51 protein-coding genes and 1 pseudogene (2 of these 52 cut by a window edge) are annotated in these 57671 nt (G+C 49.3%); 24 read left to right on the plus strand and 28 right to left on the minus strand.

Going from position 1 to position 57671, the window contains the following annotated elements; genetic code table 11:
- Nucleotides 1–3322: the 3' portion of an urea carboxylase gene (gene uca, locus IT527_RS08875; protein WP_292968177.1), read on the plus strand. It extends 314 nt beyond the left edge of the window; only the last 3322 of its 3636 coding nucleotides appear in the window; its start codon lies beyond the left edge, outside the window; it ends in the stop codon at nucleotides 3320–3322.
- On the opposite strand, the gene IT527_RS08880 is transcribed toward uca, so the two are convergent.
- From IT527_RS08880 to IT527_RS08890, 3 genes are all read right to left on the minus strand, one after another.
- Nucleotides 3310–4686 carry a transglycosylase SLT domain-containing protein gene (locus IT527_RS08880; RefSeq protein WP_292968178.1) on the minus strand — a complete coding sequence of 459 codons (1377 nt, stop codon included), beginning with the start codon at nucleotides 4684–4686 and terminating at the stop codon, nucleotides 3310–3312. The genes uca and IT527_RS08880 overlap by 13 nt on opposite strands.
- Before the next feature lie 148 nt (nucleotides 4687–4834).
- The gene (locus IT527_RS08885; RefSeq protein WP_292968179.1) at nucleotides 4835–5974 is read right to left on the minus strand and encodes a ribonucleotide-diphosphate reductase subunit beta; all 1140 of its coding nucleotides are present in this window, start codon (nucleotides 5972–5974) and stop codon (nucleotides 4835–4837) included.
- Nucleotides 5975–6014: 40 nt separating this feature from the next.
- Nucleotides 6015–8882: a ribonucleoside-diphosphate reductase subunit alpha gene (locus IT527_RS08890; protein ID WP_292968180.1), complete on the minus strand. Its 2868-nt coding sequence runs from the start codon at nucleotides 8880–8882 to the stop codon at nucleotides 6015–6017.
- Nucleotides 8883–9130: 248 nt separating this feature from the next.
- Between IT527_RS08890 and IT527_RS08895 the strand changes: the two genes are divergently transcribed.
- Nucleotides 9131–12565, plus strand: coding sequence for an acyl-[ACP]--phospholipid O-acyltransferase (locus IT527_RS08895; protein ID WP_292968181.1), 3435 nt, complete (start codon nucleotides 9131–9133; stop codon nucleotides 12563–12565).
- A 100-nt stretch (nucleotides 12566–12665) separates the two neighbouring features.
- On the opposite strand, the gene IT527_RS08900 is transcribed toward IT527_RS08895, so the two are convergent.
- From IT527_RS08900 to IT527_RS08920, 5 genes are all read right to left on the minus strand, one after another.
- Nucleotides 12666–13055 (minus strand): lysozyme inhibitor LprI family protein, encoded by a 390-nt coding sequence (locus IT527_RS08900; protein ID WP_292968182.1) that lies wholly within the window; start codon nucleotides 13053–13055, stop codon nucleotides 12666–12668.
- Between the two features lie 100 nt (nucleotides 13056–13155).
- Entirely contained in the window at nucleotides 13156–13434 is a 279-nt protein-coding gene (locus IT527_RS08905; protein WP_292968183.1) for a type II toxin-antitoxin system RelE/ParE family toxin, read from the minus strand.
- The gene (locus tag IT527_RS08910; RefSeq protein ID WP_292968184.1) at nucleotides 13434–13643 is read right to left on the minus strand and encodes a hypothetical protein; all 210 of its coding nucleotides are present in this window, start codon (nucleotides 13641–13643) and stop codon (nucleotides 13434–13436) included. The genes IT527_RS08905 and IT527_RS08910 overlap by 1 nt, the downstream gene beginning before the upstream one ends.
- Nucleotides 13644–13702: 59 nt before the next feature.
- Nucleotides 13703–14173, minus strand: coding sequence for a lysozyme inhibitor LprI family protein (locus IT527_RS08915; protein WP_292968185.1), 471 nt, complete (start codon nucleotides 14171–14173; stop codon nucleotides 13703–13705).
- Between the two features lie 45 nt (nucleotides 14174–14218).
- Nucleotides 14219–14632, minus strand: coding sequence for a hypothetical protein (locus IT527_RS08920; protein WP_292968186.1), 414 nt, complete (start codon nucleotides 14630–14632; stop codon nucleotides 14219–14221).
- A gap of 49 nt (nucleotides 14633–14681) precedes the next feature.
- Between IT527_RS08920 and IT527_RS08925 the strand changes: the two are divergent.
- Nucleotides 14682–14891 (plus strand): annotated as a pseudogene (locus IT527_RS08925) (IS3 family transposase); the annotation flags it as partial.
- Nucleotides 14892–14937: 46 nt separating this feature from the next.
- On the opposite strand, the gene IT527_RS08930 reads toward IT527_RS08925, so the two are convergent.
- The 3 genes from IT527_RS08930 to IT527_RS08940 all read right to left on the minus strand — a co-directional run bounded on the left by IT527_RS08930 (nucleotide 14938) and on the right by IT527_RS08940 (nucleotide 18734).
- Nucleotides 14938–16746: an ABC transporter ATP-binding protein gene (locus tag IT527_RS08930; protein WP_292968187.1), complete on the minus strand. Its 1809-nt coding sequence runs from the start codon at nucleotides 16744–16746 to the stop codon at nucleotides 14938–14940.
- Between the two features lie 176 nt (nucleotides 16747–16922).
- Nucleotides 16923–17375 (minus strand): single-stranded DNA-binding protein, encoded by a 453-nt coding sequence (locus IT527_RS08935; RefSeq protein WP_292968188.1) that lies wholly within the window; start codon nucleotides 17373–17375, stop codon nucleotides 16923–16925.
- The gene (locus tag IT527_RS08940; RefSeq protein WP_292968189.1) at nucleotides 17376–18734 is read right to left on the minus strand and encodes an MFS transporter; all 1359 of its coding nucleotides are present in this window, start codon (nucleotides 18732–18734) and stop codon (nucleotides 17376–17378) included.
- Nucleotides 18735–18849: 115 nt separating this feature from the next.
- On the opposite strand from IT527_RS08940, the gene uvrA reads away from it, so the two are divergent.
- Both uvrA and IT527_RS08950 read left to right on the plus strand, forming a co-directional pair.
- Nucleotides 18850–21687, plus strand: coding sequence for an excinuclease ABC subunit UvrA (uvrA, locus tag IT527_RS08945; protein ID WP_292968190.1), 2838 nt, complete (start codon nucleotides 18850–18852; stop codon nucleotides 21685–21687).
- Entirely contained in the window at nucleotides 21684–22955 is a 1272-nt protein-coding gene (locus IT527_RS08950) for a glycerate kinase (protein ID WP_292968191.1), read from the plus strand. The genes uvrA and IT527_RS08950 overlap by 4 nt, the downstream gene beginning before the upstream one ends.
- A gap of 43 nt (nucleotides 22956–22998) precedes the next feature.
- On the opposite strand, the gene hemB is transcribed toward IT527_RS08950, so the two are convergent.
- The 9 genes from hemB to IT527_RS08995 all read right to left on the minus strand — a co-directional run bounded on the left by hemB (nucleotide 22999) and on the right by IT527_RS08995 (nucleotide 32027).
- Nucleotides 22999–24006, minus strand: a complete 1008-nt coding sequence (gene hemB, locus IT527_RS08955; RefSeq protein ID WP_292968192.1) for a porphobilinogen synthase — start codon at nucleotides 24004–24006, stop codon at nucleotides 22999–23001.
- Nucleotides 24007–24150: 144 nt separating this feature from the next.
- Nucleotides 24151–24822 (minus strand): ribosome biogenesis GTP-binding protein YihA/YsxC, encoded by a 672-nt coding sequence (yihA, locus tag IT527_RS08960; protein WP_292968193.1) that lies wholly within the window; start codon nucleotides 24820–24822, stop codon nucleotides 24151–24153.
- 31 nt (nucleotides 24823–24853) lie between these two features.
- Nucleotides 24854–25603: a type III pantothenate kinase gene (locus IT527_RS08965; RefSeq protein WP_292968194.1), complete on the minus strand. Its 750-nt coding sequence runs from the start codon at nucleotides 25601–25603 to the stop codon at nucleotides 24854–24856.
- Nucleotide 25604: 1 nt separating this feature from the next.
- Nucleotides 25605–26594: a biotin--[acetyl-CoA-carboxylase] ligase gene (locus IT527_RS08970; RefSeq protein ID WP_292968195.1), complete on the minus strand. Its 990-nt coding sequence runs from the start codon at nucleotides 26592–26594 to the stop codon at nucleotides 25605–25607.
- Between the two features lie 178 nt (nucleotides 26595–26772).
- On the minus strand, nucleotides 26773–27123 hold the full coding sequence (smbP, locus tag IT527_RS08975) for a small metal-binding protein SmbP (RefSeq protein WP_292968196.1): 351 nt from the start codon (nucleotides 27121–27123) through the stop codon (nucleotides 26773–26775).
- A 193-nt stretch (nucleotides 27124–27316) separates the two neighbouring features.
- Complete coding sequence (gene dapD, locus IT527_RS08980; RefSeq protein ID WP_292968197.1) at nucleotides 27317–28138, minus strand: 2,3,4,5-tetrahydropyridine-2,6-dicarboxylate N-succinyltransferase; 822 nt, start codon at nucleotides 28136–28138, stop codon at nucleotides 27317–27319.
- Between the two features lie 26 nt (nucleotides 28139–28164).
- The gene (gene dapC, locus IT527_RS08985; RefSeq protein WP_292968198.1) at nucleotides 28165–29364 is read right to left on the minus strand and encodes a succinyldiaminopimelate transaminase; all 1200 of its coding nucleotides are present in this window, start codon (nucleotides 29362–29364) and stop codon (nucleotides 28165–28167) included.
- 196 nt (nucleotides 29365–29560) lie between these two features.
- Nucleotides 29561–30652, minus strand: coding sequence for a phospholipase D-like domain-containing protein (locus IT527_RS08990; protein WP_292968199.1), 1092 nt, complete (start codon nucleotides 30650–30652; stop codon nucleotides 29561–29563).
- A gap of 49 nt (nucleotides 30653–30701) precedes the next feature.
- Nucleotides 30702–32027 (minus strand): hypothetical protein, encoded by a 1326-nt coding sequence (locus tag IT527_RS08995; RefSeq protein ID WP_292968200.1) that lies wholly within the window; start codon nucleotides 32025–32027, stop codon nucleotides 30702–30704.
- A 183-nt stretch (nucleotides 32028–32210) separates the two neighbouring features.
- Between IT527_RS08995 and IT527_RS09000 the strand changes: the two genes are divergently transcribed.
- Nucleotides 32211–32735 carry a CreA family protein gene (locus IT527_RS09000; RefSeq protein WP_363278171.1) on the plus strand — a complete coding sequence of 175 codons (525 nt, stop codon included), beginning with the start codon at nucleotides 32211–32213 and terminating at the stop codon, nucleotides 32733–32735.
- Between the two features lie 376 nt (nucleotides 32736–33111).
- Here IT527_RS09000 and ahpC read toward each other — a convergent pair whose 3' ends face one another.
- Nucleotides 33112–33675: an alkyl hydroperoxide reductase subunit C gene (ahpC, locus tag IT527_RS09005; RefSeq protein WP_292968202.1), complete on the minus strand. Its 564-nt coding sequence runs from the start codon at nucleotides 33673–33675 to the stop codon at nucleotides 33112–33114.
- A 229-nt stretch (nucleotides 33676–33904) separates the two neighbouring features.
- On the opposite strand from ahpC, the gene sdhC reads away from it, so the two are divergent.
- From sdhC to IT527_RS09040, 7 genes are all read left to right on the plus strand, one after another.
- Nucleotides 33905–34297, plus strand: coding sequence for a succinate dehydrogenase, cytochrome b556 subunit (sdhC, locus tag IT527_RS09010; protein WP_292968203.1), 393 nt, complete (start codon nucleotides 33905–33907; stop codon nucleotides 34295–34297).
- Complete coding sequence (gene sdhD, locus IT527_RS09015) at nucleotides 34291–34644, plus strand: succinate dehydrogenase, hydrophobic membrane anchor protein (protein ID WP_292968204.1); 354 nt, start codon at nucleotides 34291–34293, stop codon at nucleotides 34642–34644. Before sdhC ends, sdhD begins: the two co-directional genes overlap by 7 nt.
- Nucleotide 34645: 1 nt before the next feature.
- On the plus strand, nucleotides 34646–36409 hold the full coding sequence (gene sdhA / locus IT527_RS09020; protein ID WP_292968205.1) for a succinate dehydrogenase flavoprotein subunit: 1764 nt from the start codon (nucleotides 34646–34648) through the stop codon (nucleotides 36407–36409).
- A gap of 77 nt (nucleotides 36410–36486) precedes the next feature.
- On the plus strand, nucleotides 36487–37461 hold the full coding sequence (locus tag IT527_RS09025) for an ankyrin repeat domain-containing protein (protein WP_292968206.1): 975 nt from the start codon (nucleotides 36487–36489) through the stop codon (nucleotides 37459–37461).
- Nucleotides 37462–37688: 227 nt separating this feature from the next.
- On the plus strand, nucleotides 37689–39977 hold the full coding sequence (locus tag IT527_RS09030) for a DNA translocase FtsK (RefSeq protein WP_292968207.1): 2289 nt from the start codon (nucleotides 37689–37691) through the stop codon (nucleotides 39975–39977).
- A 60-nt stretch (nucleotides 39978–40037) separates the two neighbouring features.
- Nucleotides 40038–40658: an outer membrane lipoprotein chaperone LolA gene (gene lolA / locus IT527_RS09035; protein ID WP_292968208.1), complete on the plus strand. Its 621-nt coding sequence runs from the start codon at nucleotides 40038–40040 to the stop codon at nucleotides 40656–40658.
- Between the two features lie 7 nt (nucleotides 40659–40665).
- A complete protein-coding gene (locus tag IT527_RS09040) occupies nucleotides 40666–41973 on the plus strand; it encodes a replication-associated recombination protein A (RefSeq protein ID WP_292968209.1) in 1308 nt (435 codons plus the stop codon).
- 25 nt (nucleotides 41974–41998) lie between these two features.
- Here the strand turns inward: IT527_RS09040 and lolD are convergent, their stop codons facing one another.
- The 3 genes from lolD to IT527_RS09055 all read right to left on the minus strand — a co-directional run bounded on the left by lolD (nucleotide 41999) and on the right by IT527_RS09055 (nucleotide 44988).
- Entirely contained in the window at nucleotides 41999–42673 is a 675-nt protein-coding gene (gene lolD / locus IT527_RS09045) for a lipoprotein-releasing ABC transporter ATP-binding protein LolD (protein ID WP_292968210.1), read from the minus strand.
- Nucleotides 42666–43913, minus strand: coding sequence for a lipoprotein-releasing ABC transporter permease subunit (locus IT527_RS09050; protein ID WP_292968211.1), 1248 nt, complete (start codon nucleotides 43911–43913; stop codon nucleotides 42666–42668). Before IT527_RS09050 ends, lolD begins: the two co-directional genes overlap by 8 nt.
- 130 nt (nucleotides 43914–44043) lie before the next feature.
- Nucleotides 44044–44988, minus strand: a complete 945-nt coding sequence (locus IT527_RS09055) for a hypothetical protein (RefSeq protein WP_292968212.1) — start codon at nucleotides 44986–44988, stop codon at nucleotides 44044–44046.
- Between the two features lie 808 nt (nucleotides 44989–45796).
- On the opposite strand from IT527_RS09055, the gene coxB reads away from it, so the two are divergent.
- The 8 genes from coxB to cyoE all read left to right on the plus strand — a co-directional run bounded on the left by coxB (nucleotide 45797) and on the right by cyoE (nucleotide 52419).
- Nucleotides 45797–46639: a cytochrome c oxidase subunit II gene (gene coxB / locus IT527_RS09060; protein ID WP_292968213.1), complete on the plus strand. Its 843-nt coding sequence runs from the start codon at nucleotides 45797–45799 to the stop codon at nucleotides 46637–46639.
- Nucleotides 46640–46692: 53 nt separating this feature from the next.
- The gene (gene ctaD, locus IT527_RS09065; protein ID WP_292968214.1) at nucleotides 46693–48276 is read left to right on the plus strand and encodes a cytochrome c oxidase subunit I; all 1584 of its coding nucleotides are present in this window, start codon (nucleotides 46693–46695) and stop codon (nucleotides 48274–48276) included.
- A 124-nt stretch (nucleotides 48277–48400) separates the two neighbouring features.
- Nucleotides 48401–48928 carry a cytochrome c oxidase assembly protein gene (locus IT527_RS09070; protein WP_292968215.1) on the plus strand — a complete coding sequence of 176 codons (528 nt, stop codon included), beginning with the start codon at nucleotides 48401–48403 and terminating at the stop codon, nucleotides 48926–48928.
- A gap of 7 nt (nucleotides 48929–48935) precedes the next feature.
- Nucleotides 48936–49157, plus strand: a complete 222-nt coding sequence (locus IT527_RS09075) for a DUF2970 domain-containing protein (RefSeq protein ID WP_292968216.1) — start codon at nucleotides 48936–48938, stop codon at nucleotides 49155–49157.
- A 24-nt stretch (nucleotides 49158–49181) separates the two neighbouring features.
- On the plus strand, nucleotides 49182–50027 hold the full coding sequence (locus IT527_RS09080) for a cytochrome c oxidase subunit 3 (RefSeq protein ID WP_292968217.1): 846 nt from the start codon (nucleotides 49182–49184) through the stop codon (nucleotides 50025–50027).
- Between the two features lie 125 nt (nucleotides 50028–50152).
- Complete coding sequence (locus IT527_RS09085; RefSeq protein ID WP_292968218.1) at nucleotides 50153–50866, plus strand: SURF1 family protein; 714 nt, start codon at nucleotides 50153–50155, stop codon at nucleotides 50864–50866.
- Nucleotides 50867–51071: 205 nt separating this feature from the next.
- Nucleotides 51072–51422, plus strand: a complete 351-nt coding sequence (locus IT527_RS09090) for a hypothetical protein (protein WP_292968219.1) — start codon at nucleotides 51072–51074, stop codon at nucleotides 51420–51422.
- A gap of 100 nt (nucleotides 51423–51522) precedes the next feature.
- Nucleotides 51523–52419, plus strand: a complete 897-nt coding sequence (gene cyoE, locus IT527_RS09095; protein ID WP_292968220.1) for a heme o synthase — start codon at nucleotides 51523–51525, stop codon at nucleotides 52417–52419.
- Between the two features lie 74 nt (nucleotides 52420–52493).
- On the opposite strand, the gene IT527_RS09100 is transcribed toward cyoE, so the two are convergent.
- Together IT527_RS09100 and IT527_RS09105 are read right to left on the minus strand one after the other, a co-directional pair.
- A complete protein-coding gene (locus IT527_RS09100; protein WP_292968221.1) occupies nucleotides 52494–53861 on the minus strand; it encodes an FAD-linked oxidase C-terminal domain-containing protein in 1368 nt (455 codons plus the stop codon).
- Between the two features lie 48 nt (nucleotides 53862–53909).
- Entirely contained in the window at nucleotides 53910–54494 is a 585-nt protein-coding gene (locus tag IT527_RS09105; protein ID WP_292968222.1) for a BON domain-containing protein, read from the minus strand.
- Nucleotides 54495–54784: 290 nt separating this feature from the next.
- Between IT527_RS09105 and IT527_RS09110 the strand changes: the two genes are divergently transcribed.
- From IT527_RS09110 to argB, 3 genes are all read left to right on the plus strand, one after another.
- Entirely contained in the window at nucleotides 54785–55150 is a 366-nt protein-coding gene (locus IT527_RS09110) for a response regulator (RefSeq protein ID WP_292968254.1), read from the plus strand.
- A 27-nt stretch (nucleotides 55151–55177) separates the two neighbouring features.
- Nucleotides 55178–55684, plus strand: coding sequence for a chemotaxis protein CheW (locus IT527_RS09115; RefSeq protein WP_292968223.1), 507 nt, complete (start codon nucleotides 55178–55180; stop codon nucleotides 55682–55684).
- A 78-nt stretch (nucleotides 55685–55762) separates the two neighbouring features.
- Nucleotides 55763–56650, plus strand: a complete 888-nt coding sequence (argB, locus tag IT527_RS09120; protein ID WP_292968224.1) for an acetylglutamate kinase — start codon at nucleotides 55763–55765, stop codon at nucleotides 56648–56650.
- Nucleotides 56651–56835: 185 nt separating this feature from the next.
- Here argB and IT527_RS09125 read toward each other — a convergent pair whose 3' ends face one another.
- Nucleotides 56836–57396, minus strand: coding sequence for an NAD(P)H-dependent oxidoreductase (locus IT527_RS09125; protein ID WP_292968225.1), 561 nt, complete (start codon nucleotides 57394–57396; stop codon nucleotides 56836–56838).
- A gap of 35 nt (nucleotides 57397–57431) precedes the next feature.
- On the minus strand, nucleotides 57432–57671 hold the 3' portion of the coding sequence (locus tag IT527_RS09130; RefSeq protein WP_292968226.1) for a D-hexose-6-phosphate mutarotase. 666 nt of this gene lie beyond the right edge of the window; 240 of the gene's 906 nt are visible here — the last part of the coding sequence; the start codon falls outside the window, past its right edge; its stop codon occupies nucleotides 57432–57434.

A 57671-nucleotide genomic window follows, 5' to 3' on the forward strand; every position in this document is an offset into this window, starting at 1 on the left:
CGCACCTGAGCAGATGCGTACTTTTGGCCTGAAACATACTGCCAGAGCACTCGCGCAGCAATTCAACGTGCCCCTGTTGCCCGGTACCGGCTTGCTGGAGAACGCGGATACAGCCTGTGAGGAAGCCGATCAGATCGGTTACCCGGTTATGCTGAAAAGTACAGCAGGAGGAGGGGGGATTGGCATGCGGCTGTGCCGTAACCGGCAGGAATTAATAGATGCATACGAATCGGTCAAAAATCTGGCACAAAGCAATTTCAGTGATGCCGGCCTGTTCCTGGAAAAATATATCGACCAGGCTCGCCATATTGAAGTGCAGATTTTTGGTGATGGCCGTGGAAAAGTTATCGCATTGGGGGAACGGGATTGTTCCATGCAGCGGCGCAACCAAAAGGTGATTGAAGAAACACCTGCACCGGGCCTGTCGCCTGCAACCCGGAAAGCATTGCTGGATACGGCTGTGTGCCTGGGGGAATCAATCCGGTACCAGTCTGCCGGTACGGTGGAATATGTTTATGATGCCCTGGCTGACCGGTTTTATTTTCTGGAAGTTAATACTCGTCTGCAGGTGGAGCATGGTGTTACCGAGATGGTGACTGGTATTGATCTGGTTGAATGGATGGTCCGGCTGGGTGCAGGTGAATTAGCTCCTCTGGAATCATTCACTATCCGGCCGCAGGGCGCTTCCATACAAGCGCGTGTTTATGCGGAAAATCCGGCAAAGAATTTTCAGCCTGCCAGCGGTTTGCTGAGTGCTGTCAAATTCCCGGAGACGGCACGGGTCGAAACCTGGGTGGATGCCGGTTGTGATGTTTCAGCTTTCTATGACCCGATGCTGGCCAAAATTATTGTGCATGCCGATGATCGCGATCAGGCGATTGATCGTCTGATGGCCGCATTGAATGAAACCACGCTCTATGGGATTGAAACCAATCTGGATTACCTCAGGCAGGTGTTATCCGGAACAGTATTTCGCAGCGGCCGGGTCAGTACGCAATTCCTCGCCGGATTTCACTATCAGCCCCATACCCTGGATGTGTTGAATGCCGGTGTACAGACGACGGTGCAGGATTTTCCGGGCAGGATGGGTTGCTGGAGTGTAGGCGTACCGCCATCCGGCCCGATGGATAATCTGGCTTTTCGCCTGGCCAATTATCTGGTGGATAACCCGGAAGGTGCAGCCGGACTGGAAATTACCCTATCCGGGCCCACGCTGAAATTTAACTGCAACAGTCGGATTGCAGTCTGTGGAGCACCCATTGATGTCTGGCTGGATGGCAAGCCGCTGGAACAGTGGCAATCGCACTTTATCAGGGCGGGTTCGCAGCTGCGTTTCGGCAAAATCGGGCAATCGGGCAGTCGATCCTATCTGGTTTTCCATGGCGGAATCCAGGTGCCGGAGTATCTGGGCAGCCGTTCCACTTTTACGCTGGGGCAGTTTGGCGGACATGCCGGGCGAGCCTTGAGTGCCGGGGATGTATTGCATATCCTGCCCGCAACAGATGTTAAATCAAAGATATTGCCTGTTGAGAATATCCCGCGTTATACCAATCGGTGGGAGATTGGGGTGTTGTATGGGCCGCATGGTGCGCCAGATTTTTTTACCGAAGCCGATATTGATGAATTTTTCGCCACCGACTGGAAGGTACACCACAATTCCAGCCGTACCGGTATACGGCTGATCGGTCCTAAACCGCAATGGGCACGCAAGGATGGGGGGGAGGCCGGTCTGCACCCGTCCAACATCCATGACAATCCCTATGCGGTCGGTGCGATCGATTTTACCGGTGATATGCCTATCATCCTCGGCCCGGATGGCCCCAGCCTGGGTGGATTTGTCTGTCCTGCCGTAATTGTGCAGGCGGAGTTGTGGAAAACCGGCCAGCTCAAGCCGGGTGATAGTGTGCGCTTTTATCCGCTGACACAGGAACAGGCGCTGTTGCTGGAGAAACAGCAGGACCAGATGATTCAGGCTGCAGATTCCTCCATTCATGCAGCACCTGATCTGTCTGCGCTTTCAGCAAAACCGGACACACCGGTATTACACCGGATAGCGGCCAGCAACGGACAGATGCAGGTCATTTACCGGCAATCCGGCGATAAGTACCTGCTGATTGAATATGGTGAACCGGTACTCGATATCGCACTGCACCTTCGTGTGCATACCCTGATGGCCTGGTTGCAGCAGGTTGTTGAAACGGAGGCTTTACCCGGAATTCTTGATATGACACCGGGTATTCGTTCCCTGCAGATACATTTTGATTCCCGGCTTTTGGCGCGCGAGCATCTCCTGAAAAAACTCATTGCGGCCGAGAAAGACCTGCCGGCGAGCGACGCAATGGAAATTCCCTCGCGTATCGTGCATTTGCCACTTTCCTGGGATGATGCTGCTACCAGGCTTGCCATTGAAAAGTACACACAATCGGTTCGGCCGGATGCGCCCTGGTGTCCGAGCAATATTGAATTTATCCGCCGTATCAATGGGCTGGAGAGTATCGAAGAAGTCAGGCGCATTGTTTTCGATGCCAGCTATCTGGTCATGGGCTTGGGGGATGTCTATCTCGGTGCTCCGGTTGCGACCCCGCTTGATCCCCGCCATCGGCTGGTTACAACCAAATACAACCCGGCGCGTACCTGGACGCCGGAAAATGCGGTGGGAATTGGTGGTGCTTATCTCTGTATTTATGGCATGGAAGGCCCGGGCGGATACCAGTTTGTCGGGAGAACCATCCAGATGTGGAACCGCTACCGTCAGACCAGAGATTTTATTGCAGGCAAGCCATGGCTGTTGCGCTTCTTTGACCAGATCAGGTTTTATCCGGTTTCAGAACAGGAGCTGCTTGAACTGCGTCAGGATTTTATTACCGGACGTTTTTCACTGCGTACTGAAGATACTGTTTTCAGTCTGCGATCCTACGAAGCATTTTTGCACCGGCACACGGATAGCATTCAGGCATTCAAGGCCCGTCAGCAGCAGGCTTTTGAAGCCGAGCGCGAACGCTGGAAGCTTGGCAATCTACAGGAAGAAACGGATGACAGCAGTGAAGTTGAGACGACACCGGATTCATCCGGTGTTCAGCATATGCTGGATTTACCCGCCGGGGCATATCCTGTCAGCTCTGACGTAACCGGTACAATATGGAAGCTGTTAATTGAAACCAGACAAACAGTCAGTGCCGGGGATCCGGTTATCATTATCGAATCCATGAAAATGGAAATCACCCTGAGTGCGCCAGTTAGTGGAACCGTACAGCAGATCGGCTGTAAACAGGGTGATTATGTATTTTCCGGGCAGATGCTGCTGATCGTTCAGGAAGAATGAGCGTTGTTGTTAAAGGGTAGAGGGGCCAGCTTGAGCGTAAGCTTCTGCCCGATGGAGAGCTGATTGCTTCCCTTATTCCATAAACGGATTGTTTTGACATCAATTCCGTAGCGTTTGGCGATATCGTGGAGCGTATCTCCCTTTTTGACGGTATAGATCACATGCCCTGCTGCCGATGAGGAACGTTTCGTTACGGGCCTGGGCTGATGCAGTGCAAGGTACGTAACCTCTCTTGCACTGCTGCCGTCACGTGGTACCAGCAGCTTTTGGCCTTTTTTCAGTGCTGCACGTTCAGCAATCCCGTTGATTGCAGCCAGTTTGCCGGCCGGGATACGATACCGGATGGATAAATCCTGCAATGTTTCCGTTTTTTCAACCTGGTAAATGCGCCACGATACCAGTGATTTATCATAATTTTCCAGATTATCGACAAAGGTTTTGATGCTGGTAACGGGTAACAGCAGGGTGCGCGGAGAATCTTCCGCTTTGATGACAGGTCTGTGGTAGGCCGGGTTCAATGCATTGAATTCATTTTCTGAAATTCCGGCAAGCCTGGCCGCCAGCTGCACATCGATTTGCTGGGTAATTGTAATCTGCTCAAAATAGGGCCGGTTTGAAATCGGCTTCAGCTTGATGCCATAGCGGCGGGGATTGGCAATGATATTTCTGATGGCAATCAGTTTGGAAATATAGTTTCTGGTTTCAGCTGGCAGGCCAATTTCCTGGTAGTGGACTGATTTATTACCGCCGTGATCTTCATCAATTACCTTCTTCAGTGACCCCTGTCCCCAGTTGTAAGCAGCCAGTGCCAGCTTCCAGTTGCCAAACATTTTGTGGAGCATCTGCAGATAGTCCAGCGCCGCCTGAGTGGCGGCAATAATGTCGCGCCGTTCGTCATGCCACCAGTTTTGCTCCAATCCGAAGGCTTTTCCTGTTGAAGGGACGAACTGCCATAATCCTGCAGCATGCTTATGGGAATAGGCGTCCGGATCAAACTCGCTTTCAATGATAGGCAGCAGTGCAATTTCAGCCGGCATGCGGCGGCGCTCTACTTCCTCAAGGATATAAAACAGATAACGCTGACTGCGTTCAACAATATGATCTATGAATTGCTGATTTTTACAGAAATTGCTTTCATGCTGCCTGATTTCCTGGCTTTGTGTGCCAGTCAGGGAAAATCCGGCCCGTACGCGCATCCATAGATCATCTTGCTGCTTGTGTAACTGCACCTGGTACTGTCTGGTATCCAGGGCGGTGATACTTACATTTTTTTCTAAAGCTCTGCCGGCATTCGCCGTAACAGGGAGGGAAGTTAATATTGCTGCAGCAATCAATGCCAGTGAGGTATTCGATTTTGTCTTCATCCTGAATAAAATGAACGATTCGCTCGCATAATTGGTTTCTGAAAAGAAAAAAGGCTGGTCACCTGTATTTTTTAATTTTAAAGTGAACCAGCCGGCCCGTCGCGTATTCTACATCATTTTTCAGATTGGCAATCGACAGATCAGCATCTCAATCCCAGCTTAATACGCCCCCTGTCTGATATTCAATTACACGCGTTTCAAAAAAGTTTTTTTCCTTTTTTAAATCAATCATTTCCGACATCCATGGAAAAGGGTTGTTTGCTTCCGGAAATAACGGATCAAGACCAATCTGGTGGCAGCGGCGATTGATAATGAAACGCAGATATTCCTTGAACATCGGCGCATTCAGTCCCAGAACACCACGCGGCATGGTGTCTTCAGCGTAGCGATATTCCAGTTCCACTGCCTTGCGCATCAATGTGCTGATTTCTTCACGGAATTCGCGTGTCCACAAATGCGGATTTTCGAGTTTTATCTGGTTGATGACATCGATACCAAAATTACAGTGCATGGATTCATCTCGCAGGATGTACTGATACTGTTCGGCCGCTCCTGTCATCTTGTTTTGCCGGCCAAGGGCCAGAATCTGTACAAAACCGACATAGAAAAACAGCCCTTCCATGATGCAGGCAAATACGATCAGGCTTTTTAGCAGTTGCTGGTCAGTTTCCAGTGTGCCTGTCCGGAATGAAGGGTCCGTGAGCGTGTCGATAAAGGGGATCAGGAATTCATCCTTGTCACGAATCGATCCAACTTCATGATAGGCATTAAAAATTTCACCCTCATCCAGGCCGATTGATTCGACGATGTACTGATAGGCATGTGTATGGATGGCTTCCTCGAATGCCTGACGCAACAGGTATTGGCGGCATTCGGGGTTGGTGATATGCCGATAGGTCCCCAGCACGATATTGTTGGCTGCCAGTGAATCGGCCGTAACAAAGAAACCCAGATTACGTTTGACAATACGGCGCTCATCCTCGGTCAATCCGTTGGGATCTTTCCAGAGAGCGATATCCCGGTTCATGTTGATTTCCTGCGGCATCCAGTGATTGGCACAGGCTGCCAGATATTTTTCCCACGCCCACTTGTATTTGAATGGCACGAGCTGATTGACATCCGTCTTGCAGTTGATGATACGTTTATCTTCGACAGACACACGGCGATGATTTTCTGTCGGTATTTCATTATCCGGAAATTCCGGTTTTGCCATTTTTTCAAATGAGGGTGGAACAGTGCCGGTAAGGTTATTTTTTGACAGGCGTATTTCATCTTCAAAAGTCAGCATGGTTTAGCTCCTTGGATGTTCAGTGGATTCTGATGTGTAATTACTGGCAGGCTTCACATTCGGGGTCGTCGATCGCACATTGCTTGGGTGCTGTATGGGTTGAACCGGCTGCGTACGGTTCATGTTGTGCAGGGACCGCATTCAGTGTGCTGGTATGCACTGTTGATTTTTCCGCGGTGGTTGCTCCCAGCGCACGCAAGTAATAAGTTGTCTTGAGTCCGCGCAACCAGGCAAGCCGATACAGCTCATCCATTTTTTTACCGGAGGCGCCTGCCATATAAAGATTGAGGGATTGCGCCTGATCAATCCATTTTTGTCTTCTGGCTGCCGCTTCAACCAGCCATTGGGGGTTGATTTCGAACGCAGTCGCGTAGAGATGGCGCAAATGCTCCGGCACCCGGTCAATTTTGCTGACTGCACCATCATAATGCTTGAGGTCAGCGATCATGACTTCATCCCATAAATCCTGTTTTTTCAGATCATTTACCAGCCACTGGTTGACGATCGTAAATTCACCGGAGAGATTGGATTTGACATACAGATTCTGATAGGTAGGTTCAATACTGGCGGAAACGCCGATGATGTTGGAAATGGTTGCAGTCGGCGCAATCGCCAGACAGTTGGAATTACGCATGCCGTGCTGCCTGATCCGCTCACGTAAAGGTGCCCAGTCCAGTGCAGAAGACGTATCAACCTCCACATGGCCCCCCCGTTCTCCGTACAGCAATGCCAGCGTGTCCTGCGGCAGGATACCGCGATCCCACAGACTGCCCCGGTAGGTCGCGTAAGTGCCGCGCTCTTCTGCCAGCTCAGTCGATGCCCAGTAAGTGTAATACGCAACGGCTTCCATTGATCTGTCTGCAAATTCGATCGCTTCCGGAGAAGCATAGGAAATGCCCAGTTTATGCAGACAATCCTGAAAGCCCATAATCCCCAGCCCCACCGGGCGATGCCGGAAATTGGCGTTACGCGCTTTTGCCACGGCATAAAAGTTGATGTCGATCACATTGTCCAGCATGCGCATGGCAGTTGTAACCGTCTGCTTGAGCTTGACCTGATCCAGCTTGCCATCGACGATATGGGCCAGCAGATTGACGGACCCCAGATTACATACAGCGATTTCCTTTTCGCTGGTATTCAGCGTGATCTCGGTACACAGGTTGGAACTGTGCACAACGCCGACGTGATTTTGTGGCGAACGGATATTGCACGGATCTTTGAAGGTAATCCACGGATGGCCGGTTTCAAACAGCATGGTCAGCATTTTGCGCCACAGCTGCTGTGCCGGGATACGCTTGTGTAACACCAGTTTGCCTTGTGCCGCCTGCGCTTCATAAGCGATATAGGCTTCTTCAAACGCTTTACCGAATTTTTCATGCAGATCCGGCACGTCGGATGGTGAAAACAGCGTCCATTCCTGGTCATCCTGCATGCGTTTCATGAACAGATCCGGTACCCAGACAGCGGTATTCATGTCATGTGTTCGCCGGCGGTCATCGCCGGTATTTTTGCGTAATTCCAGAAATTCCTCGATATCAAGATGCCAGGTTTCCAGGTAGGCACACACTGCCCCCTTGCGCTTGCCACCCTGATTGACCGCCACCGCTGTGTCCGATACCACCTTGAGAAAAGGTACCACCCCTTGTGATTTACCATTGGTGCCCTTGATACGCGCACCCATTGCTCTGACCGGTGTCCAGTCATTGCCCAGCCCGCCCGCAAATTTGGACAGCAGCGCGTTTTCCTTGATGGCTTCATAGATGCCATCGAGACTGTCCGGTACGGTGCTGAGATAACACGAGGATAATTGCGAGCGCCGTGTGCCGGAATTGAACAGGGTCGGTGTTGAGCTCATGAAATCAAATCTGGACAACAGGTGATAGAACTCGACAGCACGTGCCTCACGATCGATTTCATTTAACGCCAATCCCATGGCGACACGCATAAAGAACGCCTGTGGCAGCTCGATACGCCGCTCGGAAACGTGCAGAAAATAGCGATCGTACAAAGTCTGCAGGCCAAGATAGCCAAACTGCAGATCACGATCCGCCACCAGCGCTTCCGACAACTGTGAAAGATCAAACTGGCTCAAACGCTCGTCCAGTAATCCGGCTTCAATCCCTTTGCGGATAAATTCAGGAAAATACTCGGCATAACGTGACTGCATGGCTTCATGCGCCACTTCTTCTCCCAGAACCTCGTGACGGATATTGTCGAGCAAAAGCCTGGCCGTCACAAAACTGTAGGCAGGCTCTTTCTCGATCAGTGCGCGCGCAGACAGGATGGCTGATTTTCTGACTTCCCCTGCAGGTACGCCATCATATAAATCCTTAAGCATCGCCTTGACGATCAGCCCGGCATCAGCCACATTGCCCAGATTCTGGCAGGCCGATTCGATGCGTGCCTTCAACCGGGCGGAATCAAGCGGAATCCTTTGTCCATTTTCCACAACATGCAACACGGCTATCTGTGCTGAAGCAGGTTGCTCCTTCTGCTGTCTGGCCCGTTCACGCGTCCGCTCTTCCCGGTACAGCACATACGCGCGCGCAATATCATGATCGCCTGAGCGCATCAGCGCCAATTCGACCTGATCCTGAATATCCTCGATGTGAAACGTACCCCCCTCCGGCTGCCGGCGGGTCAGGGCATGTACGACTTCTCCGGTCAGTTGCGCCACGATCTCACGCACACTGGAAGAAGCCGCACTTTGCCCGCCCCGTACAGCAATGAACGCTTTGGTCAGCGCGATGGAAATCTTGCCCGGCTCAAATGCCACCACGGCACCATTGCGACGGATAACTTTATATTGTGAGTAATTCTGCCGGACTGCCGGCAAATCAGTCATCTCTTCCATAAAATTTTTCTGGTGAGTGGCGTGGGAAGAAAGCGTCTCTGTGGCGAGTTGCATGGTCAAATTCTCCTGTGCGATCCGATGGTGCTGCTGATCGAAAAATGGTCGAAAATCAAGTGGCTGGAAAGGAAATGGCTGAACACTGCTGAACACCCGATAACACAACATATTGTGTCTGACAGAACGAAACAATGGTACCTGTTGTGAAATGCTATTGTCAACAGCAGACAGAGTTTTGTCATGATGCTAGGGTTTCCGGGGGGAGTTCCCTATAATCAGGAAATCACTATCCGGGAGGGTTCGTTATGCACTCAAGTCAGTGGAAGCTGCTTTCGAGCAGGCGTTTTCTGCCCCTCTTTTTTACCCAGTTTCTGGATGCGTTCAACGATAACGTTTTCAAGAATGCGCTGGTTATTCTGATCACTTATACCACCGCAGAAAATGCGGGGCTGAGTCCGCAGATCACAGTGACACTGGCAGCCGGTATTTACATTCTGCCGTTTTTTCTGTTTTCTGCGACTGCGGGCCAGCTGGCGGATAAATGGGACAAGGCGCAACTGATTCGCTATGTCAAATTTGCCGAGCTGGTGTTACTGGGGGGGGCTGCTGTCGGTTTTTATCTGAACAGCATGCCGCTGTTAATGGTTTTGCTGTTTCTGATGGGAATACAGTCTACTTTTTTTGGCCCGCTCAAGTACAGCATTCTCCCGGATCAGTTGCACCAGGATGAACTGATCAGCGGTAACGCACTGATTGGCGCCGGTACATTCGTTGCTATTCTGATTGGCACGATTACGGGTGGTCTGTTCATCCTGGCGGAAAATGGTGGAATGATCGTATCCGGCCTGACGATCGGGGCTGCTTTTGCCGGCTGGCTGTTCAGCCTGTTCATTCCTCCGGTCCGCCCGGCAGCAGCGGATACGATTGTGAACTGGCATATCCTGGAAGAAACGCGTGTCATTATTCATCAGGCGCGCAAAAATACCATCGTGTTTCATGCCATTCTCGGCGTGTCGTGGTTCTGGCTGTTTGGTGCAACGTTTCTGTCGCAATTTCCAACATTTGCCAAGGACATTGTTGGCGGGAATGAGCAGGTTGTCACGCTGTTTCTGACACTGTTTTCGGTAGGCATCGGCATCGGTGCGCTGCTGTGTGACAAGCTGCTCAAGGGTGAGGTTGCTGCAACCTATGTGCCTCTGGGCATTCTGGGAATGGCTGTTTTCACTATCGACCTGTATTTCGCCAGTACATCACTTGTACCCGCAGCCGGCGGGGAGCTCATTGGCGTGTCGGGCTTTGTGGAATCGTTTGCTCACTGGCGCATCATGTTTGATCTGTTGATCATCTCAATCAGTGGTGGTCTTTATATCGTACCGCTGAATGCCCTGATCCAAAGTTGTGCCGAACCTTCTCACCGTTCACGCGATATTGCTGCCAACAACATCATGAATGCCCTGTTCATGGTGGTTTCTTCGATAGGTATCAGCATCATGCTGGCGCTGGATTTTACCGTGCCGGAGGTTTTTCTTACCATTGCACTGTTAAATGGTGTGGTTACAGTTTATGTTGTACAGCTGCTGCCGTATGAGCTGACCCGATCCCTGCTGCAATGGGGGTTTCATACGTTCTATCACCTGAAAATCAATGGACTGGAACATTACCGGCAGGCAGGAGAGCGGGTGCTGATCGTGGCCAATCACCTGTCCTTTCTGGATGCGGCGTTGCTGAGTGTCTGCTTCCCCGAGCGCCTGTGCTTTGCCATCCATTCCGGCATTGCGCGTAAATGGTGGGTCAGACCGTTTCTGTTTCTGGCAGATACGGTCGCGCTGGATCCGACTAATCCCCTTTCCACACGTCAACTGATCGAGCGGGTCAGAAAGGGGGACAGGGTGGTAATTTTTCCGGAAGGCCGACTGACCATGACCGGGGCGCTGATGAAAATCTATGAAGGTCCGGCCATGATTGCAGATAAAGCCGGTGCAAAATTACTCCCGGTCAGTCTTTCCGGTGCCCAATACACCCCTTTTTCCCGCCTGAAAGGGAAAGTGAGGATACGCTGGTTCCCGGAAATCACGGTAACCGTTATGCCGCCGGAAAGCTTTGATCTGCCGGAGCCGGTGCGTGGCAAACGCCGTCGCCGTGCAGCCGGGCTAAAGCTGTATGACATCATGACCACGGCAACTTTCCAGAGCAATACCATCCGGCAAACTCTGTTTCAATCCCTGCTTGATGCAGCGGCTACGCATGGCGGAAAGCACGTTATCGCGGAAGATATGGAACGTCGCCCGCTGAATTACCGGCAACTGATCACGCGCAGCTTCGTTCTGGGCACCGTTCTGCGCTGCCATACCCACACGCAGGAAAACGTGGGAATCATGCTGCCCAACATGGTAAGTAACCTGATCTGTTTTTTCGCGCTGCATGCGTTTGGGCGCGTGCCAGCCATGCTGAATTTTTCTGCCAGCTCAAAAAATCTGGTAACCGCCTGCCAGGTGGCACAAATCCGAACAATCATCACCGCACGCCGGTTTATTGGTGCCGCAAAATTGCAGGGGGTGGTAGACAGCTTGAGAGTGCAGCAAATCACGCTGATTTATCTGGAAGATCTGGCACAGCATATGCATTGGTGGCATAAGCTTGCAGGAGGAGTGGCCGGGCTGCTGCCCGGATTGTGTTATCGCTGCACCGCTGCCCGGCGTGACCCGGATGCACCGGCAGTCGTTCTGTTCACCTCCGGCTCGGAAGATGTGCCTAAAGGCGTGGTACTCAGCCATACCAATCTGCAGGCCAATCGCTTCCAGGCATCTGCCCGGATTGATTTTGGTCCATCTGATCTGGTATTCAATGCCCTGCCGATTTTCCATTCGTTTGGTCTGACAGGCGGCACGCTGCTGCCGGTGCTGTCCGGTATCCGGATCTTTTTGTATCCATCACCCCTGCATTACCGGGTTATCCCCGAGCTGGTCTACGATACCAATGCAACTTTACTGTTTGGTACGGATACCTTCCTTGCCGGTTATGCGCGCTATGCCAATGCCTACGATTTTTACAGCATTCGCTATGTATTTGCCGGCGCTGAAAAGCTGCGTGACAGCACACGCAGGCTGTGGTCGGAAAATTTTGGTGTGCGTATTTTTGAAGGCTATGGCACGACGGAAACCGCACCCATCCTCAGTTTGAACACGCCCATGCACAACCGTCCCGGATCGGTCGGCCGCCTGTTACCCGGTATTTCCAGCAAACTGGAACCTGTCCCGGGAATTATGCAAGGGGGCAAGCTGCTGGTATCCGGACCGAATATCATGCTGGGCTATTACCTGGCCGCCAATCCCGGGGTAATCATCCCGCCGGTGGGGGGCTGGCATGATACTGGTGATATTGTTGAAATCAACGATGAAGGCTATGTTTTCATCAAAGGGCGTGCCAAGCGGTTTGCCAAAATCGGTGGAGAGATGGTTTCACTGACGGCGGTGGAAGAAGCGATTAACCGGTTATGGCCGGGTTATGGCCATGCCGTCATCCAGGTTCCTGATACGAAAAAAGGTGAGCAGGTTATTCTGGTGACGACTCACCAGCAAGCGGATCGCAGTGAAATCATCACCTATTTCAATCAGAATGGCCTGGGAGAACTGGGGATACCGAAAAATATTCTGTATATAGACAAACTGCCGCTGCTCGCCACCGGCAAAACCGACTACGTGGCACTGTACGAACAGGTGCTGCAACAGGGCGATCTGTGATTGCATTTAAGCAGCAATGCAGGTGCGCTGTCTGCTTTGTCGCCCCCCGGATAAATTGAGAGCCTCGGTCTTTTTTGTCAAACCAGCTTGCTGGATCTATTTACCGGCTGCCCCGGCACACATCACCTTCTTTCGCAGTGAGCCAACCCGAAAGCTGCTCAATACGGTGGTTAACCAATGCGGCTTGCTCCAAACAACTGCACATTGGGTAGATCGAACCGTATTCCTCACGCTTGTTATCAGCGGGGTAAATCGCCTCCAGCTCGGCATCCCGAAACGCCAGCCAGGCACGCTGCGCCTTGCGTAACTTAGCTGTGAAATTGGCATCATCTTTATGCTGTTTCAACACTTGCTGGTAAACAGCGTTGAGTTTTTTATCTGCCGCCTGATATGTTGCACACGCATCATCATTGAGATCAGCTTGTGTTTGCGCATTCGCAGTTACGCATAAAAGCGCACCGACAAAAAAGACGATAAATCGAATATTCATTTTATTAAGATCCAGTAATCAAGTTTAAAGGCGCAGTTCGACAGCAATGTATTTTCTGGAATTTTTTCGCAGTTATTTGATCTTGGAATAGCTTAAGAAATTATTTGTCTTGGCGTTTGAGATCGCGATAAAAATTTTCGTGTTGGCCAAAGGCCAGCAGTTTCAGACTGCTCTCGTCAAGAACGCGATAAGCCAGCATACACAACTGATTCGACAAGCGAAATTTGTAGACTCGGATGTCCTGCAGATCTCCCACTTTCGCTTCACCGCTCTCGGGGTGGTCAGCGATGGTGCGCACGGCTTCATCCAGTTCGGATTTTTGACGGGGACGCAGCTTTTTGATAGCACGCTCGAATACAGGGGTAACAAGCAGCTGCATCAGCCGAATTTATATTCGCCGACAGGCTCCTCTTGATCAGCATGCAGAATGTCGTGAATCATGCTGAACGGCAAATCGGGATTTTCCTCGGCAATTTTACCGATCCGCGACCAGTATTCGATTTGCTTGGGTACCGAGCGATGCTGGATCTGCGCATGATGTCTGGCTTGAGCAACCAGATCCTCTGATAACTTTACATTTATAGACATACCACCTCCTGATAAGGGCCCATTATAGTTCTGCTGGTTCCATAAAATAACCTCGATGATTAGCGATTGTTGGTGGTACGTTTAATGTTTGAACTGAGTTTCGTCGTAAAGTGAAGGCGGATAGGCCAACCGAGTGCCTGGCTACCGGATGTTCGGTACGCATTCTCTCCTTCCGCAGTGAGCCAACCCGAAAGCTGCTCAATATGGTGGTTAACCAATGCGGCTTGCTCCAAACAACTGCACATTGGGTAGATCGAACCATATTCCTCACGCTTGTTATCAGCGGGGTAAATCGCCTCCAGCTCGGCATCCCGAAACGCCAGCCAGGCACGCTGCGCCTTGCGTAGCCTGGTCGTGAAGTCGGCATCGTCTTTATGCTGCTCCAAAAGTTGCTGATAGATGGCATCGAGCTTTTTGTCCGCTTCTCGATACGCCCCACACGCATCATCATTGAGATCAGCTTGAGTCTGTGCGTTCGCGACCGCATATAAAAGCGCACAAGCAAAAAAGGTTCCACTGCGGACTCGCACGGTGGGTGGTGTGAAGCGGGGGGTTAAAAGTTCTCGGCTACCCGATTATGTGTTTTCATCAGATTCGGCAGCGGATATCTGAACATACAAGACTGAAATCCCTCCATCATCGTCCCCAGGTGGCTGATCCAGCACATCATCCCGACCTTGGCCCCCATTACCAATACTCCTCAGATAATCAGGAGGGTTTTCTCCAGCTATGAAAAAGCACGCATCCAATGTTTTTGTATTTTGACGAGAGAATCCCTTTCCCAAACCAGAATGACCACGCTTGGCACATTTCTCTTTCGTTATTTCCAGAAGATCCCAAATCATTTTTGACCAATCTTCAGTTAACAAATTCTTATCACTTATTACCTTGCCTGCATCAAAGATCAGGAAATCAATAAATTCCTCCGAAAAATTCTTTGTGAGAACTATTGATTGATTCGCAACTGCACACCCAAAGGGAAAATGCATAGGATATCCTCTCTTAACTGGGCTGTCCGGTTTCATTAAACCACGTCATTGGGATAATTCAGTAGCCGAGAGCTTTTTCGGTAGCCTTAAACGGGAGCAAATCCATTGGCAATGCTACCTGACCTGCTATGCAGCACAGCAAGATGTGCTGCAGTATATTTCCATGTTTTATAACAGCCAGCGACTGCATTCATACCTGGGCTACAAAAGTCCAAACCAATATGAGGCTGAAAGGGAAATGTTGAAATATGTTGCTTAACTGGAGTGTCCGGTTTTACTTGACCAGGTCATTGTAATCATTTTCGTCAACTATCCTGTTCCGTTTCTTCGACCAGAAATCCATCTGCCTGCCGGCTCCAGAGTTGGGTATAGGCACCGTTGACAGCCAGCAGTTGAGCGTGACTGCCATCCTCGATGATGCGCCCGCGGTTGAATACCAGGATGCGATCCAGGTGTGCGATGGTGGAAAGTCGATGAGCAACAACAATCACGGTTTTGTTTTGCATGAGTGTATCCAGACTGTTCTGGATGGCCTGTTCGGTAATCGAATCCAGACTGGAAGTGGCCTCATCCATGATCAGGATGGGTGCATTTTTTACAATGACACGGGCAATGGAGATACGCTGCCGCTGGCCGCCAGAGAGTTTCACGCCACGTTCACCCACCAGTGATTCGTACTGATTGGGCATACGTTCGATGAATTCGTGTGCATCGGCACCGCGTGCGGCCAGTTCAATCTCCTCTCGTGTGGCATCGGGACGGCCATAGCGGATATTTTCCAGCAGCGTGCGATGAAACAGGCCGGGATCCTGCGGAATCAGGCTGATTTGTTCATGCAGGGATTGCTGGGTAACATCCCGGATATCCTGACCATCGATCAGGATACTGCCCTGCTGAGGGTCGTACAGCCGCAGGATCAGGTTGAGCAATGTCGATTTGCCTGAGCCGGAGTAACCCACCAGCCCTACACGCTGTCCGCCCTCGATACGCAAATCGAGGTTCTCAAATACCGGATTGTCGGGAGAATAGCCGAAGGTGATGCCGCGCAGCTCGATGCAGCCGCGGGTAATGTGCAACGGCTGCGCGCCGGGGCGATCGACGATTTCATGTTCACGCACGATGATGCCCACCCCGTTGGCAATATTGCCGATGTATTCGAACAGATCGATGAAACGGCGGCTGATATTGCGCACTTCCCCGATGATCAGCAGCGAGAGGCTGACGCTCATCACAAAATCGGCCACGGAGATCTGGTTCTGCTGCCACAACCACAAGGCAAACAGCAGTGTACCCACCTTGAGTGTCAGCGCCAGCAGGAACTGGAACCAGAGTATTTTCTCATTCGACCAGAGCCAGCGCCGTGAAGCGGCAATTTCATTGTTCAGGAAACTTTCCAGGTAACCGCGTTCGAAACCGAGCATGGCGAACAGCCGTACGCTGGCGAGGTTGGTAACGGCATCCACCACTTTGCCGACGGTAATGCTGCGTGCCTCAGCCGATTTATGCGCCAGCGGCCGGCAGCGCCGTGCCAGCCAGTAGGAAATACTCAGATAGAGCAATGCCCATGTCAGCGTAAATAGCGAGAGGGGGATACTGGCGAACCACAATAGTGCGATTGAGACGGCCAGCGTGACGACAATCGGTAAAAAATCAAATACCAGCGTCCATAATGTCATATTGACGCTGGTCGAGGTTTCCGAGATGCGGCTAGCCAGCGCACCGGCGAAGTTGTTACTGAGGAAACGATGCGAATGGTGCTGCAGATAGGCATACAGCTCGTTTGTCACCTGTGCCCGCAAGCGGGGTGCAACGACAATGCGGCAGGAGGCACCGGCGCGGCTGAATATCACTTCACCGAGGTTGAGCAGCAGATAAAGCCCGAGCGGAAAAGCGACTGCCGAAAAAATCTGTTCCCGTGCTGTCAGGGTATCGGTCACACCACCGACAATCTGGCCGATGGCATACGGTGTCAGAATACTGCTGGCAGATGAACCGATTTCCAGCACCACGACCAGCACACACCAGCCGTAATAATGCCGGAAGAAATGCAGCAGAAAGGCAAAAGGCTCGCTCGGCAATGCCGGCGCATGTACGGGATGATGAGATTCGTCCATCAGAGACGACGGGAAAAGAATATTGGTGGTGCCGAAAGTTGTATCTTGCGGTACCGGCTTTACAGACGGATAAATCCGATACCGGCCGCGATTATCGGGCCGGATCAGTTATTACAAGTTTTGCTCAGAACAGTGGAATATCCGGGCGGCTGGCGATCCTGCAAACCCCGTTAATTTCAGAACGGAATATCATCTTCCATATCATCAAAACCCGTACCTGCCCTGGCGGGAGGAGTATTCGTGTATTCCTGATCTCCACCGGCCGGGGGTTCATAGTTACCGCTGCTGCCGCCGCCGGAGCGGCCTCCCAGCATCTGCATGCGGTCGGCAACGATTTCAGTGGTATAGCGTTCCACGTTGGATTTGTCGGTCCATTTACGGGTTTGCAGGCGGCCTTCGATATAAATTTGCGAGCCTTTTTTCAGGTATTCACCGGCGATCTCGGCCTGTTTACCAAACATGACTACCCGATGCCACTCCGTGCGCTCCTGTTTTTCGCCACCTTTGTCTTTCCAGGTGTCGGTGGTGGCGATATTCAGGTTTGCCATGGCATCGCCACTGGGCATATAACGAATTTCCGGGTCACGGCCAAGATTGCCAATCAACATAACTTTGTTCAGTGATGCCATCTATTTGTTTCCTTCCAGTAACTGAGTCACTTTTTCTTCATCAAATCCCTTGAGATCAACTTTCAGGTAAGCCACCTGTTCACTGGCCAGTACAAGGGCTTCATAAACACCGGGTAACGCTGTCAGTTCACGTGACAGAGTACTGGCTTCATCCGTATCCATTTTTCTGACCTGATACATTTTGGAACGGACAGCAGCCGGTGCCTGCATGGTAACAGCCAGAATCAGCCACAAAATCAGTAATATACTGCACATGGCTGCCAGAGCGTAAAAACCGAAATGCTGAAACAGGTATCCACCTAAACCGGAGCCGACAAACGCTCCCAGAAACTGTGTGCTGCTGTAGATACCGATTGCTGTTCCCTTGGCGCCAACCGGTGCGATTTTTGAGATCAGGGAAGGCAGGGTGGCTTCCAGCAGATTGAAGGCAGCGAAAAACAGCAGCAGCGCAAAAACCAGTCCCCAGAACCAGGTATTAAAGACGGCCAGTAAAATTTGTGCCAGCAGCAGCAGCGCAATGGCAACAATAAAAACCTGTTTCAGCCGGGATTTTTTTTCTGCATAAATAATGGCAGGTACGATCAGCAGTATGGAACCCACCATGACCGGAAAATAGACCTTCCAGTGGTCAGCCGCAGCCAGGCCAGTTTCCTTCAGGGATAGTGGAATACTCAGCCAGAGCGCCATCAGTACTGCGTGCAGGGCAAAAATACCATAGTTCAGCCGCAGCAGCTGCACATTGCGAATGACGCTGCCAAAGCGGTTGGCGGTTACTTCAGTATCCGAGTGAAACCGGCTGATGACCGGATCGGGCACTATTTTGTACACCACCCCTATTGCGAGTATGGCGAGACATCCGGTAATCACAAAGATACCAGGCACACCGACCCACTGATCCAGCAGGGGAGCGATCACCAGTGACAGCGCAAAAACCACGCCGATGCTCATGCCGATCATCGCCATCGCTTTGGTACGATGTTCTTCACGTGTCAGATCGGCGGCCAGTGCCATCACTGCAGCTGAAATGGCACCGGCTCCCTGAATGATTCGTCCGAAAATCACGCCGTAAATGTCAACTGCCGTGGCGGCAACAAAACTTCCCAGCGCAAACAGCACTAATCCGAGATAAATGACCGGTTTGCGGCCGAGGCGATCGGACAGCCAGCCGAACGGGATTTGCAGGATCGCCTGCGTCAGCCCGTAAGCACCCAGTGCGATGCCGATCAGTGTGAAATTATCGCCACCCGGCAGCCCTTTTGCGAAAAAGGTAAAAACCGGCAGAATAATGAACAGGCCGAACATGCGAAGTGCATAAACGCCCGCCAGACTGGCGGAAGCCCGCATTTCCACGCGGGACATTTTTTCAGGGAGTTTGGTTGCTGTGCTGGGTGTGGGTGAGGCAGACATGAAGCGTATGTGTGATAAATCCGGGAAGTTAGGTATATTAACAGGTTGACTCACTCTTAGGTAGCCGATGGAACTCATCCGAATCCGTGGTGCACGGACACATAATCTCAAAAATGTTGACCTTGATTTGCCGCGTAACCGGTTGATTGTGATTACCGGATTATCCGGTTCCGGTAAATCTTCACTGGCTTTCGATACGCTGTATGCGGAAGGTCAGCGGCGCTATGTTGAATCGCTTTCCGCTTATGCCAGACAGTTTTTGCAGCTGATGGAAAAACCGGATGTGGATCTGATTGAAGGATTGTCGCCCGCCATCGCCATCGAGCAAAAGGCCACTTCCCACAACCCGCGTTCCACTGTGGGAACCGTCACTGAAATACACGATTATCTGCGTCTGCTGTTTGCCCGGGTGGGAGAGCCGCATTGTCCGGAACATGGTATCGGGCTGGCGGCACAGAGTGTTTCGCAAATGGTTGATCAGGTTTTGCAGTTACCGGCAGATACCCGCCTGATGATACTTGCGCCGGTGGTCACCGGGCGCAAGGGAGAACAGGCAGAGCTGTTCGATGAGCTGCGTGCACAGGGATTTGTGCGTGTCCGGCTGGATGGAGAAGTGCACGATATTGATGCATTGCCGAAACTGCAAAAAACCAAAAAACATACGATCGAAGTCGTCATTGATCGCCTGAAAATCTCTCCGGATGCCAAGCAGCGACTGGCGGAATCATTTGAAACCGCGCTGCGTCATGCCGAAGGCAAGGCACTGGCAGTGGAAATAGATAGTGGCAAAGAACATCTTTTTTCAGCCAGATTCAGTTGTCCGGTGTGCAGTTATGCCTTGTCCGAGCTGGAACCGCGTCTGTTTTCCTTCAATAACCCTGCCGGTGCCTGCCCAAAATGTGACGGGCTGGGGCAGATTACCTTTTTTGATCCGGCGCGGGTGGTGGCTTTTCCGTACCTGTCACTGGCTGCAGGCGCCATTCGCAGCTGGGATCGGCGTAATCAGTTCTATTTCCAGATGTTGCAGGCGGTGGCAAGCCATTATCAGTTCGATCTGGAAGTTCCATTTGAACAGTTGGGTGAGGCTGCGCGGCAGGCCGTTTTGTATGGCTCCGGTAAGGAAAAAATCACTTTTACCTATCTCAACGAACAAGGCCGTGCACACCAGCAGACACACCCTTTCGAGGGCATTATTCCCGGCCTGGAACGTCGTTACCGGGAAACTGAATCACAAACCGTACGCGATGAGCTGGCCAAATTTATCAATGCGCGTGAATGTCCGGAATGTGCCGGCACACGCCTGTGTCTTGAAGCACGTCATGTTACGGTCAATGGCGAGATGATTTTTACTGTCAGTGCCTGGCCGCTGCGGCAGGCGAAACAGTTTTTTGATGATATGCAGCTGTCAGGTCACAAACAGGCCATTGCAGAGCGCATCATCCGGGAAATTTCCAGCCGTTTGCAGTTTCTCAATAATGTCGGGCTTGATTACCTTTCGCTCGATCGTTCCGCCGATACGCTTTCCGGTGGTGAGGCGCAGCGTATCCGCCTTGCCAGCCAGATCGGCTCCGGTTTGACCGGGGTCATGTATGTGCTGGATGAACCTTCAATCGGACTGCATCAGCGTGATAATGAACGCTTGCTGGACACACTCAAACACCTGCGCGATCTCGGCAACAGCGTCATCGTGGTGGAACATGATCAGGACGCCATTCTGCTGGCGGACCATGTGGTCGATATGGGCCCCGGGGCAGGTGAACATGGCGGGCGCGTGGTTGCAGAAGGCACACCTGCGGCCATTCAGGCCAATCCAGCCTCACTGACCGGGCAGTATCTCTCCGGCTGGCGTTCCATTGCCATCCCGGCTGCGCGTACGCCGCCTGATCCGGAGAGAATGCTGACTATACGTGGCGCAAGTGGTAATAATCTCAAACAGGTTGCACTTGATTTGCCGGTCGGGCTGCTGGTGTGTGTGACGGGTGTTTCAGGTTCAGGAAAGTCCACGCTGATCAACGATACGCTGTATCGCGCTGTTGCACGGCATCTGTATGGCAGTCAGACTGATCCGGCGGCCTATCAGAAAATCGACGGACTGGGTTTTTTCGATAAGGTGATCGACATCAACCAAAGTCCGATCGGGCGTACCCCTCGTTCCAATCCTGCCACCTACACCGGCCTGTTTACACCCGTGCGTGAATTATTCGCCGGTGTGCCGCAGGCACGTGAACGCGGCTATACCCCGGGCCGGTTTTCGTTTAATGTCAAAGGCGGGCGCTGCGAAGCCTGTCAGGGCGATGGTGTCATTAAGGTGGAAATGCATTTTCTGCCGGATATTTATGTCGCCTGCGATGTTTGCCACGGGCAGCGTTACAATCGGGAAACACTGGAAATTCAATACAAAGGTAAAAATATCCACGAAATCCTGCAAATGACCGTCGAAAATGCACGTACATTTTTTGAAGCCGTTCCGGTTATTGCGCGCAAACTGCAAACCTTGCTGGATGTGGGGCTGGGATATATCACACTGGGGCAATCCGCGACAACGCTGTCCGGTGGTGAGGCGCAGCGTGTCAAGCTGTCTCTGGAGCTGTCCAAGCGCGATACCGGCCGCACGCTCTATATTCTGGATGAACCCACCACCGGCCTGCATTTCCAGGATATTGACCTGTTGCTCAAAGTCCTGCATCGCTTGCGTGATAGCGGCAATACGGTGGTCATCATCGAGCATAATCTGGATGTGATCAAAACAGCTGACTGGATCATTGATCTCGGCCCGGAAGGGGGTGCCGGAGGCGGCAGAATCATCGCCGAGGGTACACCGGAAGCCGTGGCAGCAATACCCGGCAGCTTTACCGGCCAGTTTCTCCAGCCACTGCTTTCCGGCGTAATCCAAATTACTTCATGAATCCGCGCGAACTCCTGCTTGATAGTTTTCATGCCGCCATTGGCGCGGCTGATCCGCTGAAAATTGTCCCGTCTCATCTGCCTGAGCCGCCAAAAGGTAATACGCTGGTGGTCGGTGCCGGTAAAGCGGCAGCGGCCATGGCGCGAGCAGTGGAAGAAAACTGGCCGGCGGGTAATCCTCTGGAAGGAATTGTGGTTACCCCTTATCGCCATGGCCTGACAACGAACAGCATCATGGTAATTGAAGCCAGCCACCCGGTACCGGATACACAGGGAGAAATGGCTGCCCGCGCCATGCTGGAATCGGTACGTCTGCTCGGGCCGGATGATCTGCTGCTGGGGTTGTTCAGTGGCGGGGGCTCCAGTCTGTTGTCCGCACCTGTTCCCGGGGTAACGCTGGATGAACTGAAATCGATCACTCGCCAGCTGTTGCGTTGCGGCGCTGCAATTCAGGAAATCAATATTGTGCGCAAGCATTTGTCCGTCGTGCTGGGTGGCAGACTGACAGCGGCCAGTCGGGCACCGGTACAGAGTCTGATTATCTCGGATGTTACTGATAACGACCCCTCGTCCATTGCATCCGGGCCGTGTGCACCGGATGCTTCCACCTGGCGGGATGTGCTGGCACTGATTGAGCGCTATGCAATTACCGTTTCTCCACATGTTCTGCAGACTTTGCAGGAAAACAGTCGTACAGGACGAAATGAAACCCTCAAGCCGGGAGATCCGGTTTTCAGAAACGTAAAAAACAGGATTATCGCCACAGCGCGACAATCACTCACGGCAGCCGCTCAGTTTTTTCGTATGCAGGGCGTTACGCCGCTTATTCTGGGTGACACGGTTACCGGGGAAGCCAGGGAAATTGCCAGAATGCAGGCAGCTATCGTGCGGGAAGTACGGCATTACAGTAATCCGTCCAAACCGCCTGTCGCTCTGATTTCTGGTGGGGAAACCACGGTAACGGTCAAAGGGTCGGGTAAGGGCGGGCGCAATACCGAGTTTCTGCTCTCGCTTGCTATCGCGCTCAACGGACTGGAAGAGGTGTATGCACTGGCCTGCGATACCGACGGTATCGATGGCAGCGAAACCAATGCCGGTGCAATTATTGCCCCGGATACCCTCCACCGGGCTGGGCAGGCCGGCATTGATCCGATCACACTACTGGATAACAACAACGCCTGGGCTTTCTTTAACCTGCTTGGCGATCTGGTTGTTACCGGTCCAACCCGTACCAACGTCAATGATTACCGGGTAATTCTTATTTTGTGATGTGCCAGGGGTGATCCATTTAATGGCGTACGGCAATCCGGTTTCACTGGCGTTCCTGCAACCAGGTGGCAACTTCCATTGCAAAATAAGTCAGGATTGCATCGGCGCCGGCACGTTTGAATGACAGCAGCGCCTCGGTAACACAGGCTTTTTCATCCAGCCAGCCGTTCATGGCAGCCGCTTTCAGCATGGCATATTCACCGCTCACCTGGTAGACGAAGGTGGGCACACCCAGCTCGTTCTTGACTCTGCGTACAATATCAAGATAGGGCATGCCGGGTTTAACCATAATCATGTCCGCCCCTTCCTGGATGTCCAGCCCTGCTTCCCATATTGCTTCATCTGAATTGGCCGGATCCATCTGGTAGGTATGTTTGTTGCCTGATCCCAGCATGGCGGCCGAGCCGACTGCATCACGGAACGGGCCATAAAAACTGGAAGCATATTTGGCTGAATAAGCCAGTATCCGGGTATGAATAAAGCGGTCACGGTCCAGTATGGAGCGAACAGCACCTATCCGGCCATCCATCATGTCGGATGGGGCCACGACATCCGCACCAGCCTGAGCGTGTGATAATGCCTGTTGCTTCAGCACGCTGACAGTTTCATCATTCAGCACATAACCGTTCTCATCAATCAACCCGTCCTGGCCATGGCTGGTATAGGGATCGAGTGCCACATCAGTGATGACTCCCAGCTCGGGAAAATGTTTTTTCAGTTCTTTTACAGTGCGGGGTACCAGACCATTGGGGTTATATGCCTCATCGGCAGTCAGGTTTTTCAGGGAGGAATCGATTACCGGAAAAATTGCCAGTGCAGGGATTCCCAAACGCAGGCATTTTTCAGCCTGAAACAGGAGCAGGTCGATACTTTGCCGGACAACCCCGGGCATGGATGCCACCCGTTCTTCGCGCTTACTGCCATCCAGTACAAATACCGGATAAATCAGATCATCTGCCTGCAGATGGTTTTCGCGAACAAGACGGCGGGAGAAATCATCCCGGCGGTTACGGCGCATTCTTTTTTGTGGAAACTGGCTGAGAAAGGTCATGTTTATTAATTAAAAATAAAAAATTGATATGTAATGGAACTAAATTAACTGAGGCCTGCTCTTATGTGCAGGTAGTCGGTAATTGCTGCCTCTCGCCTTCCCTCCCTGAGGCGAGGCCTTACAAACAAGGCGATTCTCCCCGGCTCAATCCCCTTTAGCCGGGGTTTTTTTTTGATCGCTGATTTCAGCGTTATTCTGCTGCAGTACGCCGGATTCTCCTGCATCAAACCAGTTTTGCAATAATTGCGAGGCTTCCTCCACTCCGCTTGTTTTCAGGCTGGAAAATGTCTGGACGGTGCAATACGGGTAATTGGCAGACAAAAATCGCCTGACTTTGTTCAGTGTCGCCAGTGCCGCACTCCTGCTTAATTTGTCTGCTTTGGTCAGCAGTATGTGTACCGGTTTTTCTGTCTGCCTGAACCAGTCCAGCATTTGCAGATCGAGTTCTGTCAGCGGATGGCGAATATCCATGATAAGTACCATGCCGTACAGCGGCTGGCGGGTTTGCAGATAAGTGCTCAGCAGATGTCCCCAGTGCTGACGGACAGCCAGCGGTACCTGGGCATAACCGTATCCTGGCAGATCAACCATGAAACGTCCTTCCGCAAGCCGAAAAAAATTGATGTGCTGCGTCCGGCCGGGCATTTTGCTGACAAAGGCAAATCGTCCCCTTCCCACCAGTGTGTTGATTGCACTTGATTTCCCGGCATTTGAGCGCCCGGCAAAAGCAACTTCAATTCCGGCGGTTTTTGGTAAGCCCTGTAACTGGTTGACCGTTGTGAAAAATTCAGCGTGTCTGAAAAGCGGGTGTGTCATGGTGTCCTGATAGATAACGTGTTGCAGGTGGCTATTCCTGTTCTCCGGCAATAATAATCAGCCCTTCCAGCACCAGATTATCCACAATCTGATGCGAAATACGTATGTGGGGAGCCAGAAGTGCGGCACCGCCACCCGTCAGGATGATTTCTGCCGGTATCTGCCCGTTTGAATAGCTGGAAAGCTGATCATGCATTCGTTCCAGTGCGCCCGTCAGCGCCTGGATCATGCCACTGAACAATGCGTTTGCAGTATTGATCGGAAAATTCTGGAAACTGCCTGAATTCGGGATGGCGAATGTTCCGGCACGGCCTGCCAGCGCCTGTTTCATGGTATCCGGCCCGGGTACAATAATACCTCCCAGGAATTCGCCTGTGGCAGCCAGTGCATCAGCTGTCATGGCGGTACCGATATCCACAACCAGACACGCGCGCTGTACTCTGTGCCGTGCGGCGATCAGTGCCATCCAGCGATCACATCCCAATTGCTCCGGGCGGGTATAACGATTGATGACACCGCACTGGCTGGCTTTGGCGCTAATCAACCTGGGCGGTACCTGCCATGGTTGCAGTAATACTGCTAAATCCTTTTCAGCCTGTAGCCCTGCCACGTTGGAAATCAGTACAAGCGATGGTATCGGTAACCGGGTCCAGCTTTGTTTCAGCATCATGCGCCGGTCTTGCAATGTGCTGCCATTAGCCAGCCAGCGTTCACCATCGTGCAATCCCCATTTGATGGCAGTATTACCGGAATCAATCGCCAGTACAAAAGAAGTGCTCATGTTATGCCAATCCGCGCAGGGAGATTTCCCCGCTTCTTAATTGCACGATACCTTCGGGGGTATTGACCAGCAAGGCCCCATCCGGGGCTACGCCGGTTGCGATACCATCCCTGCTGGAGCCATCCGGAAAACGGATCTGCACTGCTTTATTCTGATAGGCATGACATTGCACCCATTCCTCAGCAAAAGGCTCAAAACCGTGTTGTTCAAATATATCCAGCACCCCGATCAATTCTTTCAGTAAAACTGCCAGCAGCTGATTTCTGTCCGGCATTTTTCCGGTAACACTGGCGATATCGGTTATCTTTTGATCAACCCGATCTTTCGTAACGCTGGAAAGTTTAAGGTTCAGCCCGATACCGATAATCACGGTGCCCGGGCTCAGCATGTCGCCGTGTAATTCGATCAATATCCCGGCCAGCTTGCTGGAGCTGGACAGCACATCATTTGGCCATTTCAGCGAAACATCGCTTATACCAATCCTTTTCAGGGCGCGAACAATTGCCACACCCGTCGCCAGACTTAAGCCGGAAAGTGCATTGACGGCACATTGTGATGGCCACAGAACCGAAAAAGTCAGGCTGTCTCCCAATCCTGATGACCATGAACGCCCCCGACGGCCACGCCCTTGTGTCTGCAGTTCTGCTGCCAGAACCTGCCTGACCCGGTTAGCGGAAGCAGCTTGACTGACTGCACGCTGTAACAGTAGCGAATTGGTTGATTCGACTATATCTGCAATTTCTATTTGTACGGAATCAGCATGATCGGCAAGATGCCGGTATATTTGCGCGCTATCCAGCCATTGCACCGGATTCAGCCAGTGGTATCCGCGCCCGGGAATTTTATGGATTGTCAGGCCGTAATTTCCCAGGTCTTGCAGCGCACCGGAAATGCTTGCACGCGAAACATTCAGTGCCTGTCCCAATGTTGTACCGGAGTGGAAATTACCATCGCTCAACATTCTCAGGATGGCAAACGTCAGTGGCTTCATGACAGGTTCCGGGCTGCTTTTACAAACGTTTCCGATTTATCCGGCACGGACAATTCTGCTGCAGGTGTTGTCACTATTTGGCAGATCATAATGAAAAAAGCGGATTGCTCCGCTTTTTTCCGGGTGTGCCCCTGATTCTGCCAGAGGCACACGTGTTTCAATAATACTGCTGCTCAGCTTAACGCTCGGAGGCACGCAGGTGCTCGATTGCTTCTTCCACATGCTTGGTAGCCACGCCAACATGGCCTTCTTCACCATGCTTGATGGCGTCTTCCAGGTGTTTGATTCCATGAACAATGTGCTCAGTGCCTGCGCCCTTGGCATTATTGGCTGCCTCTTTAGCGTGTTCCAGACTTTCCCGGGCATGCTCAAGCAATTCCTTAACATGGCCTTCTTTGCCATGCACCACCGCTTCATCAGCGTGCTTCAGTGCTTCATCAACATGAACGGTATGCGAATCGGCATATACCTGTGTACTCAAAAGCAGTGCGGTTGTTAAAGCTGCAATTATTTTTATCAGGGTTTTCATAATAGCTTCTCCTCTTTGTATTAGTCGTTCGGGGTGTATGAATTTTCAGTCACAACACGGTGAATGCAGGGAAAAGCTGACTAACGTACAAACCGGACCCCGCCGCCCACTTTATGAAATCCACACACTTGTTTTTATATCACAGTTCATTGCCAGCAGATAGTATTACGAGTATTTACGCTGGTGTAACTGATCAGATACCGCGCAACAACTCATTGATACCGGTTTTAGAACGGGTTTTGGCATCGACCTGTTTTACGATTACTGCACAATACAGGCTGTAGCGGCCATTTTCAGCCGGTAAATTACCGGAAACCACTACTGATCCCGGAGGGATCCGGCCATAGGTAACTTCACCGGTTTCGCGGTTGTAAATTTTGGTGCTCTGGCCGATGTATACCCCCATTGAAATTACTGAATTTTCACCGACGATTACGCCTTCGACAATTTCGGAACGGGCGCCAATAAAGCAGTTGTCTTCGATGATGGTTGGGCTTGCCTGCACGGGTTCGAGTACGCCACCGATGCCGACACCCCCGGAAAGATGTACATTCTTGCCAACCTGTGCGCAGGAACCTACTGTCGCCCAGGTATCCACCATGGTACCTTCGTCAACATAAGCGCCAATATTCACATAAGAAGGCATCAGCACCACGTTGTTTGCGATAAAGGCACCCTTGCGGACCGCTGCCGGTGGAACCACGCGAAATCCGCCATCACGAAAGTCGCGTGAGCTGTAATCCGCAAACTTGGATGGGATTTTGTCAAAATAGTTGGAAAACCCGCCTTTGATGAAGTTGTTGTCTTCCATGCGGAAAGACAGCAGGACAGCCTTCTTGATCCATTGATGAACTGTCCATTCGCCATTGATTTTTTCAGCAACACGCAGTTTGCCGTTATCCAGCATGCTGATAACCTGGGCAACCGATTCCTTCAGGTTGGCTTCAACATTCCGCGGGGTGATTTCGGCACGCCTTTCAAAGGCATTTTCGATGACAGCCTGTAATTGCTCCATGTGACTCCTAACTAAAAATAATCAGATCAGAATTTTCCGGCAATGTCCCTGATTCGCTCCATTGCTTCCATACATTCCGTGACAGTCGCAACCAGTGCGATCCGCACGAAATCTTCCCCGGGGTTGATACCATGTGCCTCCCGTGCCAGATAGCTGCCCGGCAACACAATAATATTTCTTTCACAGTATAAACGCCTGGAAAAATCGATACCGCTGATGGGTGTTCTCAGCCATAAATAAAACCCGGCATCCGGCATGCTGACTGGAAGCGTGTCTCCCAGAATGTGCATGGCACCAGCAAATTTTTCACGGTAGAGTATGCGGTTTTCAATTACATGCTGTTCATCACTCCAGGCGGCGGTGCTGGCCGCCTGTACAGCCGGGTTCATGGCGCTGCCGTGGTAAGTGCGGTACAACAGGAATTTTTTGAGGATAGTTGCATCCCCTGCCACAAAACCGGAACGCATCCCCGGTACATTGGAACGCTTGGACAGGCTGCTGAAAACAACCAGGCGGGGAAATCCGCTGCGTCCGAGTTTTTCTGCTGCTTCCAGTGCACCCAGCGGAGGGTGCGCCTCGTCGAAATAAATTTCTGAATAACATTCATCCGCCGCGATCACAAACCCGTAGCGATCGGACAGATCGAATAAATGTTTCCATTCATCCAGCGTCAATACCTTGCCGGTAGGATTATTGGGGGAACAGATATATGCCAGCTGCGTGCGTTCCCATACCGTATCAGGAAGTTGCGTGGTGTCGATTGAAAAACTGTTTTCCGGTAGCTGGTTGAGAAAATAAGGGGTTGCCCCCGCCAGTAACGCGGCACCTTCATAAATCTGATAAAAAGGGTTCTGACAAACCACTGCCGGCCGGGAGGTACCGTGTGTATCAATAATCGCCTGGGCAAATGCGAATAATGCTTCCCGACTGCCGTTGACCGGAATCACTTCAGTATCAGGGTTGATGGAAGGCAGGTGATAGCGTTTCATCAGCCAGGCTGCGATACCGGTACGTAAGTTATCTGCACCAAGCACGGTGGGATAACGCGCCAGCCCTTCAAGATTGCTGATCAGCTCCTGTCTGATAAATTCGGGCGTGCTGTGCCTCGGTTCACCAATATGCAGCCCGATCGAGGTCAGTGAAGGATCGGCGGGGGTGAGATCCTCAAACAGCCTGGTAAGTTTCTGAAAGGGGTATAACTGAAGATTTTCCAGTGAAGGGTTCATACTTTTTCAAGATTGTCCGCGACATTACGCTTGCGGATTGGATGCACTGCTTTCGGGAAGCGCGGTAAAAATGTTAAACCCGAATTATAAAGTGCACAGATAGCCTTGACCAAACAAAAAATCTGAATCGGGATTTTTTAACAGATCGCTGGAAGTGTATCGAGGATGCACCTGCTGCAAGGCGGGTTGACTGTTGTTACCTTGCTGCTATCCCGCTTTCGTTCCTTAATATATTCCAGCGCTCTGCCAGGATCTGAAAAACCAGAGGGTTACTGGAAATTGCAGCAATTTCATGATTAAGCCAAAACGAGGGCTGGGTCCAGTTGAAACTGCCAAAAATTGACCAGACGCGATTGCCGTCTTCGATCAGCACAAATTTAAGGTGCATCGGAAGTTTTTCGGAATTAAGAATACGTCTGAACCGGATTCCGGCAGAAGCCAGACGCTGTTCTACTTCGGGGGTTACGCGCCGGTGGGTGGATTCTGCAAAGATTTCCAGTGTGACACCGCGTTGCGCAAGGTTGATCATGACATCGACTGCACTCTTTGTCCTGATGTGCGAGGCGGCAATACGGACGCGCGCGTTGCTGCTGATGCCGCGTAAGAACTGGATGACAGGATGCGAACTGAGTCGCGGCCAGAAGTGAATAATGGTGTCCGTACCCTGGATATCATGACTCGCCCTGGCAGAAAAACGATACCAGAGCCCGGGAGGGGACTGGTACAACTGTCTTGCGTGTTTCACCAGGCCGTCTACCAGAACAGGATCTATGAGGCCGAACAGCGCGTTATAGCCACGGTCCTGGTCACCAATTTCCTGAAGGATGGCAGGATCTTCCTGCAACATGTTTCCCGAAGGATTGAAAGAACCGATAAAAGCAACAGGCTGAGGGTGGGAAAAACAATACAGTTTTTCATGCAGCTGCGGTTTCCATGATTTATTTGATGGAGAAGGGATCCCGGGAAGAGTGATGATTCGCAATGCATCATCCAGCCCGTCCGGCCCTGAAAGCCCGGTAATAACAGCATCATTGGCGTGAGGAATGCGCGGCCTTCCTTCCAGGCACAGCGTAACGCGGACACCCCGTTTTTTTGCCTGAATAAGTGCATCGGCCAGGCGAAGGTCACGGAAATAGTAGGTTACCCAATCAATCGTGCCGCCGGCGGGGACAGCTGCAATATGTGCTTCCAGCACATTGCGCAGGTGGCCGGGCATCTGATCCGGGCCGCCAAAATGAATTTCAGGTGAAAATTCTGCAGAAAATGGTGAATCCGGCGGGGTATGCATAAAAAGGATGTGGCCTACCGCATCAGGCTGTTAATCCATATTGACATTTTCATCCCTGCTGCTCATCTGTTGTTTTGCCTGAGGCCCCGGTTTTTCCCGCTTTTGCCCGCCGGGTTTCATTCTCAAGCAGGGCTACATAACGTGGCAGAACATCAGCACCACCAGCATGTAACATTTCATTGATGAAGCGCTGGCGATTTTCTTCCACATAAAAATTATCGCACCCTTCGGATAAAAATTTGTTGATCAGCAGGTAGACATCATCCCGGCATTTCAGTTCTGTTTCCGGCATGTAATGCGCCATGGCGGACCGGCCGGCATGAAGATAATCTGCTGCCAGTACCGGCTTTTTTGCTTTGATGGCTTCAAATACGACGGAAGTCGCCAGATCAATGATGACATCCGCCCAGTTCATCAGAGGAATGGAATGTACATTGTCTGCTGCCACGCTGACATTCGGAAGCTCACGCAGAGAAGCGCTTCTGGTGAATGACTGTCGCCAGCCGCCTCGCGTATGAGGTTTGATTATCAGCTCCACGCCGGGAAGTGCAGCAATCAGGCCGGTGATCTCACTGACTTCTTCCCAGAACGTGGTGAATTCACTCTTTCTCAGGAACATGACGATTTTGAGGCGAGTATCCGGTCGAGTCTGGTGCCCGGATACCGGTGACAGTTTGGCAAGCCTCTCCAGCCATTCGTCACAATAGCGTGGAGAGCCCAGTACAGCAATGGCCTGGCTGTTCAGAAACGGGCGAAAACGGGTTGCGCATAATTCATTGGGGACGACCAGTTTGTCGAATATTCTGGCATCGGCATACAGGGTATCCGGCTTCACGACCCATTCACGATGGCGTATCAGCCGGTTGGCATGCGGGCTGTCACCATGCGGTAGTGATACCGCGCCATGTCCCCTTTCCTGTGCCATGCTGATAATGGTTTCAACCCACTCAATCGGGATGGGTGACCCTTTCGTAATCCAGTCAAAGACAACCACGCCTTCACCGGTATTGCCAAAAGCACGATCCAGCAATCGTCGGGCTGTTTTCTGCCAGATTGCCGCCCGTTTACCGGCATCGTATTTCCGGGCCAGTTTTTCAGCCAGCCGCCCAAGCAGGAAAATACGCCGCACCCCCTTGGCCAGAAGGAATGCCTGCAGTTTCCATAACAAAAATTCATGTGGAAATAACACGCTGCGGAGATGTGCTACACGAACATGGTTCAGTGTACCCAGAAACCGAATACGGTAATCAGCCAGAAATTTGGGGGGTCCCAGCAGAACCACATCAGCACTATGGCCCGATTCCGACCACTTGGTAACAACCGGAGTAATGTGATCTATATCGTTATAATGACGGAGAAAAAACAGAGCTTTCATAACAGGGCAGAGCAGCAGGTTGTTTATTATAGGGATGGGAGCAGGTTGCTGAAATATACGTAAGTGATCGGATAAGCCGGGGATTCTGCCAGCTTGGCGATCGGTTGCCAATCAGGGGCGGCAACATTGCTGCCAATTTATCGCGGCAAAACAGCAGCCATTGGTGAAAACAGGAGGATTACCATGAATCATCAGGGAAACAGGAAAACGAGCCATACTGATCTTGCAGCTCGGGTCAGGCAGGGGATATGGATTGGGGTGGCAGCCGCAATTGCTTCGTATGCACTACCTTCGCTGGCAGAAAATATCGGTAGTGTATCAACCCGGTTCAAACTGCTGGGTGCCAACGATAAAATCGTGGTGGAGGCTTTTGATGACCCGGAAGTGGCTGGCGCAACATGTTATTTGAGTCGGGCGAAAACCGGCGGAATCAGCGGTACGGTGGGGGTGGCCGAGGACAGATCTGAGGCTTCTATCGCCTGCCGCCAGACCGGATCGATCACGCTGTCTGAGAATATAAAAAACGGTAAGGCGGATGGTGATGAGGTATTCAAGAAGAATACTTCACTGCTGTTCAAAACCTTGCAGGTGGTCCGCTTTTACGATGCCAAACGCAATGTTCTGGTTTACCTTTCTTATAGTGACCGGATTATTGAAGGGTCACCACAAAACAGTATTTCAGTCATTCCCATTATGCCCTGGCATTAACTGCGAATGTCATCATGATATTGTGGGGGGTATACGGCCGGCTCAGGAACCTGTATCGGATTGTTCCGGAATGGGCTGTTCCAGATCGACCTCCTGAATGTGGCTGTACACGATCCAGTCCAGCAGGGGCGACTGCGCGGTTCAGTGGGGTTTGGTATAAGTATTCGGTATCAGAGGAGAGAAAACCGGTCGGGATGCTTTATAAGAAAAATATCCCGGCCGGTTTAAATGAAGCAGCGAGCTTTGGAGAAATGTTAGCGAGACAGCCAGTTCAAGGAAAAAGTCGGCAAGAAAGCGGAGTTTATACGTGATAAATGAGCATTTTTAGCCGACTTTTAGCGCAGAAATGGCAACGCAGGAATTTTTCAGAGGTTCCTTAGATCTTGCCAACCAGATCTATGGAAGGTTTTAGTGTGGCGGCGCCTTCAGTCCATTTGGCCGGACACACTTCGCCAGAGTGTGTGGAAACATATTGTGCTGCCTTGACCTTACGCAGCAGTTCTGCAGCGTTGCGGCCAATATTGTTATCCTGCACTTCAAATGCTTTGATCTGACCTTCAGGATTGATAATGAAGCTTCCACGCAGAGCCAGTCCGGCTTCTTCAATAAGCACATCAAAATTACGGGACAATTCTCTGGTTGGATCGCCTACCAGCGGATAGCGAACTTTACGAATCACGCTGGAGGTGTCATGCCAGGCTTTGTGTGTGAAATGTGTGTCTGTTGAAACACCGTAAACCTCGACCCCGATTTTCTGGAATTCCTCGTAGTGATCAGCCAGATCCTCAAGCTCGGTCGGGCATACAAAAGTAAAATCCGCGGGGTAGAAAACAATAACCGACCACTTCCCTTTCAGGGTTTTGTCAGTTATTTCGACAAAATCATTATTATGGTACGCAGTTGCTTTGAATGGCTTTACAGTAGTGTTAATCAGTGACATTGCCGTTCCCTTTTATGTAGTTGACACAGAATAATAAGCTTCAGCTGAAGTTTAAGGCGCTACGTCTGTTTAGTCCAGTCTCATGAATATGTATACAGCGGCCGGGGTGATGACTCGCCGGCAGGTTAAGTTGTCTGCTGACATGGAACGGATTAAACTAGAAAACTGTAAAGTGACTGTTGGGGCTGTCTAACCCATCGATAAACTCACCTGGTCTGACTGGCTGTTTATGGAAGCGCAATATCCGGCGAGACGACGCCCTAAATATCTGAATCTGCTAAAAATCAGAGAACCACTTCCTGCTGTTGTTTCCATTTTGCATCGCATTAGCGGTGTACTGCTTTTTTTTCCGGGAATTCCATTATTCCTCTATGGATTGCAGCTGTTGTTGCAATCACCGGAAACTTTTGCCAGCCTGCAATCTGGTCTGGCTCATCCGCTATGCAAGCTGTTTTTACTGCTGGCAACATGGTTTTTTTTGCACCACCTGTTCGCCGGTATCCGCCATTTAATGCTTGATTTACATTACGGCCTGCAACTGGAGCATGCTCGCCTGAGCAGTAAACTGGTGCTGATTTTTGGGGCGGCTCTAACAATGCTGGCAGGGGTGTGGTTATGGTGAAACCGGCGAATCGAATTATTACGGGCGCACATTACGGGCTGAAAGACTGGCTGGTTCAGCGTATTACTGCTGTCCTGATGGTGGTATATATCGGGTTGCTTATTGTATTTATAGTTGTTTATCAACCGGAAAGCTATGAAGAATTCAAGGCACTATTTTCCATCCGGTGGATAAAAATTGCTTCTTTGCTTTTTTTTGCCGGTTTGTGTTGGCATGCGTGGGTGGGTGTGCGTAATGTCCTGATGGACTATATTCATCCGATGTCCATTCGTTTGACTTTGCAAATAATGTGCATCGTGGCATTACTGGGTTACCTGATATGGTTCCTGGATATTATGTGGGGATGATGTGAAAGTTAAGCAAAGGAAATTTGATGTGGTTATCGTTGGTGCGGGCGGGGCAGGTATGCGTGCCGCATTGCAGTTATCCGAAGCAGGATTCAAGGTTGCTGTTTTATCAAAGGTATTTCCCACCCGGTCCCACACGGTAGCGGCGCAGGGCGGGATTGCGGCCGCACTGGGTAATGTGACCGAAGATGACTGGAGATGGCATATGTACGATACCGTCAAAGGCTCGGATTATCTTGGGGATCAGGATGCAATCGAATTCATGTGCCGCCACGCTGCCGAGGTGGTGTATGAACTGGAACATTTCGGAATGCCGTTCGACCGGCTGGAGAGCGGTAAAATTTATCAGCGTCCGTTCGGTGGACAATCTTTGAATTTTGGTGGAGAACAGGCCAGCCGTTCCTGTGCGGTTGCCGATCGTACCGGCCATGCCATGCTGCATACCCTTTATCAGCGCAATGTCAGTGCTAACACCCAGTTTTTTGTAGAGTGGCTGGGGCTTGATCTGATTCGTGATCAGGAAGGTGATGTGCTGGGAATCACCGCACTGGAAATGGAAACCGGTGAAATCATGATTTTGCAGGCTCGTGCAACGTTATTGGCGACGGGTGGTGCCGGTCGTATTTTTGAAGCAAGCACCAATGCCTTCATTAATACGGGCGATGGTCTGGGCATGGCTGCACGAGCAGGTATTCCGCTGGAAGATATGGAATTCTGGCAATTTCATCCAACCGGCGTATATGGTGCAGGCATATTGATCAGTGAAGCGGTGCGGGGAGAGGGAGGATATCTGGTCAACGCGGAAGGGGAGCGTTTCATGGAGCGTTACGCGCCTCATGCCAGAGATCTTGCCAGCCGTGATGTTGTTTCCCGCGCGCTGACAATGGAAATAAGGGAAGGGCGTGGATGTGGCCCCAAGGGGGATCATTTGCTGCTGAAACTGGATCATCTGAGTGCGGAAACGATCACATCGAAATTACCTGGAATTCGGGAAATTGCACTCAAGTTTGCGCATGTCGACCCCATTGTTGATCCTATTCCGGTTGTTCCGACCGCGCATTATATGATGGGCGGTATCCCTGCCAATTATCACGGCCAGGTGGTTGCCCCTTATAAAACCAGTCCTGAGGAAGTTGTGCCGGGGCTCTACGCTGTCGGTGAATGTGCCTGTGTGTCTGTGCACGGCGCTAATCGTCTTGGTACGAACTCACTACTGGATATTGTCGTGTTTGGGCGTGCTGCCGGTAATCAGATTATTGAGGATCTGACCAGGAACAATCATCACAAGCCGCTGCCGCCAGGAGCGGGAGAACAGTCCCTGACGCGGCTGTTACGCCTGGAAACCCAGAAGGATGGAGAAAATGTGGCTGCGGTCAGTGAAGCATTGCGTAATACCATGCAGACACATTGTGGCGTTTTCCGTTTTCCGGATGTGTTGAAAGAAGGCGTGGAAAAAATCAGTGAAGTTGCTGAACGGGTCAGGCATACCGAAATTCACGATAAAAGCAGGGTGTTTAACACCGCCAGAGTTGAAGCGCTGGAGCTGGATAATCTGGTTGAAGTGGCTGTGGCTACCATGGTTGCAGCGGAGGCGCGTCATGAAAGCCGTGGTGCGCATACCCGCCATGATTTTCCCGAGCGCGATGATCAGAAATGGCTCAAACATTCCCTGTTTTTCAGTAAAGACAAGCGTCTTGACTACAAGCCGGTGCGACTGAAACCATTGACCGTGGAGTCATTCCCTCCCAAAGCAAGGACTTATTAAGCAGCTCCGTATCTGGAATGTGACCTGTTTTCTTATCACCAAAACAAAACCAATTTCTTACAAAACTTTATTTTCAAATGAAATCAACGGAAAACATGTTATTCCCTGCCCGATTGAAGCAAATCTGCCTGATTAGTGTTGCAGTCCTGTTCTTGTTTTTTCAGTTACCACATGCCCATGCTGATACTGAAAAAGATGCCGCTTTTCTCAAAGCTGCTTTGACAGGGAATTTACCGGATGTTGAAAAAATGCTGAAGGAGGGAATCAACGTCGATCTGCAATCTCCCGAGGGTTTTACCGCATTATCGGTTGCTGCACAGAACGGTCATCAGGAAGTCGTAAAACTGCTGCTGAACCGGAAGGCGGCGGTTGACCTGGCTAATGTCCAGGGGGGAACACCTTTGCTGCTGGCCAGTAAGAAAGGCCATCAGGAAATTGTTGATTTACTGCTGGCTAAAGGGGCTAATCCCAATCTGCAGGATAAAGGCGGGCTGACTCCCCTTATGCTGGCTACTGTTAAAGGTAACGCTGCAATAGTCAGGTTACTGCTTGAACATCAGGCTCAGCCCAATCTGCAAAATGAAAATAAGGCGACAGCGTTGCACCTGGCTGCCATGAATGATTATGCTGATATCGTTGATATGCTGCTGGCAAAAGGGGCCAAAGTGGATTTACAGGATACCAATGGTGCTTCCGCACTGGTCCTCGCTTCTCTGACCGGTCATCTGCCGATCGTTCAGAAATTACTGGCCCATGGTGCCCAACCGGATCTGAAAGCAACCAATGATTTTACTGCGCTGATCCTGGCGGCACAAAACGGACAGAATCCGGTTATTGAAGCGCTGCTGGAAAAAGGTGCACAAATCAATTTTCAAAATAAGGATGGGATGACTGCATTAATGTCGGCGGTATTGAATGAAAATGTTGATACTGTCAAATTATTGCTGGAAAAAGGAGCTGATACCACGCTCAAGACGGCCAGCGGTAAAACTGTCCTGGAAATCGCCAAACTTCCCGAGATTATTGAGTTGCTCAAAGCAGTAAAGAATTAATTTGCGATATTCTCAATATTGTAAGAAACCTGTTCCGCTTCACGAGAGCAGGTGAGGTGTCAGGCAGTAACAGGCTGCTTATCTATCCGGCGCCGCTGTTGAAACATTGGTTGAATTGTTTCACGGTGGCGTACCTCTTTTTTACCGCGCTAAAATAAAAATAGGGTGGCAAGCTGTTTGCCGGCCTCCATTCTGAAGTTGAAGATGTATACATGAGCAATAAGCCCATGGCGAAAAAAGTCGCCAGTAATCCCCTGCCGCCCAGAATTAGCCGGTTACTGCGAGAAGCTGTTTCGCTGGTTTTAAGCGGGATTGCACTTTACCTTGCACTTATTCTGATCAGCTATGATCGTACTGATCCAGGCTGGACACATAGCGGCGGGGCGTCTCAGCAGGTAAGCAATGCGGGAGGAAGTGCCGGCGCGTGGCTGGCTGATCTGATGCTCTATTTTTTTGGGGTTTCGGCGTGGTGGTGGGTGATATTTTTCTTTGCAGCAGTTTGGTGGGGCTATCGCCGTATTGATATTGCCAGCGTTTTCGATCCACGTGTACTCATGCTGTCCTTTACCGGATTTATCACCTTGCTGGTGGCCAGCAGCGGTATTGAAGCATTGCGTTTTCATACACTGCGTGTTTCGCTTCCTCTCACTCCCGGTGGTCAGCTGGGAGAAATGCTCAGCAAACAGCTCCTGTCATTACTCGGTTTTAGCGGCGCCACACTGATTCTGGTAATTGTTTTTGCCATTGGATTCAGTCTGTTTTCAGGATTATCCTGGGTGCGGCTGTCTGAAAAAACCGGAGCAGGTGTTGAGACAATCTGTTTTGCTGTCAGGGATATATGTATGGGGTGGTTAAATCGCCATGCTGATACGGCCCCGGCTCGTGAACGGGAAGTCTGCGCTGAAGAAATTCGGAAAGCTGCTTCCCCGCCAGCGGCCCCCCTGCATATTGAAATACCGGAAACAGTTGTTCCCAAAGTACCGCGAAGCAATAAAGAGAAACAGGCACTACAGTTTCCGAATTCATCTGATGAAATTATTCCTCCTCTTTATTTGCTGGATGAGCCGCAAAGTAATGTCGAAATGTTGTCCAGTGACAAGCTGGAGTTCACTTCCCGTCTGATTGAACGAAAACTGAAGGAATTCGGAGTGGAGGTGAAAGTGGTCGCCGCCTATCCCGGACCGGTTATTACCCGTTATGAAATTGAACCTGCAGTGGGTGTTAAAGGTAACCAGATCGTTAACCTGGTCAGAGATCTGGCCCGTGCACTGACGGTTGCCAGCATTCGTGTAGTGGAAACGATCCCGGGCAAAACAGTGATGGGACTGGAAATCCCCAATCCGAAACGCCAGACCGTTCGCTTACATGAAATTCTTGCGTCTGATGTTTATACAAATAACGCTTCACCATTAACGATAGCACTCGGGAAGGATATTAGCGGCCGTCCCGTAGTGTCTGACCTTGCCAAAATGCCGCATGCCCTGGTTGCGGGCACGACAGGCTCCGGTAAATCCGTGGCAATTAATGCTGTTATCCTGAGTCTGGTTTACAAAGCTTCTCCGGAAAATGTCCGCTTGATTCTGATTGATCCGAAAATGCTGGAACTGTCGGTTTATGAAGGCATTCCACATTTGCTGACACCCGTGGTAACCGATATGCGCGATGCTGCCAGTGCGCTTAACTGGTGTGTCGCTGAAATGGAGCGACGTTACAAACTGATGTCTGCGCTGGGTGTACGTAACCTGGCCGGTTACAACCAGAAAGTGCGTGATGCTGCTAAAAATGAGGAACCGCTGACTAACCCGATAAGTTCCGTGCCCGATTCTCCTGAGTTACTGGAAGAAATGCCGCTGATTGTGGTGGTGATCGATGAACTTGCCGATCTGATGATGATTGTGGGCAAAAAGGTTGAGAAACTGATTGCGCGGCTTGCCCAGAAAGCACGGGCAGCTGGTATTCATTTACTGCTTGCCACGCAGCGCCCGTCGGTGGATGTGATTACCGGGCTGATCAAAGCCAATATTCCGACACGTATTGCCTTTCAGGTTTCCAGCAAAATTGATTCCCGTACCATTCTCGATCAGATGGGGGCGGAAGCACTGCTGGGCCAGGGTGACATGCTTTATCTTCCACCTGGCAGCGGCTACCCTCAGCGCGTTCACGGCGCATTCGTGGCGGATCATGAAGTTCATAAGGTAGTGGAATATCTTAAACAGCATGGCGAAGCGCATTACATCGAGGAAATTCTTCAGGCAGGTGAGGAAGGGGGATTGTCTGATGAAAACGGGGGCGAAAATGGTAAATCTGCCGGTGGAGAGTCCGATCCACTCTATGATGAAGCAGTCAGTATCGTGACCAGGTCTCGCCGCGCCTCAATCTCGCTGGTACAGCGGCAGTTACGCATCGGTTACAACCGTGCTGCCCGGCTGATTGAAGAAATGGAGCGTGCAGGTCTTGTTTCCAGCATGCAAAGCAATGGCAACCGGGAAGTACTGGTTCCCGACCGTAATGAGTAAATCAGATTCGGATACCTGTATGCCTGTATCCGATTAACCAACTTAATCAGATAATTTATTATGCCCCGTTTATTTTTAGTGATTGTGCTGTCAGCGTGTCTGTTGCCATTACCGGCAAAAGCGAATGCAATTGAAAGCCTTAAATCTTTTGTAAACAAGGCGCTCACCTTTCGAGCTGATTTTTCCCAGACATTGCTCGATAAAAATTTCCAGATTATCAAGAAGGCGAGTGGCAGTATGATGTTCGAGCGCCCCGGGAAATTTCGCTGGATATATGAACAACCTTACCAGCAGTTGATCGTTGGTGATGGCAGGCAGGTATGGTTTTACGATCAGGATCTTGCCCAGGTTACGGTGCACCGGCTTGACCAGGCTTTAGGCAGTACGCCGGCAGCACTGCTTGCAGGTGGTAATACTATCGAGCGTGACTTTAACCTGCATGAAATCGAAGTGCAGGGGGATACAGAATGGCTGGAGGCGATTCCCAAAAATCAGGAAAATTCGTTTGAGTTGATCCGACTGGGATTTTCAAAAACCGGTAATTTACGGGAAATGGTTTTGCGTGACAGTTTTGGTCAGGTGACATGGCTGATTTTCTCCGGGATTGAGGAAAATCCGGTACTCACATCCGATTTATTTCAATTTGCACCACCGGAAGGGGTGGATGTAATTCGTGACTGATTCCTGTATGGCCCAAAATCCAGCTGTTCCGCTGGCTGAGCGTTTACGCCCGCGGGTATTGGGCGATGTGATCGGGCAATCTCACCTGTTGGGCGCCGGCAAGCCTTTGCGACTGGCTTTCGAATCAGGCAAGCCATATTCCATGATTCTCTGGGGGCCGCCCGGCAGTGGTAAAACTACTTTGGCACGGCTTATGGCACACGCATTTGATGCCGAATTTATTGCCATTTCTGCTGTATTGTCCGGTGTAAAAGATATCCGGGAAGCAGTTGAGCGTGCCCAGATCACACTGCAGCGTACAGGCAGGGCGACCCTGCTGTTCGTAGACGAGGTTCATCGCTTTAACAAGGCGCAACAGGATGCTTTTCTGCCTTATGTAGAGCAGGGGTTGATTACTTTTATTGGCGCCACTACTGAGAATCCTTCATTTGAAGTTAACAGTGCATTATTGTCTCGCGCTCAGGTATATGCACTGAAAGCGCTTTCCAGTCAGGAGCTATGCCAGTTATTTGAACGTGCCTGCAGTCTTACGGTACCGGACTTGCAGTTTGACAATACCGCTGTTGAGTTGCTGACAGAGTTTGCGGATGGAGATGCGCGCCGTTTGCTGAATTTGCTGGAGCAGGTGCGAAATGCGGCAGAGACTGAGGCAATCATAAAAATTGATGCTGATTATTTGGGCAGAATACTGGCGCGCAATATTCGTCAGTTCGATAAAGGCGGTGATACCTTTTATGATCAGATTTCAGCATTGCATAAATCGATTCGCGGCTCTTCTCCTGATGCGACTCTTTACTGGCTGTGTCGTATGCTCGATGGCGGTGCCGATCCGCGTTACATCGGCAGAAGACTGATTCGTACTGCCACGGAGGATATCGGGCTGGCTGATCCGCGTGCATTAACGCTGGCATTGAACGCTTGTGAAGTGTTTGAGCGGCTGGGCAGTCCTGAAGGTGAGCTGGCATTGGCGCAGGCTGCGCTTTATCTGGCCTGTGCACCAAAAAGCAATGCTGCTTATGTGGCGTATAAACAGGCACAAGCCTTTATAAAGGAGGATATTTCCCGCCCGGTTCCGGTACATTTACGTAATGCGCCCACTAAATTGATGCGCGAGATGGGTCACGGTGCAGCTTATCGTTACGCGCATGATGAACCGGAATCCTATGCTGCCGGAGAGAATTATTTTCCTGAAGGTATGCCGAGTGTCCGGTTTTATCGGCCGACTACCCACGGGCTGGAAACCAGGATTGGTGAGAAACTTGCTTATTTGCGCACGCTGGATGAAAAGGCGGGGGAAAAAACAGATCCTGCATAAGATACAGAGAGCTGGTTTCAGGGAGTTATATCAGCGAGCCATCTACCAGCTGTAATGTGCGATTTGCACGACTGGCCAGTTGGGTGTCGTGGGTGACAATTACCAGCCCCGCATTGGCTTCATGATTGAGCTCAAGCATAAGGTTGAATACTGCTTCAGCTGTGTGCCGGTCAAGGTTGCCGGTCGGTTCATCCGCCAGCACGCAGGCTGGCCGGGTGACTAATGCACGTGCAATTGCTGCCCGCTGACGTTCTCCGCCGGATAATTCACCGGGAGTATGGGTAAGCCGGTGTCCCAGGCCGACCCGCTGCAGCATTGCTGCGGCCTGCTCCATCGCTGCCTTTTTATCCATACGACGAATGAACAGCGGCATGGCTACGTTTTCCTGGGCGCTGAATTCGGGCAGCAGGTGGTGGAACTGATAGACGAAACCGAGCGCATGGTTGCGCAGCGAGCTGCGTTCCGTTTCGCTGATGGTGGTAAATTTTTTATCCAGCAACGTGACTTCTCCGCGCGTCGGTTTATCCAACCCTCCCAATAAATGCAGCAGGGTGCTCTTGCCTGAGCCGGAAGCACCGACAATTGCGATCATTTCACCTTCATTTACCTGCAGATTGATGCCATGCAGTACGGGAACTTCAATTTCACCCTGGAAATAACTTTTATACAAATCACGGCAGGCGATAATAATGCTACTCATAGCGCAACGCCTCAGCCGGATTGACTTTTGATGCACGATAGCTGGGATAGAGTGTAGCCAGCAGTGTCAGAACCAGGGAAACTGCTGCAACTGTCACAATATCGGTTAACTGTGGGTCAGAAGGAATTTTGCTGATGTAGTAAACCTCCTGTGATAGAAACTGAATGTTGAACATATGTTCAATAAACGCAATAACATCGCCAACGTTATAGGCCAGCAGCACTCCGCCGAGCAACCCCAGCAGTGTTCCAAGAATACCGATCAGCGCGCCCTGTATGATGAATATTTTCATAATGCTGCCAGAGCTCGCTCCCAGTGTGCGCAAGATCGCGATATCGGACTGTTTGTCGGTTACCGCCATGACCAGCGTGGAAACAATGTTGAATGCTGCTACTGCAATAATCAGCGCGAGGATCAGTGAAAGCATGCGTTTTTCGATCTGAATGGCCCGAAAATAGTTGGCGTGCTGTTGTGTCCAGTCAGTAAGATACAGGTCGCCAGGCAGCACGGCAGTCAGATCCTGAATGACCTGTGGTGCTTCAAACATATCATGTAGTTTGAGCCGTACACCGGAAACCTGATTGGGTGCCATGTGGTAAAGTTTTTGTGCATCGGTCAGATGGATCAATGCCAGTCCGGAATCATACTCAAAGTGTCCGACATCAAAAATACCGGTGATAGTAAACTGCTTCAGGCGCGGGAGTATTCCAGCAGGCGTAATCTGGCCCTGCGGAGAAATCAGCACGATTTTGTCACCGATAAATGCGTTCAGGTTACGTGCCAGCTCCTGACCTATTACAATACCGAACTTTCCCGGTACGAGTTGATTCAGGCCTCCTATCACCATTTTTCCGGCAAAGTCGGCTACCTTGTTTTCATCTTCCGGTAAAATACCTCGTACCATTACGCCACGTACCATACTGTTATGCGAAAGCATACCCTGTGCATCAATATAGGGGGCGATTGCTTCAACTCGCGGGTCTCGAGTGGCGATCTCCCCGATTTTTTCCCAATCATATAAACTGCCCTGATAACTACCGATCTGTGCATGCGAAGCTACACCGAGAATACGCGCACGCACTTCCTTGTGAAAACCATTCATGACTGACATGACAGTAATTAGTGCCGTCATGCCCAGCGTCATCCCCAGTAGCGAAATCAGCGAAATAAAGGAAATAAAATGATTGCGGCGTTTGGCGCGTGTATAACGTAACCCAATCAGGAATTCATAGCTGGACACAAAAAAACTTCCCCGGTATTAGAAAGTAAAGGGGGAGTATGCCATATCTTCCGGATTGGTTTCTGCGATTGGTGGCAGATATGCTGTAAACATATCTGCCAATCTTGAGGTCTGATTTATCGCCGATAAATCAGCTTTGACTGATTCTGCGTTGTGACCACAGCAACACTATTCCACCCAGCCCGATCAGCAAGATGCCAGCGGGCTCGGAAACAGTCGTTTCTCCCGGAGTGTCCGATATTTTTTCTCCCTCGTGGCCCTGATTGCCAATTTTTTGAGTGGGAACTGGTGAGCAGAAGATATTGCCCAGCTGACCGGGAGGGCAGTCACTAAAATGGGGGAGGGTCTGGTTCTCTGTGTCTGGTGAGCCGCTCGGAACGGCTTGATCTTTACTTTGATCTTTATTGGCAGGTGTGCTGTCACCCGGGCTGGTGTCGGCTTTATCTTTGGGGTCTGTGGTACCGTCCGCATCTGTACCTGTGCCGGTTGGAGCTTCTTTATCTGATGGTTTTTGGGTACCAGTCGGTTTGTTATCATTGCCATTGGGCTTGCTGTCGCCGCGGTCCGCATTAGGACTGGTGTCCGTACCGGGAGTATTGCTGGTATCGTGTTCATTTTCCACATTTTTTCTATCTTTTCCGGCACCAGGACCAACATAGCCTCCTCCTCCATTACCCGCATTTCCGATCGGGCTTGTATAAGGCTGATCTGTTTTTTTCGAGGGAAATCCGGCGGCTCCGTGAAGGGCACCCGTACTCGGGCCGGTATGGGCTGAATTATCATTTTTTAGACCATGATAGCCCGTAATTTCCTCGTTATACCCGGGGTTATAGGCAATATAGTCATTCTCGCCATTACTGAGACTGTCTCCGTTATCGATAGCAGGTTCCTTTACCAGGGCAACATCGCTATTCCCAATGGGTAAATTACTGATACCTTCTCCGATACCGATAATTTCTGCTTCATTTCTGATTCTGGGTGTGCTGCTGTGACCGCGAGCAGTGATATTTGTCACAGGGCTTGGACGGGTGCTGGCAGACTGATCACCACGAGCGTCCCGATCTTTTGTAAACATTTGCTGGCCAAGAGTTAATACAGCAGTTAGGAGCGCTGTTGCACAAACTATTCTGATCGTCTTTTTTTTCATTTCAAAACACCGTAAAGATAGTGAATCAATATTTGTATCGCTAAAATTTTTTATCTTGTTTCCACCCGCAGCTGACAAAACATCAGTACACAGCAGTACGACGCTATGTCATGTTGTTTGGGAATGGATGCTGCATAAAACCCTGGTTTCATCGCTATTACGGCAATCCATGACTACTGCTTTATTAATAAAGCAATTTGTATGCCTAATAATTATGATGTTGATTTGTAAGAACTAATAAGATGAGTTCATTCGCCGGTATCTGCTTATGTAAATAAAACTGACAGACTGTTCGGATGGCCCCGAGACGCAATTTTTGGAGTTTTATTGCTTATGACTGAGGTCTGGACATTGGGGAATAAAATTAAACCCGCAATGGTAAAGTGGGATTAATGAATGTATTAATAATATCTATGAATAAACTAAGCTTGTGCAAGCAACATCGGTGAGTGTGGGATACGAAATATTCTGTTAAAAAGAATCTTGCAGGGTAAAAACCGGTTAATTCCCCTGGCGGTAGCGTGGTAATTTATCTATAAGAATCATGATTTTCTTCCTTGTGCTGGTAGCATTCGAATGCTAACATTGCCCCAAAAAAGCTGTCGCCAGGTTTTTTATTTTTATATCTGGCGAGAGATAAACAGAAGCCGATAAAGGCAACAGTTGGGTGTAGACATTCCATGGTCACAGATGGGGTGTAGTTATTGATTTAGTAATTAATGTGGGGGGGTAAGATATGAGCGGTAGTAAGTTGATGGCAATGCTGTCAAGTGTTTTAATTCTGGGTTTTTATTCGAGTGTTGCTGTTTCAAGCAAATATAATTTTCAAGATCCTCAAACACCCATAGCACAACAGACCTATGATCAACACATCATGGCTTTATGGATTTGCTTGGTAATATTTATTGGTGTTTTTGGTGTAATGGGGTATTCAATTTTAAAACATCGTAAATCAGTAGGTTATAAGGCAGCTAATTTTCATCATAGTACGATTGTCGAGTTTATTTGGACGGCGATACCGGTATTGATTCTGGTTGCGATGTCGTGGCCCGCCACCAAAACCGTAATTGAGATGAAAGATACAAGTGAGTCAGATATCACTATCAAAGCTACGGGATATCAGTGGATGTGGGGCTATGACTACATTCAGGGAGAGGGAGAGGGAATTAGTTTCTACAGCCAGTTATTGACTTCACAGGATCAAATTCGTAATCAATCGCCAAAAGGAGAAAACTACCTTTTGGAGGTGAATAACCGCGTGGTGGTCCCTGCGGGGAAGAAAATAAGAATCCTGATGACGGCAAATGATGTGATTCATGCATGGTGGGTGCCTGCATTCGGGGTTAAACAGGATGCAATACCAGGCTATATTCGTGACGCATGGTTTACAGTTGAAAAACCTGGTGTATACCGTGGTCAATGCGCAGAATTATGTGGAAAAGAGCATGGATTTATGCCAATTGTAGTCGAGGTGATGGAGCCGGAAAAATATACACAATGGGTGGCTGAAAATCATAAAAGTGCTTCTGCATCTGCTGTGAAAACTGCATTTGTCGAGAATGAAGCAGCTAAAAACTGATTTACAGGTAAATTTTGAGATTTGGAATAAGTTAGTGTAAAGGAGAAAAGATAATGGCAGTAATACAAGACGTACATGGCCATGATCATGGCCATGATCATCCGACGGGGATAATGCGCTGGTTGACTACAACCAATCATAAAGATATTGGAACCATGTATTTGTGTTTCAGTCTCGCTATGTTGTTTGTAGGTGGTTTTCTGGCAATGGGTATCAGGGCGGAATTATTTATGCCGGGTATCCAAATACTGGAACCCGAAGTATTTAATTCGTTTACGACACTGCATGGTTTAATCATGGTGTTTGGGGCGGTTATGCCGGCATGGGTTGGTTTTGCAAACTGGCAAATACCGTTGATGATCGGGGCTCCGGATATGGCGTTTGCACGCTTGAATAATTGGAGTTTCTGGTTACTGCCTGTAGCAGCTTTGCTGTTGATCACTTCGTTTTTTGTACCTGGTGGAGCAGCTGCAGGTGGCTGGACGTTCTATCCACCACTTTCCACGCAAGGTGGTATGGGTACGGATATGATGCTGTTTGCTGTTCATATACTGGGTATGTCTTCAATTATGGGTTCGATCAACATTATCACGACCATATTGAATATGCGCGCACCAGGTATGACCTTGATGAAGATGCCAATGTTTGTGTGGACCTGGCTGATTACCGCATATCTGCTGGTGCTGGTAATGCCTGTTCTTGCTGGTGCTGTCACAATGGTACTGACAGATCGTAACTTTGGTACGAGCTTCTTTAATGCTGCTGGTGGTGGCGATCCGGTAATGTTCCAGCACATTTTCTGGTTCTTCGGTCATCCAGAGGTATATATCATGATCCTTCCGGCATTTGGTGTTATTTCGGAGATCATTCCAACCTTTTCACGTAAGCCGTTGTTTGGTTATTCTTCAATGGTTTATGCAACAGCATCAATTGCGCTGCTGTCCTGTTTTGTATGGGCTCACCATATGTTTACGGCTGGTATGCCAGTAGTTGGTCAGCTGTTTTTCCAGTATGCAACTATGCTGATTGCTGTTCCAACCGGTGTTAAGGTATTTAACTGGACAGCCACAATGTGGCGGGGTGCCATGACATTTGAAGTTCCAATGCTGTTTTCGATTGGATTCATTTTTCTGTTTGTTATTGGTGGTTTCAGTGGTGTCGTGTGCGCAATCGTACCTATAGATATTCAGGTACAGGATACGTACTATGTCATCGCACATTTTCATTATGTTCTGGTTTCTGGTGCACTGTTTGCGCTGTTTGCTGGCGCTTACTACTGGCTGCCAAAGTGGACTGGTCACATGTACGACGAAACATTAGGTAAATGGCATTTCTGGTTGTCAATGATTTTCTTTAATGTAGCGTTCTTCGTGCAGCATTTCCTTGGTTTGGCTGGCATGCCACGCAGAATTCCGGATTATGCACTGCAATTTGCTGATTTCAATATGATTTCAAGTATTGGTGCATTTGGATTCGGGCTGACTCAGCTCCTGTTTGCATACATTGTTATTAAGTGTGTGAAAGGTGGTGAGAAAGCTGCTGATAAAACCTGGGAAGGTGCTACCACACTGGAGTGGACGCATCTGCCGTCGCCAGCACCGTATCACAGCTTTGAGCATCCTCCTGTTGTTAAATAAGCAGGATATTCTCAATGTCTGAAAATGACGATGCAGAGTTAAAGCGCAGAAAGGTAAAAACTGCATTGATTCTGGTAGCTATGGCGCTAGCGGTTTATATTGCAACTGTTATATTTAAACAGCAATGAAACAAGACGTAACCAAAACCAACATAGATGTATTAAAAAAATTATTGATCTTTAGTGTATTCATGTTTGGTTTTGGGTACGCGCTTGTTCCGTTGTATAAGAAGTTTTGTGAAGTAACCGGGATATATGAACTGGAGCGTCCGGATTCACTGGCTAGAAATACAGAAATAGATAGTACGAGAGTTATAGATTTATTGCTGGATGCGAACATACGCGGGCTTTCCTGGAAGTTCAGGCCCTTGCAGAATAGCGTTCAGATCCATCCGGGGAAACTTACGGAGGTTATGTATGAGATCAGTAATGAATCAGATAATTTAGAAGTGGGGCAAGCTATTCCGAGTTACACACCTAAAAATTTAGAAAGATATCTGAAAAAAATAGAGTGTTTTTGTTTTACAAAACAAGAGTTACAAGGCAAGGAAGTGAAGCAGTTGTCTGTTAGGTTCTTGATTGATCCTGAGGTACCAGCGGATATACATGCGGCTACGATTTCCTACACTTTTTTCAAAGTAAAGACAGATTAAGCAGTAAATGAAAAAAGAGAATATGGATCCTCATAAGGCTGAAGATAAGGCAACAGTATTTCAGGTGGCAGAGGCAATATTTTTTTCGTTTATCGGGATTAGGAAGAAGAGTGATTTGGAACGTGATGCGGCCAGGATCAAACCCGTTCAAATAATAATTGGCGGCTTGATTGGTGGTGCTATTTTTATTTTTAGTGTTTTGTCAGTTGTCAAGTTTGTAACAGGTTAAATTAATAACAAGGAGGAAGATTAAATGAGTCAAGGAACGGGTTATTACGTACCTGCCCCATCCAAGTGGCCGATCATAGGCTCTACCGCTCTTTTTTTTATGGGGTTTGGTGCAGCATTTACGATGAGCAAACTGCCACTTGGTTATGGCATGTTGATAACGGGTCTGGTGATACTGGCCTTTCTGATTTTTGGGTGGTTTAGAGAAGTTGCTCGGGAAAGTGAGGCTGGTAAGTATAAGGCTCAAGAAGACAAATCATTCAGATGGAGTATGGGGTGGTTTATTTTTTCCGAAGTCATGTTCTTTGCATCATTCTTTGGTGCTTTATTTTATATGCGCGTACTGTCGGTGCCTTGGTTAACAGATGCTGATCAGGCATTACTCTGGCCAGGTTATTCTGGCGGATGGCCAACTGCCGGGCCTGGTTTTGATGAGAAATTTACTCCGATGGGCGCTTGGGGGATACCGGCCATTAATACCCTGCTACTGTTAACTTCGGGTGTAACGCTTACGCTTGCGCACTGGGCGTTAAAGAAAAATGATCGTGGTGCTCTGAAATTATGGCTGTTTGCGACAATTGCCTTGGGTATAACTTTTCTTTGTTTCCAGATATATGAGTATGCACATGCATATTCAGAATTAAACCTGAAGATGACCAGTGGAGCTTATGGATCAACATTTTTTATGTTGACCGGTTTTCACGGGTTTCATGTAACGGTTGGGACAATTATGCTGATATCTATATTTTTCAGATGTCTTTCAGGTCATTTCAAGCCAGAGCATCATTTTGGATTTGAAGGAGTGGCCTGGTACTGGCACTTCGTTGACGTTGTCTGGTTAGGTTTGTTTATTTTTGTCTATTTGCTGTAGCAGACAGATAGAAATTGAGCAAAAAATCTGAGAAATCATCGTTGTAAAACAATGAGGTTCAACTCTTTTTAGATAAGGAGTTGAACCTTTGACAAAGTGCTTAGCTTATTTGTTTGACCATACTGATGTCCAAACAACAATTTAGGCCACCGTTATGGTCAACTTTAGCGGCAATATTAGCTATTGCTTTATTTTTAAAATTAGGATTCTGGCAGTTATCCAGAGCGGAGGAAAAAGAGTCCAGCTTTGCACAACTTGAATATTATGCCCAGCTTCCACCTGTAAATATCCCCGATTCATTAATAAAGCTGGATGATTTTTTGTACCATCGGGTGGATGTTAGCGGGTATTTCGAAGCCGAGCGTACCATACTTCTTGATAATAAAACGTATCAGGGGATGGCTGGTTATCACGTGCTTACGCCGCTTCGCCAAGTGAACTCGACAAATTATGTGCTGGTTAATCGGGGTTGGGTAGCCGTAGGTAACAACCGATCAGTTTTACCAAATATTTTTACTCCGGAAGGTTTGATCAAGCTAACGGGAACTGTAGTGCCGCCGTCGATCCGGACTTTGTCGTTATCGGATAAGCAGTATACAGGCAGGGTTTGGCAGAATTTCAGCCTGGATAGTTATCAAAACCAGACAGGTTTAACTTTTCAGCCTTTCCTGCTGTTACAGCAGAATGAAACGCCAGAGGATAACTTAATAAGACAGTGGGATAAACCTGATTCCGGATCTTCAAGAAATACAGGTTATGCTTTTCAGTGGTTTTCCCTCGCTGCTGTGACCTTAATTATCTACATAGTATTAAATGTCAAACGAAAAAGTATTACGTAGTCGACTGAAACTAATTTTGATGGCGCTGGTAATACTATCGCCAATAGTAATATCTTCGTACTTGCACAGAGCAAATTTCCGGCCGGGCCACACCATTAATTATGGTGAGCTGCTCGAAGTTAAGCCACTACAGGGAGAAGCAACAAACCTTTTAGATAATACGATTTTTCGTTCGAGACAGTTAAAGGGGGTCTGGAGTTTAATAATGATCGACTCAGGCCAATGTGATGCATACTGCCAAGAGAAGCTGTATATGATACGTCAGGCTCGTTTAGCCCAACATGTTGATAAGGATAAAGTTCAGCGAATTTGGTTAATTAACGATGATATTAAACCTTCTCAGGAAGTAATCAGCAAATACAAAGGAACCAGGCTGGTATTAGCGAATGGCAGAGATCTGTTAAAGGAATTTCCATTTGAGGCCAGACCTGAAGATCATATTTATGTAGTGGACCCTATGGGTAACTTGATGATGAGATACCCTAACAAGCCTGATGCTCAGAAAATAGTCGGTGATTTAAAGAGATTAATAAAGCTTTCTCATCCGGAACATTAGCTGAATATTTTAATAATAAAGTTAGGGCACTGACTTGGATCGGTGTGGAAAAACAGACGTTATCAGTCTGAATTTTTAAAAAGAATGTGAGGTTTATGTTATGGCTACAAGTTCTTTGGCATGGCAACAAACATCGGCACGTATTCAGCAGTTTTATCGACTTACGAAGCCGCGCGTAGTATCTCTTATTGTATTTACAGCTGTGATAGGGATGTTTCTGTCTGTCCCTGGTGCAGTGCCTTTAGATAAGCTAATTTTTGGAACAATTGGGATTTCACTTGTTGCTGGTGCAGCAGCAGCACTTAATTGTCTTGTCGAATATAAATTTGATGCCATCATGGCGCGCACTAAGGGAAGGCCTTTACCTCAGGGAAAGGTAAGTGTTCCTGAAACACTTTTCTTTCTTGTGCTGGTTGGTGGGGCAGGGTTGTTTCTGCTTCATCAGTGGGTTAATCCGTTAACGATGTGGCTGACTTTAGGTACTTTTGTGGGGTATGCAATTATTTATACGGTAATATTAAAACCGCTTACTCCTCAAAATATTGTGATTGGAGGTGCATCCGGAGCAATGCCGCCTGTACTTGGCTGGGCAGCAATTACAGGTGAGGTTTCAGCAGATGCATTGTTACTGTTTTTAATTATTTTTGCATGGACACCGCCCCATTTCTGGGCGCTTGCGCTTTATCGCAAATCGGATTATGCAAAAATTGGTATGCCAATGCTTCCGGTAACACATGGAGATGAGTTTACTCGCCTGCATGTGTTACTCTACACTATCATCCTTTGTGTAATAACAGTTTTGCCTTATCTTACTCAGATGAGTGGTTTAATTTATCTGGTAAGTGTTCTTATTCTTGATGCAGTATTTTTATACTATGCAGTCAAGATTTATTTAAGTTACTCGGACCAACTTGCCCGGGAAGCTTTCCGGTACTCCATTGCTTATCTGGCGTTACTTTTTACAGCATTGCTGGTAGACCACTATATTCATATCTAATCCGGGAAATTGGGATTAGTTGAAAGTGGCCCCGTTTTGTACTAAGGCGGGGCCATTTTTATTGGCTCGGAGGTTTAAGGAAATAATTTGCCCGGGTTCAGAATATTGTTAGGATCAAAGGTCAGTTTGATCTGCTTCATCAGTGTGAGTGTAGTGTTATCAATCTCCTTGCTGATATAGGGCCGTTTTTCGGAGCCAACCCCATGCTCGCCTGAAAGTGTTCCTTTGAGGCTAATGACCAAGTCAAAGATTTGATTCAGGCATTGATAAGCTCGTTTACCTTCATTGGCATTATCCGGGTCAATAAGCAGATTGACGTGAATATTCCCGTTTCCGGCATGCCCAAAATTTACATTTGCAATTTGATGTTGTTTGCATAGCATGGATAACCCGGATAGTAACAGAGGGATTTTATCAACCGGTACCACAATATCTTCATTGATTTTCTTGGGTGCTATATCCCGCAGTAGGGGGGACAGTATCTTCCTGGCTTTCCATAACTCAGCCGTATTCTGAACAGGGGTGGCTTTTAGTAATCCTGAATTCTGACAGGCTGCCAGAAGCCTGTCGGTGGTTTCCAGGATTTCATACTCTGTGCCATCCACTTCAATCATCAGCATGGCTTGAGAATCATCTGGTAATAGTATTGGATTCCTGGTGCGAATAAGATTGAGAGAGCCGGAATCCAGAAATTCAAGAGCACTTGGCCCTCGTGACTCTTTCATGATAGAGACGATTGCTAAGGCACAGCTATCAGCATCCCGGTAATGTGCAACAAGCCCACTTTTAGCTGCGGGTAATGGAGTGAGCTTAAGTGTGATTTCCGTTATAACAGCCAGTGTGCCTTCTGATCCTATCAGTAAGCGGGTCAGATCATAGCCGACAACCCCTTTGGTGGTATAGCAGCCGGTTTTAATCATATCGCCTTTGCCTGTTACCGCGATTAACCCCAGTACATGATCTCGTGTTGTTCCGTATTTAACTGCGTGCGGTCCACCTGCGCTGGTGGCAAGATTGCCGCCGACTGTTGAGAATGCTGCACTGGATGGGTCGGGTGGCCAGAAAAAACCATAAGGTTTGATAACAGACTGGACAGCATCATTTAAAACCCCAGGCTCAGTAATTAGTACCCGGTTGGGAATATCAATGGACAAGATTCGGATCATCCGTTCCAGTGAGAGTGTAGCGCCACCCATTTCAGCCAGGCAGCCACCAGCTGTACCGGTACCACGTCCACGCGGTGTTAAAGGAACATTAAACTGATTACACAGCCGAATTGTTTCTGCAACTTCATCCGTAGTCAGTGGAAATATAACGCACTCGGGAGGGAAAAACTTCCTGCTGTTATCGTAAGCGTAAGCGTAACAATCTACCGGGTCGAAGTAGATGCGCTCGGGAGGAATCAGTTTCTGGAGTAATTCCGTGAACTTCGCAGGCAGCATTTGTAATTGCCAAAGAAGGCTCAGGAGATCCTAAGGGATTGATAAGGTTTAATCCAAATATTCAAATACTTTTACTACTCTTGTTACGCTTTCCGTGGTACTGGCAATGCGTGTGGCAGTTTCACCTTCCTTTCGTTTAACCAGTCCCAGTAAATACACCACACCATTTTCAGTAACTACCTTAATGTGATTGACCTGAAATACCTTGTTATTAATAAAACGAGTTTTAACTTTGGAAGTGATCAGTGCGTCATTGCTGCGTGAAGCTAATGAACTTTTTGGTGCGATAATAATTTCGTTGGAAATGTGCCGTACATTTTCAATGCTCATTGCCAGTTTCTCTGCTTCTTTTCTTACAGATTCATTGGGTGCTTCACCAGTTAGCAGAACACTGCGATTAAAACTGGTGACATTCACGTGAACCTTATCACCCAGACGCTCACCAATTCTACGGCTTGTTTTAAGTTCAATCCCTTCGTCTTCAATATATGTTCCGCTACTGCGGCGATCTTCAACCATTAACGTACCGGCACCAGCGCCGACGCCAACACCGGTTAAAACTACCGGTACACAACCTGTCAGAAGATGTAGCGCTTGTACCCACAATATCAGCTTGATGAAAGTATTTTGCATGGCGAATAAGGATCTGCAATGGATTTACGGTTACTTGCCCGGACCGGCGACCTGAAAGCTGCCAGGTATTTTGTAAAGTACAGGGGTTCAATTGAGCAACCCTGAAAATATCAGTGTGTAGTCTAACACCGGATTAACCTTGCTGATTGCTAACCTTTGATCTTTATTGTCTGTAGACAACACTTTAGAATACGAACCTGTTACTTGTTCCAGTTCAGGTTATTTCAGGTATTTATTAAAACGCTGCATATTGTGTGGATGAAAATGAAGTGTTCTATAGAGAATCACACATGACAGTCAGAACGATATTGGTAGTCGATGATTCACCGACAGATCGCTATATTATTTCTGACATATTGATCAAAAACGGGTATCAGGTGGATATAGCAGAAAGTGGTGAAGAAGGTGTTAACAAAGTCAGGGAAATCCGGCCGGATCTGGTGCTGATGGATGTTGTCATGCCGGGAATGAACGGGTATCAGGCAACACGCATACTGGCGCGAGATGCAACAACCCGCCATATTCCCGTTATTCTCTGTACAACCAAAGATCAGCAAACCGACAAGATCTGGGGGATAAGACAAGGGGCGCGGAATTATATTACCAAGCCGGTCATGGCTGCAGAATTACTGCAAAAAATTGCCGGACTGGATTGATTTCAATAACTACTACATTAATTACACATGGATACCATGTCAGGGCATTCGCTATCACTGGTTGAACAGATCAGCAAAAAAACTCGGGAAACTTCGGCCACCATACCGGCACTGGGAATCACCATTGGTGAGGATCGCTGGCTGGTGCCCATGAGCGACATCAGCGAAATACTGCCCGTACCTAAAATAACCCCGGTTTTTTTGACGCAGCCCTGGTTCCTCGGCGTTATCAATGTGCGTGGCAGTGTCTATGGTTTATGTGATTTGAGCGGTTATTTTGATAATAAACCGACCTGTATTAGCACAAAAAGTCGAATCTTTCTGACCACACCCCGTTTGGGTGCGGGCTATGCCTTACTGGCCGGAAATGTTCTGGGGATTCGAAACTTAATGGAATTTACCCGCCAGCAAAATCATGAAGATAGACGATCTGTCGTTGCAGGTACATATAGTGATCGCCAGGACAGACGCTGGCGTATGCTGAATTTACGTGCACTGGTGCAGCTCGAATCTTTCCGGCAAGTAAACCGCTGAATAATATCAGCGCCAGTACCACTACCTTATCCTGGCTGTACCTGATACAGCGTATTCAATTTCTTTATCCCTTCAGACATGCAACCTTCTACTGCCATAAACGAAAAAACCAGAATCCTCGCGGAAGCATTACCGTATATCCGGCGTTTTCACGATAAAACCATCGTAGTTAAATACGGTGGTAACGCTATGATTGAGGAAGTACTCAAACAAAGTTTTGCCAGAGATGTGGTATTGCTGAAACTGGTAGGAATGAACCCGGTCATCGTCCATGGCGGTGGGCCGCAAATAGATCAGATGCTAAAGCGTGTTGGCAAGGAAGGAGTATTTATACAGGGTATGCGGGTAACTGATGCTGAAACCATGGATATTGTTGAAATGGTACTGGGTGGCCTCATTAACAAGGAAATCGTCAACCTGATCAATCGTCATGGCGGTCAGGCAGTCGGGTTAACCGGAAAAGACGGATCATTTATTCGAGCTAAACAAATGATGATCCAGGATAAAGAAACAGCAGGAAAATGGGTCAGCATTGGTCAGGTAGGTGAGATTGAATATATTGATCCCACCCTGATTACATTACTTGACAGTCGTGATTTTATTCCGGTAATTGCGCCTATTGGTACGGGTGAAGATGGTGAATCCTACAATATCAATGCTGATCTGGTAGCAGGTTGCCTGGCGGAAACACTCAAAGCAGAAAAATTGATCCTGATGACCAACACCCCCGGTGTATTAGACAAAAATGGCAGTCTGCTCACAGGCCTGACTGCCAACCGGGTGGATGAGCTGTTTGCAGATGGCACGATATCCGGTGGAATGCTGCCCAAAATCAAATCCGCTCTGGATGCGGTTAAAAATGGTGTCAAATCCTGCCATATCATTGATGGGCGAGTACAGCACGCCCTCTTGCTTGAAATACTGACAGATGAAGGTGTGGGAACCCTGATCAAAGGCGAAAACTGATGGCCGGATTGGAACAGAAGCCATTTTCTGTCTCTGAATAGTTGATACTTAAGATTTCCCCTAAAGGTCTGGGCTGTGTTGTTTTACGGGACTGCTTATTGGGTTGCAGGGAGAATTTTTGTGGCGATTTGTGGCATCAGATTGTTCGATGCAGGAAGTGCCTGTGTGTAGGGGTGGCTGTAGTGTTATCGCAGTGTTTTGAGTGCTTGTGCCCATTTGTAGAGCTCATCCAGCATCACTAATGCGGAGTTGGTGTGATACTCTCCGGGCGTAAAGTGTTTGTTTTCAATGAGTGTGGAGACGTTCTGAATAGTTACAGCCTCCACCATGGGCATGATTTTCAGAGTGGTCAGTGTTTGCTTCAGCATTTGTGCTGAGCGCAATCCACCGGATACTCCGCCATAGCTCACAATCCCGGCAGGTTTGTAATTCCATTCCCTGTAAACATAGTTAAGTGCGTTGAGCAGTGAAGGTGGCGGACCAAAATTGTATTCCGGCGTCACGAATACATAGGCATCTGCTGCATGAACACTGGCTGCCCAGTTTCTGGTATGCCCGTGCTGATATTGCTGACGTACAGGGTGTTCCGGTTCGTTGTATACCGGCAGGTTGAATTCATGCAGATCAACTGGAACGGTTTCGAACTTGCCGTGTTGTTTAGCGACCGTACCAAACCATTCTGCGATATATGGGCCGACGCGCCCCGGGCGTGTGCTGCAGGTGATGATATGAAGTTTTAGTGCCATTGTTTTTCCTTGTTCACGGGCATAAGAACCGATTGTCAGTCCTGTTCAACCCTGTAATTGGCAACCAGCCGGAATTCGCTGCCAGGCTGAATATGTACTCGGTCTATGGCGGCATTGGTGGTTTCCACGCAGATAAAGTGCAGGTAGTCATCATCTTCCAGATCTGCCATTTCAACCGAGATTTTTGCCCAGGGGTTCCACACCACGGCTGTCCGGTTGCCTTTGGAAGTAATGTAAATACGGCGCTTGTGAGCAATATCGTGAATGATGAGATC

Source organism: Nitrosomonas sp., assembly GCF_020852615.1.
In the GTDB taxonomy this organism is placed as follows: domain Bacteria; phylum Pseudomonadota; class Gammaproteobacteria; order Burkholderiales; family Nitrosomonadaceae; genus Nitrosomonas.

What these genes read in the sequence shown, in the direction of transcription:
- IT527_RS08880 (WP_292968178.1), bottom strand. Translation starts at nt 4,686, where the DNA reads ATGAAGACAAAATCGAATACCTCACTGGCATTGATTGCTGCAGCAATA.
- IT527_RS08885 (WP_292968179.1), bottom strand. Translation starts at nt 5,974, where the DNA reads ATGCTGACTTTTGAAGATGAAATACGCCTGTCAAAAAATAACCTTACC.
- IT527_RS08890 (WP_292968180.1), bottom strand. Translation starts at nt 8,882, where the DNA reads ATGCAACTCGCCACAGAGACGCTTTCTTCCCACGCCACTCACCAGAAA.
- IT527_RS08895 (WP_292968181.1), top strand. Translation starts at nt 9,131, where the DNA reads ATGCACTCAAGTCAGTGGAAGCTGCTTTCGAGCAGGCGTTTTCTGCCC.
- IT527_RS08900 (WP_292968182.1), bottom strand. Translation starts at nt 13,055, where the DNA reads ATGAATATTCGATTTATCGTCTTTTTTGTCGGTGCGCTTTTATGCGTA.
- IT527_RS08905 (WP_292968183.1), bottom strand. Translation starts at nt 13,434, where the DNA reads ATGCAGCTGCTTGTTACCCCTGTATTCGAGCGTGCTATCAAAAAGCTG.
- IT527_RS08910 (WP_292968184.1), bottom strand. Translation starts at nt 13,643, where the DNA reads ATGTCTATAAATGTAAAGTTATCAGAGGATCTGGTTGCTCAAGCCAGA.
- IT527_RS08920 (WP_292968186.1), bottom strand. Translation starts at nt 14,632, where the DNA reads ATGCATTTTCCCTTTGGGTGTGCAGTTGCGAATCAATCAATAGTTCTC.
- IT527_RS08930 (WP_292968187.1), bottom strand. Translation starts at nt 16,746, where the DNA reads ATGGACGAATCTCATCATCCCGTACATGCGCCGGCATTGCCGAGCGAG.
- IT527_RS08935 (WP_292968188.1), bottom strand. Translation starts at nt 17,375, where the DNA reads ATGGCATCACTGAACAAAGTTATGTTGATTGGCAATCTTGGCCGTGAC.
- IT527_RS08940 (WP_292968189.1), bottom strand. Translation starts at nt 18,734, where the DNA reads ATGTCCCGCGTGGAAATGCGGGCTTCCGCCAGTCTGGCGGGCGTTTAT.
- uvrA (WP_292968190.1), top strand. Translation starts at nt 18,850, where the DNA reads ATGGAACTCATCCGAATCCGTGGTGCACGGACACATAATCTCAAAAAT.
- IT527_RS08950 (WP_292968191.1), top strand. Translation starts at nt 21,684, where the DNA reads ATGAATCCGCGCGAACTCCTGCTTGATAGTTTTCATGCCGCCATTGGC.
- hemB (WP_292968192.1), bottom strand. Translation starts at nt 24,006, where the DNA reads ATGACCTTTCTCAGCCAGTTTCCACAAAAAAGAATGCGCCGTAACCGC.
- yihA (WP_292968193.1), bottom strand. Translation starts at nt 24,822, where the DNA reads ATGACACACCCGCTTTTCAGACACGCTGAATTTTTCACAACGGTCAAC.
- IT527_RS08965 (WP_292968194.1), bottom strand. Translation starts at nt 25,603, where the DNA reads ATGAGCACTTCTTTTGTACTGGCGATTGATTCCGGTAATACTGCCATC.
- IT527_RS08970 (WP_292968195.1), bottom strand. Translation starts at nt 26,594, where the DNA reads ATGAAGCCACTGACGTTTGCCATCCTGAGAATGTTGAGCGATGGTAAT.
- smbP (WP_292968196.1), bottom strand. Translation starts at nt 27,123, where the DNA reads ATGAAAACCCTGATAAAAATAATTGCAGCTTTAACAACCGCACTGCTT.
- dapD (WP_292968197.1), bottom strand. Translation starts at nt 28,138, where the DNA reads ATGGAGCAATTACAGGCTGTCATCGAAAATGCCTTTGAAAGGCGTGCC.
- dapC (WP_292968198.1), bottom strand. Translation starts at nt 29,364, where the DNA reads ATGAACCCTTCACTGGAAAATCTTCAGTTATACCCCTTTCAGAAACTT.
- IT527_RS08990 (WP_292968199.1), bottom strand. Translation starts at nt 30,652, where the DNA reads ATGCATACCCCGCCGGATTCACCATTTTCTGCAGAATTTTCACCTGAA.
- IT527_RS08995 (WP_292968200.1), bottom strand. Translation starts at nt 32,027, where the DNA reads ATGAAAGCTCTGTTTTTTCTCCGTCATTATAACGATATAGATCACATT.
- IT527_RS09000 (WP_363278171.1), top strand. Translation starts at nt 32,211, where the DNA reads ATGAATCATCAGGGAAACAGGAAAACGAGCCATACTGATCTTGCAGCT.
- ahpC (WP_292968202.1), bottom strand. Translation starts at nt 33,675, where the DNA reads ATGTCACTGATTAACACTACTGTAAAGCCATTCAAAGCAACTGCGTAC.
- sdhC (WP_292968203.1), top strand. Translation starts at nt 33,905, where the DNA reads ATGGAAGCGCAATATCCGGCGAGACGACGCCCTAAATATCTGAATCTG.
- sdhD (WP_292968204.1), top strand. Translation starts at nt 34,291, where the DNA reads ATGGTGAAACCGGCGAATCGAATTATTACGGGCGCACATTACGGGCTG.
- IT527_RS09025 (WP_292968206.1), top strand. Translation starts at nt 36,487, where the DNA reads ATGAAATCAACGGAAAACATGTTATTCCCTGCCCGATTGAAGCAAATC.
- IT527_RS09030 (WP_292968207.1), top strand. Translation starts at nt 37,689, where the DNA reads ATGGCGAAAAAAGTCGCCAGTAATCCCCTGCCGCCCAGAATTAGCCGG.
- lolA (WP_292968208.1), top strand. Translation starts at nt 40,038, where the DNA reads ATGCCCCGTTTATTTTTAGTGATTGTGCTGTCAGCGTGTCTGTTGCCA.
- IT527_RS09040 (WP_292968209.1), top strand. Translation starts at nt 40,666, where the DNA reads ATGGCCCAAAATCCAGCTGTTCCGCTGGCTGAGCGTTTACGCCCGCGG.
- lolD (WP_292968210.1), bottom strand. Translation starts at nt 42,673, where the DNA reads ATGAGTAGCATTATTATCGCCTGCCGTGATTTGTATAAAAGTTATTTC.
- IT527_RS09055 (WP_292968212.1), bottom strand. Translation starts at nt 44,988, where the DNA reads ATGTTTACAAAAGATCGGGACGCTCGTGGTGATCAGTCTGCCAGCACC.
- coxB (WP_292968213.1), top strand. Translation starts at nt 45,797, where the DNA reads ATGAGCGGTAGTAAGTTGATGGCAATGCTGTCAAGTGTTTTAATTCTG.
- ctaD (WP_292968214.1), top strand. Translation starts at nt 46,693, where the DNA reads ATGGCAGTAATACAAGACGTACATGGCCATGATCATGGCCATGATCAT.
- IT527_RS09070 (WP_292968215.1), top strand. Translation starts at nt 48,401, where the DNA reads ATGAAACAAGACGTAACCAAAACCAACATAGATGTATTAAAAAAATTA.
- IT527_RS09075 (WP_292968216.1), top strand. Translation starts at nt 48,936, where the DNA reads ATGAAAAAAGAGAATATGGATCCTCATAAGGCTGAAGATAAGGCAACA.
- IT527_RS09080 (WP_292968217.1), top strand. Translation starts at nt 49,182, where the DNA reads ATGAGTCAAGGAACGGGTTATTACGTACCTGCCCCATCCAAGTGGCCG.
- IT527_RS09085 (WP_292968218.1), top strand. Translation starts at nt 50,153, where the DNA reads ATGTCCAAACAACAATTTAGGCCACCGTTATGGTCAACTTTAGCGGCA.
- IT527_RS09090 (WP_292968219.1), top strand. Translation starts at nt 51,072, where the DNA reads ATGATCGACTCAGGCCAATGTGATGCATACTGCCAAGAGAAGCTGTAT.
- cyoE (WP_292968220.1), top strand. Translation starts at nt 51,523, where the DNA reads ATGGCTACAAGTTCTTTGGCATGGCAACAAACATCGGCACGTATTCAG.
- IT527_RS09100 (WP_292968221.1), bottom strand. Translation starts at nt 53,861, where the DNA reads ATGCTGCCTGCGAAGTTCACGGAATTACTCCAGAAACTGATTCCTCCC.
- IT527_RS09105 (WP_292968222.1), bottom strand. Translation starts at nt 54,494, where the DNA reads ATGCAAAATACTTTCATCAAGCTGATATTGTGGGTACAAGCGCTACAT.
- IT527_RS09110 (WP_292968254.1), top strand. Translation starts at nt 54,785, where the DNA reads ATGACAGTCAGAACGATATTGGTAGTCGATGATTCACCGACAGATCGC.
- IT527_RS09115 (WP_292968223.1), top strand. Translation starts at nt 55,178, where the DNA reads ATGGATACCATGTCAGGGCATTCGCTATCACTGGTTGAACAGATCAGC.
- argB (WP_292968224.1), top strand. Translation starts at nt 55,763, where the DNA reads ATGCAACCTTCTACTGCCATAAACGAAAAAACCAGAATCCTCGCGGAA.
- IT527_RS09125 (WP_292968225.1), bottom strand. Translation starts at nt 57,396, where the DNA reads ATGGCACTAAAACTTCATATCATCACCTGCAGCACACGCCCGGGGCGC.